This window comes from Salinivibrio sp. ML290 (assembly GCF_001995695.1).
Classification (GTDB): Bacteria; Pseudomonadota; Gammaproteobacteria; order Enterobacterales; family Vibrionaceae; genus Salinivibrio; species Salinivibrio siamensis.
In genome coordinates this window covers 57,672-98,546 of the sequence record NZ_MUEY01000016.1, presented here as the reverse complement: position 1 = coordinate 98,546, position 40,875 = coordinate 57,672, and the positions used below count along the sequence as shown (strand labels likewise).

The 40,875-nt window shown below is 47.8% G+C and carries 27 protein-coding genes and 3 pseudogenes (1 of these 30 cut by a window edge); 3 read left to right on the top strand and 27 right to left on the bottom strand.

Features of this window, described 5'->3' with window-relative positions; genetic code table 11:
• Nucleotides 1-133 (top strand): annotated as a pseudogene (locus tag BZG23_RS16510) (IS256 family transposase); the annotation flags it as partial.
• Between the two features lie 265 nt (nt 134-398).
• Here BZG23_RS16510 and BZG23_RS13705 read toward each other — a convergent pair.
• The 22 genes and pseudogenes from BZG23_RS13705 to tssB all read right to left on the bottom strand — a co-directional run bounded on the left by BZG23_RS13705 (nt 399) and on the right by tssB (nt 29,707).
• Nucleotides 399-593 carry a hypothetical protein gene (locus tag BZG23_RS13705; protein WP_131825362.1) on the bottom strand — a complete coding sequence of 65 codons (195 nt, stop codon included), beginning with the start codon at nt 591-593 and terminating at the stop codon, nt 399-401.
• A gap of 231 nt (nt 594-824) precedes the next feature.
• Nucleotides 825-1,949: a hypothetical protein gene (locus BZG23_RS13700; RefSeq protein ID WP_077607270.1), complete on the bottom strand. Its 1,125-nt coding sequence runs from the start codon at nt 1,947-1,949 to the stop codon at nt 825-827.
• Nucleotides 1,936-5,610 (bottom strand): LysM peptidoglycan-binding domain-containing protein, encoded by a 3,675-nt coding sequence (locus tag BZG23_RS13695; RefSeq protein WP_158011388.1) that lies wholly within the window; start codon nt 5,608-5,610, stop codon nt 1,936-1,938. The genes BZG23_RS13700 and BZG23_RS13695 overlap by 14 nt, the downstream gene beginning before the upstream one ends.
• 1 nt (nt 5,611) lies before the next feature.
• Entirely contained in the window at nt 5,612-6,121 is a 510-nt protein-coding gene (locus BZG23_RS13690; protein ID WP_158010050.1) for a DUF4123 domain-containing protein, read from the bottom strand.
• Between the two features lie 4 nt (nt 6,122-6,125).
• A pseudogene (locus BZG23_RS13685) lies at nt 6,126-7,837 on the bottom strand (type VI secretion system Vgr family protein); the annotation flags it as partial.
• A 126-nt stretch (nt 7,838-7,963) separates the two neighbouring features.
• A pseudogene (locus BZG23_RS16870) lies at nt 7,964-8,374 on the bottom strand (contractile injection system protein, VgrG/Pvc8 family); the annotation flags it as partial.
• Between the two features lie 123 nt (nt 8,375-8,497).
• On the bottom strand, nt 8,498-9,016 hold the full coding sequence (locus tag BZG23_RS13675) for an Hcp family type VI secretion system effector (protein ID WP_077458860.1): 519 nt from the start codon (nt 9,014-9,016) through the stop codon (nt 8,498-8,500).
• A gap of 186 nt (nt 9,017-9,202) precedes the next feature.
• Nucleotides 9,203-10,489, bottom strand: coding sequence for a type VI secretion system ImpA family N-terminal domain-containing protein (locus BZG23_RS13670; protein WP_077607266.1), 1,287 nt, complete (start codon nt 10,487-10,489; stop codon nt 9,203-9,205).
• Between the two features lie 51 nt (nt 10,490-10,540).
• Nucleotides 10,541-14,041, bottom strand: coding sequence for a type VI secretion system membrane subunit TssM (tssM, locus tag BZG23_RS13665; protein WP_198532185.1), 3,501 nt, complete (start codon nt 14,039-14,041; stop codon nt 10,541-10,543).
• A gap of 61 nt (nt 14,042-14,102) precedes the next feature.
• Nucleotides 14,103-15,518, bottom strand: coding sequence for a type VI secretion system protein TssA (gene tssA, locus BZG23_RS13660; RefSeq protein ID WP_077607264.1), 1,416 nt, complete (start codon nt 15,516-15,518; stop codon nt 14,103-14,105).
• A gap of 2 nt (nt 15,519-15,520) precedes the next feature.
• On the bottom strand, nt 15,521-16,195 hold the full coding sequence (gene vasI, locus BZG23_RS13655) for a type VI secretion system-associated protein VasI (RefSeq protein WP_241837221.1): 675 nt from the start codon (nt 16,193-16,195) through the stop codon (nt 15,521-15,523).
• Nucleotides 16,192-17,763, bottom strand: a complete 1,572-nt coding sequence (locus tag BZG23_RS13650) for a sigma-54 interaction domain-containing protein (protein ID WP_077607263.1) — start codon at nt 17,761-17,763, stop codon at nt 16,192-16,194. Before BZG23_RS13650 ends, vasI begins: the two co-directional genes overlap by 4 nt.
• A 2-nt stretch (nt 17,764-17,765) precedes the next feature.
• A complete protein-coding gene (gene tssH, locus BZG23_RS13645; RefSeq protein WP_077579350.1) occupies nt 17,766-20,405 on the bottom strand; it encodes a type VI secretion system ATPase TssH in 2,640 nt (879 codons plus the stop codon).
• A gap of 38 nt (nt 20,406-20,443) precedes the next feature.
• Nucleotides 20,444-21,211, bottom strand: coding sequence for a type IVB secretion system protein IcmH/DotU (gene icmH, locus BZG23_RS13640; RefSeq protein ID WP_077579349.1), 768 nt, complete (start codon nt 21,209-21,211; stop codon nt 20,444-20,446).
• Between the two features lie 2 nt (nt 21,212-21,213).
• Nucleotides 21,214-22,548, bottom strand: a complete 1,335-nt coding sequence (gene tssK, locus BZG23_RS13635) for a type VI secretion system baseplate subunit TssK (protein ID WP_077607262.1) — start codon at nt 22,546-22,548, stop codon at nt 21,214-21,216.
• A gap of 5 nt (nt 22,549-22,553) precedes the next feature.
• Nucleotides 22,554-23,030 (bottom strand): type VI secretion system lipoprotein TssJ, encoded by a 477-nt coding sequence (tssJ, locus tag BZG23_RS13630; protein WP_077607261.1) that lies wholly within the window; start codon nt 23,028-23,030, stop codon nt 22,554-22,556.
• A 2-nt stretch (nt 23,031-23,032) separates the two neighbouring features.
• Complete coding sequence (tagH, locus tag BZG23_RS13625; protein ID WP_077607260.1) at nt 23,033-24,499, bottom strand: type VI secretion system-associated FHA domain protein TagH; 1,467 nt, start codon at nt 24,497-24,499, stop codon at nt 23,033-23,035.
• Between the two features lie 2 nt (nt 24,500-24,501).
• On the bottom strand, nt 24,502-25,503 hold the full coding sequence (gene tssG / locus BZG23_RS13620) for a type VI secretion system baseplate subunit TssG (RefSeq protein WP_077607259.1): 1,002 nt from the start codon (nt 25,501-25,503) through the stop codon (nt 24,502-24,504).
• Nucleotides 25,467-27,236, bottom strand: a complete 1,770-nt coding sequence (tssF, locus tag BZG23_RS13615) for a type VI secretion system baseplate subunit TssF (protein ID WP_077607258.1) — start codon at nt 27,234-27,236, stop codon at nt 25,467-25,469. Before tssF ends, tssG begins: the two co-directional genes overlap by 37 nt.
• Nucleotides 27,237-27,241: 5 nt before the next feature.
• Nucleotides 27,242-27,679, bottom strand: coding sequence for a type VI secretion system baseplate subunit TssE (tssE, locus tag BZG23_RS13610; protein ID WP_077579343.1), 438 nt, complete (start codon nt 27,677-27,679; stop codon nt 27,242-27,244).
• A gap of 2 nt (nt 27,680-27,681) precedes the next feature.
• A complete protein-coding gene (gene tssC, locus BZG23_RS13605) occupies nt 27,682-29,154 on the bottom strand; it encodes a type VI secretion system contractile sheath large subunit (RefSeq protein ID WP_077457793.1) in 1,473 nt (490 codons plus the stop codon).
• 43 nt (nt 29,155-29,197) lie between these two features.
• The gene (tssB, locus tag BZG23_RS13600) at nt 29,198-29,707 is read right to left on the bottom strand and encodes a type VI secretion system contractile sheath small subunit (RefSeq protein ID WP_077579342.1); all 510 of its coding nucleotides are present in this window, start codon (nt 29,705-29,707) and stop codon (nt 29,198-29,200) included.
• Nucleotides 29,708-30,502: 795 nt separating this feature from the next.
• Between tssB and BZG23_RS13595 the strand changes: the two genes are divergently transcribed.
• Nucleotides 30,503-32,590, top strand: a complete 2,088-nt coding sequence (locus tag BZG23_RS13595; RefSeq protein WP_077607257.1) for a methyl-accepting chemotaxis protein — start codon at nt 30,503-30,505, stop codon at nt 32,588-32,590.
• 103 nt (nt 32,591-32,693) lie between these two features.
• Here the strand turns inward: BZG23_RS13595 and BZG23_RS13590 are convergent, their stop codons facing one another.
• Together BZG23_RS13590 and lamB are read right to left on the bottom strand one after the other, a co-directional pair.
• Nucleotides 32,694-33,521, bottom strand: coding sequence for a MalM family protein (locus BZG23_RS13590; RefSeq protein ID WP_052708141.1), 828 nt, complete (start codon nt 33,519-33,521; stop codon nt 32,694-32,696).
• A gap of 64 nt (nt 33,522-33,585) precedes the next feature.
• Nucleotides 33,586-34,761: a maltoporin LamB gene (gene lamB, locus BZG23_RS13585; protein WP_046075897.1), complete on the bottom strand. Its 1,176-nt coding sequence runs from the start codon at nt 34,759-34,761 to the stop codon at nt 33,586-33,588.
• 411 nt (nt 34,762-35,172) lie between these two features.
• Here lamB and BZG23_RS13580 point away from each other — a divergent pair, with 411 nt between their 5' ends.
• A complete protein-coding gene (locus tag BZG23_RS13580; protein ID WP_077607256.1) occupies nt 35,173-37,137 on the top strand; it encodes a glycogen debranching protein in 1,965 nt (654 codons plus the stop codon).
• 83 nt (nt 37,138-37,220) lie between these two features.
• Here BZG23_RS13580 and malG read toward each other — a convergent pair whose 3' ends face one another.
• The 3 genes from malG to malE all read right to left on the bottom strand — a co-directional run.
• Nucleotides 37,221-38,111 (bottom strand): maltose ABC transporter permease MalG, encoded by an 891-nt coding sequence (gene malG, locus BZG23_RS13575; protein ID WP_046075898.1) that lies wholly within the window; start codon nt 38,109-38,111, stop codon nt 37,221-37,223.
• Between the two features lie 11 nt (nt 38,112-38,122).
• A complete protein-coding gene (gene malF, locus BZG23_RS13570) occupies nt 38,123-39,670 on the bottom strand; it encodes a maltose ABC transporter permease MalF (protein WP_443216291.1) in 1,548 nt (515 codons plus the stop codon).
• A gap of 90 nt (nt 39,671-39,760) precedes the next feature.
• Nucleotides 39,761-40,875, bottom strand: the 3' portion of a protein-coding gene (gene malE / locus BZG23_RS13565) for a maltose/maltodextrin ABC transporter substrate-binding protein MalE (protein ID WP_077607254.1). 67 nt of this gene lie beyond the right edge of the window; only the last 1,115 of its 1,182 coding nucleotides appear in the window; the start codon falls outside the window, past its right edge; the stop codon is at nt 39,761-39,763.

Here is a 40,875-nt window from a genome sequence, read left to right as displayed (position 1 = left end):
GCTCAAGTTGCTGTATGCAGGTATGTTGAAGGCGTCAGAGAAGTGGACGCATCCGGTGCAGAATTGGAACCTGACATTGTCCCAACTGAGCATCCACTTCGAAGGGCGGCTCGACGACTACGTAGATCTTTAAACGTTGGGTGACACAGAACTATGAACACCCTCCTTCGTTTGGCTTGGCAGTGAGTGCGCACTCAACAATTGTCGTATTCAACAATTGTCGTATTCAACAATTGTCGTATTCAACGCCATTGAGTCAGGCACAATTTGATTGTTCAAATTTTCTGGTGCCCAATCTTTGTGCTCATCCCAAAGCAATATGCGCTTTTTCTCTCGTACTTGCCCAATGGGGACCGAATCCTCCTGACCGTCTAGAATAGACGATTGAGTTCCTCTTCTCAGCTTTCACTCCAAGGTATACCCCGTTGTAGTTTTAACATCACTTCATACATCTCATCATCAGGCCTCAGTGTACTTGATATGTAAGGATCATCGACAACTTTATCAATGTTCGCCTCAATGAGGTCTTTAAATAAAGGAATGTCATCTTCAGGGTTGATCGCCTTTTCTTTGCAACCGGAGAGGAAACTCATCGATATGCTTAAAAGTATAACTTGGATAATCGTTTTATGACTTATCATAGTGCTATGCCCAACAGGTAGTGATGTTTTGGCCGAGAGATAGCATAACGTTTTAAAGCTAAGAAATGCTACCGCCCAGCAAGTGTTATAACACTCACTGGGTGGTGAACATTTAGGATGTCAAATAAAAACGGCCAAGAAGTCTTGAAATTTTTAACGTACCAGTCTCAACTGAACAGAAAATCAACCTTGGCCCCAATTATCGATCCTAGTGAAGTAATCGATATAAATCATCGGTTTCATCTCAGCGATTTCTTTTTCTATATTACAAATGCTTTCATCGTAATCACTCTTATCTGGCCAGTCATCATAATAAATAAAATAACGACTATCCTTAAATATCTTTTCGTACAATAACGCATGACAATATTTTTCTTGATTATTTAGCTCATCACTTCTATCTAATGCCATTGATAAAAAGTAGTAACTGCCTCCTACTTTTTTCATTCTTTCGAATAATTCATCATTATTCTCTTCGTAGTACATTACTGTCCCCATAGCTGGGATGTAATTATTATTACTTGCAATCTTAAAAAGATCGAATGCTAATTTTTCTAGTTCTTTTGAACGAAAGATGACACCGTTATTTGTCTGCTTTTGCAATGAGTCGGTATAGTCCATCAATGGCTTATAGTAATGCGCCTCTGCAAATCGAATCACTTCTTTTATATACTCTTCACGCTTTTCTACTGATTCATCAAGACCTTGATCTTTTAACAAAAAATACTGAGCACGAAGATCGCCTTCCGCTGCGAGTTTTTTAAATCCCTCGACTGCTTTTTGGTAAATTTCCTCAGTGCAGTATTTATTTTCATAGGAGGTATCTAAGCCAAGATCTTTCGCTACTTTATTACCAAGACTACTCGAGCCTAGGTGTGCTTGACAGCGATAGCTTCTATTAGAAAGCCAATAAGCTGCATAAGGATTTCCCTCGCTCATTAGCTTCGCTAGACGAGATACTGCGACACTTTTTTCTGAGATATCATTCAATGTTAATCGCGAATATAGAATCGTTGCATGAGCATTCCCTCTTCCTATCAGGCGGTTAAACCTATCTTCTTCTTCTTTGTTCCACGGCGTTCCTCGTTGTAGGTCAAGCAACACATCATACATTTCATTTTCAGGACGAACTGTGCTGGATATATAAGGATCATCGGCTACTTTATCGATGTTCCTTTCAATAAAGCTCTTAAATAAAGGGATATCATCTTCCGGGTTGATCGCCTTTTCTTTTTCCTTACAAGCACTGATAGCTATCACTACAAATAGCAGAAAAGCTATCTTTATAATATTTTTATAAACCGACATCTTTAAGGCTCCAATCAATTATTTTTTCATTTTTTTCGGGTACTAATGCGATATGTTTGTTATCTTCATCATTTTTATAGCTAGTTAGCTCAATTTCTACACCTCGTCTACTAGCATTAGCCACCACTGAACGCGCATAGGCACGATACTCTGTATGAGTGACAGGTTCGAGTCGTTTTGTATCAACCGTGTTTGTGTAACTAGTTAGTACCATTCTGCCACAGAGAATTTTTGAAGCTTGATCGAAGTCATTTCTAACTTTTTTCAATAAATCACTCTGTTGAACTGTTCCAGCAACCAAAAGAGTTCTATGAATAAACCTTGCTATTTTATACCAGCTCTCTCTGAACCCCTCCCACTGCTGAGGTTTATCAGCTCCTGCATGAAGGTCGGCCATCTCAATCAAAGCTTCTTTCCACTGTCGCTGACTCGCACATGGCCCATGCTCATCTTGGTTTGTTGTATCGTTACTCAACCATTCCATAATATTTAAAATTGCTTGAGCTTGGCGTCTATTTAAAAACTCAGCGCTGTCTTCTACACTGGTCTCCGTTTCTCTATCTAGCAACGTATCGAGTATAGTTTCAAGTAAAGAGGTCGTTTCCGTTTGCGTTTTTAATAGCGTATTCAAAAGATTAGCTAATGTTTGAGGCGGAATACTCATAACCCAAGGTTTCGCCTTCTCTGCCTTCTTTTTTTCTGTTAACTGTTCGGCTAAGAACGGAGCATATTCTTTGCTTATGACATTCTTTTTGTACGATGCCCACAGGTTCGGTGGCATAAGTAGTACCTTAGAAAAGGATAGACCCAAACCAATAGCTATCGTCGCGATGTCGTTAAGGGTATTAAAATCATCATTTATTCCGTTTTCATCTACATCACCAAACACAGATAAGCGGCGGAAGTTACTTTGCTTAAGTACGCCAAGTAGACAGTCGATAAAGTCATCACTATTGATCGCATTTAATTCGATGCCCAAGGTGCCCTTACACCCGCCTCCAACTACTAAGCGCGCAGATGCGATGACCACTAGGACGCCGGCCTGGAAAGCAATACGGAATTCACTGTGAAAGCCTGCGCCGTACGCGGCCGAAAATTCACCCTTAATCGTACCTAAGGTTTTAGGAACTCGAGCATTAGGTGCTACCCAGAAAACGTCCGCCCCCAAGGCACCGCCTACTTCTACTCCGACAAAGGCATCTACCGTTACACCTGCCTCCGCTGCAACCTGACTATTCACTAAGTCTTGTTGCGTTGCACCAGTCATATTCTCAACTCGATGGACGTTAGGGTCGAAAAGGGTAACGGTACTACCACGTACCCCTAGCCCATTATCTATGTCACTAGGACCGACAGTAACGCTACTCCCTAACTGACACGTCGCACCAACTAACCCATAGACTGAACCGGTTATACGTGCCATTAACGCGCCAACATCGTAGCTGTACTCATCACCCTTATCATCGGTATAGAAAAGCGTCACCGCATGACCCCTAGCTGATGACGCTGATGCATTTTCACCCAAGGTATTGTTTTGCTCACCCTCTGGTAACCACAGACAAATACTCATTTGTCCTTGCAAAAGCGCCAACTTAGCCGAAATATTGCCACTCGCCCCCACTTGGCGAGGATCTTTGATTAGGTCTGAATAGCCTGATAACGGAAGGTTAAGTGCTGACTCTCCCTTTGCTGTAAAACGAAGAAATTGTGCTCCTGCATCTTCCGCATAAGCAGGCTCGTTTAAACCCTCGATATTGCCTTCTTGAGCGTGGTAACTATCTTGCCAAAACACAGTGTCGAATTGAGATTGCGTTTTTAACGGGGCTATGCACAGTTGGACACTTGTTTTTCTTAACTCTTTTAATGCATCAGTGACACTATTTACACCAACGATATTCCCCCCGCCTGTCTGAGGAGATGCAAACGTAATACGATCAGTAATGAAATCAACATGGCAAGCTGCTTTGGTATAGAATGGATCTGACTTATCGTAAGGCATATACCACTCTGGTCCACGCAGGTAAAAAACTTGCCCTGTGGATAAAAAACTGCACTCAACTGGCTGAATATCGCTGAGTCCCGCATCATTGACAAAGGCACTTACACCTTTTTTATTGGGCTGGTGATCTTTTCTATCCCACACTAATACAAGCTCGGGTGCCAGATCTTTCCTTTCAGCATCGGCAAAAAAGAATCGAAGCTGGTTAGGGCCTTTTTGAGCCGTTTGTTTAGCCAAGATTTTTAAATGCTCTATTCTTTTTTGTGCTATCAACTTTATTGTTAATAGTTTATTAAAAAGCTTATCAAGCGGTGTGCCTTGGCTTTGACCCAGTATTTGATTCAAAGCATTTTGATGTTTGGTTATCGTCATGTCGATAAGGTGTATCAATGCCTTAGCTGGATAATACGACCACGCGGCTTTATTGACATCATTAACAAGGCTTTCAATGTTTAGGCTGTCATTTATTTCAGTGCTACCTGTTATCTCTTGGTATAAGCTATCAATCAGCTCAGTCTGCTCGATTGAAATTGGTTCTGGTGATGTCCGCCAGTCGTCTCCGCGGTTGCGTAATACTTGAGGTCCCGCCGCAACACCGACATCTCCCTCTAGTTGCTCCAACGTCAAACATTGCTCTTTAAAAACAATACCTTCTTGGTTGAGTAGCTTGAAACCGGGAAGAAAACCATCTTTCGCTAGCTCGTTAAGCTCACGTATCGCCGCTTGGTGTGGCCTTTTAGCCAGATCCAGACCATCGATATAGTCGTAAATAAGGTTACACGCTCTTTTAATCCGCTCTTCTCTTCGTGATGTGAAGTATTGGTGGTCTTCGCTAAATACAAACTTAGTCCCATCATCTGAATTAATGTTGCCAGCATTTCTTTCCGCTTCCTCTTCCAGCTCGGTAATACGTTCGTCAATGGCATTCAATATAAAAGTACGGACACGCTCTTCGACCAATTTGTCAAAATTTGCGTTGCCACTTCTGTCTTGAGGTGCAAGAGATTGAAACTTACCGCCATAATACAGTGCATTTCTTTCAGCATTTTCTCGTCGAGTCTCTTGCTGAACAATATCATCAAACGCTAAGTCAAGCTCCTCAAGTGCCTGGGTTAGAAACCCCTGAGGATCCGCAGATTTATAATAGGCTTTTGTTTGTACCACTAAACGTAGTGGCAGAAGGGTGGTATAGAGTTCCTTGTCTTCCTCATCCATAAACGCTTCATGAGGGCGTGTGGCAAACTTAGACATGATGCCAAGCTGATTGATATTTGCCAATGTGGTGCTGTAGTCGCCTTCAACAACGGCGTCCTGCATTAGGACTTTTTCTTCTTCGATAAGGTCCTTGGCCTCTTGTGTCACTGCGTACCAGCATTTTTCACCCGTCTTAGGATGCGCTGGCACATATAAGATGTCGACAAAATCAGCGATTTGACACTCTTGTTCCGTAGCAGGCGCTTCTGGTGCCTTTTTAAATGATTCGCGAGAGGCCTCCGTATCGGCAGGTTCCGGCAGCTCTATCTTTAACGTATCTCCAGCATAGATAAAGTCGGGATCTTTGATTTGCGTACTGTTCAGCTTGAGAAGATCCTCTTCGGAGACGTCAAACTTTTCAGCAATAAGACTTAAGCAGTCACCTTTCGTTATTTTGTATTCTTTCATGTCACACCCACTGCTTAAAAACAGAATCTTGTTGTTCGCCCTCCACGGGCGTGAATGGATTTGGCTTGTATAGGCACACAGGCACATCGTCTGAGTTAAACCAAAACACCCCTTTGCTAGGCCCCAAGCATTGCACGATATCGTCTGTATTGGCGTGTGCTAAAACGGCATCCCAAAGTCGTTGGCTTTGAAAGCGCAAACATAAAACTTGGCCAGCAACTTCTATCTTCAACATCGCTTGTAAGTGCGCAATAAAGTCATCTGCACAGGTTTTGTCATCCACTGCAAATATTACCGAGCTGGTATCAAAATAAGACAGTGTGCGCCATGTCTCGACGTTAGCGATATCCGCTCCCATATTCACCAAATAAGGGCTTTGCTCAAGCAGATAATCAAAGGGAGTGCCTGCATATAGGGGCAGAATTTGCTGGACACTAAAGTGTTCTTGAATCAGTTGCGCGGCATCACTGATCCTTACTGCATCAACGAGAAGCCAATAATGCGTTGCCATACACTTATCCCTCTTCCTGCAAACACGGACAATCTTGACGAGGGCATGAACCATCGAATTGTCGTTGACACAATTTCAGCACAGGAAGGTTTGCCACCGATGCCACTTTTAGAGTCGCAGGCGAAAGCTGCAGGGGTAAAGGATCGGGACTCTCTGGCGACTCCACCCCAAATGGCAGGGCAGCGACTTTACCGGCATAGCCACTGCCTGCACCGGGGCTGCCGCCTGAGTTGAGGTTAATCGCAGGGCCCACAAGATGAACACCGCCGCCATCAATGCTGACAAAACTGCCGCCGGCTTTGACGGTGATGCTACTTCCCGCCTCAATCACTGCTTTTTGACCGGCTTTGATGTGAATTTCGTTACTGGCGTCATTCACCCACACTTGGCCAGCTTTTACATGCAGCGAGCCGTCAACAATCAGGGTTTGGTCTTGTTGGGTGTACTGGCGACTCTCTCCCTCCACGGTATGATGTGCATTGCCCATCACACGATGAAATTGGTCATTGTGTACCTGATGATGGTTGTCATGACCTATCTCGGTCACCCGGTCGTTTTCTACCTCGGTATGCCAGTCTTTTTGGGCGTGTAAATACACTTGCTCACTGCCCGATTGGTCTTCGAACGTGAGCTCGTTGTAGCCCTCGCCTTGATGACTCTCGCTGCGCCAAACCGTCTTGGTTTTGTGTGCCGGTAAGGTATAGGGCGGCACATTGGTCGCATGATAGGTGCGGCCAGTGATAATCGGCTGGTCAGGGTCACCGTGTAGGAAGGACACAATCACTTCATGGCCAATGCGGGGAATCGCCATCATGCCGTATTGGCTGCCTGCCCAGCCTTGCGCCACCCGTATCCAGCAGCTGCTTTTGTCATCGCCGTTGGAATAACGGTCCCACGGGAAGTGGACTTTCACTCGACCGTGTTCATCGCAGAAGATTTCTTCGCCGTCTGGTCCCACCACGGTGCCTATCATGGGGCCATCCACTTGGGGTTTGGGCGTGGGGGTTGCACGCCACGGAGTGGTGGCAGGGATAAGCATAAACTGGTTGTTGTAGGTGGTGGCCCCTTGTCCGCCCTCTTCTTCCAGTGCTTGCGGTTGGCTGCCTTGGTGGTGCACTCGCACCACTTGCCACGCTTGGTTGACACTTTCATCCAGATGGTCGCTGATGGTAAAGCGATAGCCCGCTCTTAATGCCGGCTCATTGCTTTGGCCGTTGGCATGCTCGGCCTCACGGCGTAAGTACTCGAGGCGGGTTTGGTTAAACGCCTGTCCAGTGGCGTCGTCTTTAAAGCGGCCCGGGAAGTCAAAGTGCTCGTAGCTGTCGGTGCGCTGGTAATCAATGCCATCGGCTTGCGCCGCTTGTTGAAAACTATAACGGGGCTTTTTAAAGCTGTAGTCCTTTAACGCCGTGTGGCTAGGGCGGGCCGCCGTGTGGCGTGTGAGGCCATAGATATACGGCGTGTCAGTGCGACCGCCACTGACGGCATTATAGGGCACCGGGCACTCAAGCTGGGGCAAGCTGTCGGGCGCATCGGTTATTATCAGGGTGTGGGTCGTAGCATCGTGCTCATGGTGATACACCAAGCCTTCTTCTGCCGCTAAGCGGTGGAAGAAGGCTAGGTCGCTTTCTCGATGCTGGACACAGTATTCACGTTCGGCATAGTCACGGGTTAGCGAGAAGCTAACCTCCGTCACCCCCATTTCGTAGCATCGTGCTCATGGTGATACACCAAGCCTTCTTCTGCCGCTAAGCGGTGGAAGAAGGCTAGGTCGCTTTCTCGATGCTGGACACAGTATTCACGTTCGGCATAGTCACGGGTTAGCGAGAAGCTAACCTCCGTCACCCCCATTTCCGTGAGCAGGGTGTCTAGAATAGTCGGCACGGTTTGGTGCTGGAAGGTGCGACTGTTTTGGCGAAGCGACAGGCGATATAAAGCAGGCACCAGGGTTAAGCGGTAGCGGGTAAAGTGATGACCAATGTCACCTTGACTAAAGGCACTGGCGATGCCCTGCACCCGTTTGACCAGCTCACCGTTGCGCCACAGCGTCAGCTGCACCGGCTTGTCGACCACTTGCTCTGGCGTGATGTCGGTATGGCGGCTGGCCAGTGCCACCTCATACTGGAACCCATACACTGGATTGCCATTCAGRCCRGCTTGGTGAGAGAGGCACTCGTCCCCTTGGTAGTCCACCACCACGAACGGTTGCGGGTCTAGCCCCGCCACGGTTAACGCTATTTGCAATGTCGCCATCTGTGTATCCTTCGCCCTGCTTGTTTACCCTGATACGTTCAGCCAGACCCTGCCGTCTGGCTCAACGCACCACAGCCCGCCCGTAAAGGCAGGCTGTTTGTGTCTTCATGTCGCCATGAAGGATTAGGCTTCGATAGGCTTGCGCCAGTCGTCTGAGCCTGAGGTGCCTGCATTGACGTGGTCCCAGGTCACTTTGCGGTAAGACATCGACACCGTCAGRTTCTGGGTGAAGTCTGACTTCGCCGGGTCTTGGCAATGGGGCATCTCGCAGTGAATGTCCACAATCGAGGCACTTTCCAGTTTGGTGGTAAAGAAGTTTTCTTGTTTGCCTTCAATCGAGGTGCGGTACCACTTCAGCTCGACCGTTGACATCTTCTCACCTGACGCCAGTGCGTTATAAAGCAATGGCACCGCTTTGTTGAGCGCAACGGTAAATTGGAAAGGCTTGTGCACACGTTGGCCAGAAGGCTGACCTGACTGTGGGTCCGTCGGCACGGTCACATTGTGGTTGAACTGTTGTACCAGCATCTCGTCTTCGTGCCCTTCCACAAACGCATCACCGATAGAATCGGCGGTGCAGGCACCGGCAGTAATCAAACCCTGAGTTTCACCTTCAATCGAGATATAACATGGCGTTGGCATAATCGCTCCTTTGTATGTTATGGAAGACACATCGCCACCGTGGCGGTGTGTCTGTTCGCTATCTTATCTTGCGAAATACATGCCAAGTTTTTTACCATTACAAATCAACACGTTAGAATATGGCTGACCAATTTTTTGCACGTACCAAGCAACTTCTTGCCAAGCCAAGCAAAAAGTTGCTTAGCATTACTGACGCCTTTGCACCGCTTTACTCTGGTTTTCTTTAATCACCTCCTGCAGCTGAGACACTTTCCAGCTCAAGTGATTCAGGCGTTCAGTAAGCACCGACAGCTCTTGGTTCGCTTTGTCTATCTCACCCTGTTCAACCAAGGTTGTGACATAATCCGCGCGACCATAGATAGGAGACAGTCCGATAGCAAAACTCTCCAGTGAGCGTGTCTGCTTCTGTAATGCCCACCAGCGATTTTGCTCTGCCAGCAACGCGATATTCGCCATCTTGGTTCGAACCGCGCGAAACTTATCGATGTATTTTGCTGTACTTTCCAATGCTTCAGCACGCTCAGCTTGGTAAGTTGCTACTAATGAGGCCGTTTTCTCGTTATCACCGTACAAGGTGGTTAACGCATTGAGGTGTTGTTTGGCAGAGGTTTTCGCCGCTTCAACCGATTGCGCCATCTCCTGCTCGACCGCGTCCGTGTATAAAGGAATAAATTGTGGCTCCCACCGCGATAGGGTTAACGGCGAATGCTGCTCGGAGAACACACTCAGCGCTTGCGTATTGTTAAGGGAAGGCTGTGGCGTCTCCACTTTATACGGGGTTTGAAAATAGGGAATATGTGGGTAGGCCAGCCAGGCGGTCACCACTAGGCCGGCACCTGCAATTCCTGCCAATAAACTGCGCAGTCGGCTTTTTTTAACCGTGATCGTCGGATTAAGGCTCTCGTTTTTCTGCTGTTGCTTTATCGCGCTATGAAAACGCGTTTCTATACGGTCAATATGCTCAAACAATACATAGGCCAACCCTTCATAATCGACCGTGTAACTGGGTTGCTGCTGGGCCAAAACATGGTAAAGGGCATCACAAAGCCGTTCGCAACGATACAAATCGCGCAATGCTTGTTGATCTGGCTTTATCTGATTAAGCTCGCCCAGTACGCGAGCATTTACCCACTCCAGCGCCTCTTTACGCGCCCGGGCACGTTTTTCAGAGACCGCTTCTTCGTTATTCAAACAAGCAAGGATCAGCTCCAGCCCATTTGCAAATCCTGCCAAACCGCCAACCTTTAACGCCGCGACGGCATAGTAACCACTGAGTAGTAAATCAATGCCTTGCTCACTGGCGAGTGCTTGACAGTTATCTTTTACAAATTGCCAGTCGGTCCCCCCAGATAGTGGCGAGTGGCGTTTGTTGATTTGGTCTCTAATTGCTTGATAACGCTCGTCATCACGCAATGGTTGAACATCTTGGATAACACGAAACGGCTGGTTATCAATAGAGAGAATAAAAGACATGGCTTAGCATTCCTGATAAAGCAGGGGCGAGTGCACTCGCCCCATGATCAGTTAGTAGAGATTGCGGGAGAGCTTGAACGACTTGAACAAGCGCTGAGTAAACGGGTTAGTGGCCGCTTGGGCATTCACTCGATAGATCATCCCACCCCCGTCGACATTAAACTGATAGTCAACGGACGTAGTACTTGCGGAGACAACAGCCCCTCTATCCAGTAAGCGGAACAGCGCCCATGGTCCTCGAATGACCACACTACGCGGCGACAAGTTGGTTTTTGTCGGAACCAGCGTCAGTTTTGATGTTGCTGAGTCGCGTAATGTATTTGGCCAGATAAGCTCAATGCTGTTTCTCGGTCCATGACTATAGGTAACATACTGCCCATCAACATTCAGGACACTGCGACGTTTATTACTGCTCAAACGTAACGGCTCAACCGAGAAGCTCACATCCAAAATCCCTTTGCGATTAAAGAAGGCTTCACGGATTTTTTGCGCTTGGCGGATCTGAGCCAACAAATCACGGCGGATCAGGGAGCCATCCACGCCTTTGTCTCCCACTGAAATGTTTTCATCAATAAACATTTTCAGTTGCGTGTTGTAGAAGTTATCAAGCGTGCCACCCGGCGCAAAGAAACGCTCAAAGTCCGTCAACGAGGCATCTTTACTCGCCTTAGGGTTAAACGGATAGCGATTGGCTAACTTTTGCTGGTATGGACGATAAACATCTTGATACCAACGGACTTCCAAGTGCTTGATCGCAGCTTGTTTAACAACATGCCAGCTCTCGTCTGCTAGCTTATCCACCATGCCATCAAGTGGCTCAGGCAAACCTGTGGCGATACGCTTAAGCGTATAAATGGGGTCTGTGTTAACCAGTTTCACACGGGCTTTGGTGGCATCGAGCGCAGCAGTGCCAACATCCTGTGCATCTTGAATCGACTTCAAGTAACTCTTCAGTTCTTGAACCGACGCGAGAACTTCACTCAAGTAAGCAGGTTTATCATTCACCGCTTTTAGCAAGCTGTTTAAGTCAGCAAATGGCGCTTGAATTTGTGATGCCACCTTGTATTTRGGGTTTTCTGCAATGGCATCTTGCGCTTCTTCATCTAGCCCCAAACCAGACGCGAGCTGCGTGTTGGTCTCCAACGTGCGTAACAAACGTTGTAGCGGCCCCACATGGCCGGTGAAATTATCCAGTACCGACACCGCATCATTGATATCACTAAAGAATTTAACATCAATTTCATTGAGAGCCATCCGCCAGCTGTTAATATAGTCAGCGACATAGAGCTCGCGAATTTTATTGCGCAATGCCTTCTTGTCGGCTTTGCTGAACTCTGCCGTTTCTGCTTCACCCAGTACCCAACTATCAATGAGGGCCAAATCAGAGACAGATTGCAGCTTGGGCACAAAGTAATCTTCGAAGCCTTTTTTAGTGAGCATTTGCGGAATGTACAGGTTGTCACTGTCCACTTCCCTTTCTTCAAACACCACATCAAATACCGGCCCAACAGCATTACGTAAGTTCATTGGCGCGCCCAATACCGTCTCGGCATCCAGCTTCAAGTTACGATATACACGCTGATCGGTCGGCATGGTGCGAAGATCTGCTTGAGCACGGGCAATGGTCATGTCGTAAGGGCGCATCACACGCTCTGCCACCTCATCACCTTGACGGCGTGCTGCGGTCAGGTCAGTGTGTCGCATGGCGTAATCCAGGTGACCCAGTAGACGTTCTTGAATGACCTTTTGCCCTGCGAACTCACGCTGCCACTGCTGGCTGAAATAGTCCATTACGTAATCATGATAGCGACCACTTTTATCAACCATCATGCGATAGACTCGCAAAGCCACCCACTGTTCTTGATCCGTCGTAGCCTGATTCAAATCTACCACGGTATCTGCCATTAATAACGGCAAGAAACGGCTCTTCAGCAAGTTGAGGTAAGTTTGCTCGACTTTAGGACCAATCACATGCCCCTGATAAAGACCAAAGTCAGATATGTATTTGGGCTTTTCACGGAAAAAGCCAAATTCTAACGTGGCTTGGCGGATCTGATTAAGCGGCTTCAATACCTCACGCTGGGATGCGCCATCGGCATTACTAGGGAACTGTGTTTTATATTGGTCAACCTTGGTCAATACCGCATCAGCATGTGCGACGTTGGCCAAGTAATAACGGTGCCAAGTCCCCACCAGTAGCACAGTGGCAATCGAGCACGCCAATACCGACATCCCCATCAGGCGGCGCTTATGCTTGGCGACACGGAAGTTATCCGATGCGAGCCCCGCCTCCGGGTAGATGATGTTGCTGAACAGTTTTTGGGTAAAATACACCGTCGAATTTTTCGACTTCTGCGCGTGATTGACCGCGTGTGACAATCCATAACGACGAGAAGCGGCATCATCAAACGCGTTGGTCGGCACGCCCTGTTGATACACAGAGGTAAAGTATGCGCCCCTAACTAAAGCAGAGGTCGAGAACTGATCACTGGCTAAGGCTTCATTAAAGAAGGTCGCTAGAATGTCTTTCAGCCCTGCCACTTGGCGTGAAAAGCTGTAAATTGCTTTACGATCTTCAAAATCCAGCGGGGCAGCTAATGCGTGAGGAACAATGGCATTAATCCGCTCAATGAAGGCAGAGTAGTCTTCATCAAATTCTTTAAGCCAAGAATCAAGATCATCAACCGAGTTTAGCGAAAAAGTAAAGCCAAGCACTTCGTCGCGTTGCTGCTTTGAATAGTGCTTAAAAAAGGGTTCAAACCCATAGAGCAAATCAAGCTTGGTTAGCGCAATGTAAACAGGCAAGCGCGTCGAGAGGGTCTCCATTAACTCACGCAACCGAGCGCGCAGTAAATTGGCGTATGCTTTACGTTCTGACGCTGTCGCCGTCGCGAGATGCGAAGCATCAAGGGTCAATACAATACCATTTAGCGGACGGCGACTGCGGGTCTGCTCCAACCATTTAACGAAGTGAGACCAAAGACGACGCTCCAGCTCACCATCATTGTTTTCATCTTTATTGCCTTGCGTGAGCAATTCACCATCAGGGTCGATAAGGACAGACTCATCCCCTATCCACCAATCAAAGGAAAAAGGGTTTTCGCTTTTTTTCCCGGATGCGCGCATCACAGACGAAAAGACAAAGTTTTGTCCAGAACGATTAATCAGGCTGGTCTTACCCGCATTTTCAAGCCCGAGCACCAAATACCAAGGTAACGCATAAAGGTGATTACGCTTGTTCAGGTTTTGCTTCATGTTGGCAACAACCTGGTTTAGTTCTTTCTCTTGGCGCTCTTCGTAGACTTGAACCGGATCATCTCGAAGTCGTTCGGTGTGCGCTTGCTCCGCTTGAATACTTTGCAACTTACGCCATTGCCACACACCCCAAATTGCCAGTGCGCCTAGGGTAATAAAACCACTACATATTGCACGCGCTGTCACCGAGGCCAGTGGCTTTTGTTCTCCAATGGTTAACCAAGGGCCAGCCCACCAAATGGCGACATTAACGAGTATAAAAATCGCTGCCAATAAAATAGGAAACGCTGCGACCATGCCAGGCTTGAGCTTTTTCGCTATTTTAAAAATGTTTTTCCACATGAATTTTCGCCCTTAATCACTCTGACGTTGTATTGCGTTCAAGTTGTTCAACCAAGCTGGGTTCCCAGTCGGTGACGCTCATGGTTTTGATTTCTTGGTGTAGCGTTTGATACTGCTCCTGAGCCATGCTGTTCAGTTGGTTCGCTTGCAGCAAATCCGCCGAGATCATCCGCCAATAAAAATGGTCGCGAGGCTCTCTGGCCGCTTGTAATCCATCATTGAGCATGGATAACGCCACGGCTATCCCACCTTCTTTGGCGAGCGATAGCGCTTCCTTTTTCTTCTCTTGCCAGTCACCGCCAACCGCTTTGCCAGCCGCTTGACCGCCAGTTCCACTGGCAAGCCAATCTTTAACTGCATCCGATACAAACGGCTCTCCCCCTTTGAACTGTAAGTCTTTCAGTCCGGGAAGACGCTCGAGAAATTGACTGACCTCCGATTGAATCGCCTCACACCAGTTAGCGTGGCCGAGCTTCTGCGCAATGGTGTAGCTCATCAGGTGACCTTCAAACCAATAAGGTGCCATGGTGAGACTTTGTTCAACCTGACGCCACAGCGCGAGATCAGGGTGACGCATCTTATCTTGATAATCTTTGACTCGGTCTTGCTGCATACCACGGAGTTGCGTTTCTCCCCCGGTTTTATGATCGGGTAAGGCGGTAATGCTGTACCAGACCGCATAGCGTCGAAGTCGTATCGCCAAAGGCACACCGTCTTCTTGCTCAGCCAAAAATGAAGCAATTTTAAGTAACGTTTGCTTGGTTGCCTTTTCACTGGAGTGATCAACATCTAAGCCAGCGCTACTGGTGGATGTGGTGGTGGCCGTGCGCGATGAGGACGTTGGTGTTTCTTTAGCTGCCTGGTTCGCGCGCTGATGCTCTTCCGCTTTGCGCAATTCGGCGCGAATACTGTTGACGACGCTGCTTACGACATCATTCGCGAGCGCTTTTCCTTCAATCGCCTTTTCCCATTCTTCCACCGCTTGGTTAAGCGCCTCTCTGTCTTGTGCATCAAACTGACCAAAGTCGGTTTTGTCTACCGCGATAGAAAAACGTTGTGCCATTTGGCTAAAGAACTTACGACGCGGTAGATTGCCGCGTTTGCCAGGGGCGGGGAAGCTGTCTTCCCAATACTGGGTCATGAAGCTGGCCATCACCTCAAACGCGAGAATAAAACGCGCTGGCGAGGCTTGGTTATGCAGGCACTGAAGCAAGTAGGTCAACAACTTAATGTCTTTACTCTTTTCCGCTAACAGTTTTACGACGCTGTGCTCTACCTCATCCCATTGCACATCGGCATGGGACAGCGAGCCAACCTTCATCATTTGATCTTCAACAAAATCAAACAATGGATCGTCCACTAACCGCTCGCCCACGGCGCTGTTCTCGGAGATTGGTTGCGAAATACAGCGTTTATAGTCTTTCAATTCCATGTTTACCAACCACAACGAGAACGAAGCGCACCCAGCGTCTCAGGTAACGGCTGGGTATCAAAAGTTAAACCATCAACGTATTGGGAGTTTGAACGAATGGTTAAGCGATCTTCTCTGGCCAATGCYTTCATTAACCGAATCGCAGGCAACCCCCGCGACGAGGAAAGCACGACCCCTAAATCATCGTTACGCCAGTATTGCGTCTGGCCATTTGGGAAAGTCAACTTCATTCGCCCATCCTCAATCGGCTCGGGAAGCATCAGTTCAACACGACTTAAATTATCGATACAGCTAAGCATTAACAGCGGCTGTTCACTGCCTCGGAAACCAGTCGAAAGATTACTTGCCCGCAATGTAATCCACGCGCTGCTGCCTCGGCCCTCGCCCTTCTCGGTCAACGACCAAGACTGGGGAGCGCTTTCTTGTGCGGCTGTCATCGCACGTCGCCATTGCAACGGCTTTTGAGATTGATTGTCTGTTGGTTCGGCCGGCGCCACTTGGGTATTAAATACACGATCAAAGCATGCAAGACGATCGAGTCGTGACGTTACCGCGCGGCATTGTTTAGCTTGCTCAACTTGTTGTTGAGCAGAAATAGGGGCACCTATCACCGTGGACGAGGCCATCACTGACACCAACATGACCCCGGCTAGTAGACAATAGTTTTGCTTATTCATGGGGCTTTTATCCCTAGTTTTCGGCACTTATAAGTTAGGGTTCGATGAGGAATACCCAAACTCTCGGCAGCTTTACTCTTATCGCCATCGAACATGGATAGCCGATCCGAAATAATACATTGTTCAAAATCCAGCAAGGCTTGTTTGAGATCAGCGATAGACGCCGCATCAATGTTTAATACGCTGCTTACATTCGACATCCCATTCTCAAACGCAGCGGACGATATACTCTCGCGTGCTGGAGCAGGGGCTCCCCCCACTCGTCCACTAAACGCCGCTCTATCGATGGATTCACCATCCGGTGTTTGCGCACAGGCGTATTCAACAAGGTGCTTTAACTCTCTGACATTCCCAGGAAAAGAGTAATGCAGCAGCATATCAAGTGTTTGAGGCTGCAACTCTCCAATGCTCGTGCCATGTTGTTGATTAAATCGCGTAATAAAATGGTGACTCAGTTGGCGCACGTCCTCTTTACGTTTCGCCAATGCAGGCACATGAATGGGGTATTGAAGCAATCGATAGTAAAGATCTTGGCGAAATGTTCCCGCCTTAACTTTGTCGAGTAATTGCACATGCGTCGCTGAGACCAGACGAAAATCTGATTGACGTTCTTGATGCCCACCGACTGGACGAAATGCGCCCAGTTCGAGTACGCGAAGTAACTTAGCTTGTAAACTTAAAGGCATATCGCCGATTTCATCCAGAAATAGCGTGCCGCCGTTCGCTTGTGCAATTAATCCCTCTTTGTCACCCACGGCCCCAGAAAAAGCGCCTTTTTCATAACCGAACAGCTCACTCTCAAGCAGGTGCTCTGGAATGGCTGCGCAGTTTATAGGCACAAAAGGCTGATGCTGACGAGGAGACAAATCATGGACTGCTCGCGCAACTAACTCTTTACCGCTGCCCGTTTCACCTTGCACCAATACCGAAAGTTGCGATGACGCGGCATTAGCAATCTGTTCACGCAGGCGAACCATCAATCCGCTATCACCGATTAGCGTCGAGGCCAGACTGGCCGCTCGCTCTTGTTGACGCGTTTGTTTTTCGATATCCGTCAGCGATGCTTTTAAGGCGCGACGATTGCTCTCTTCTCCTTCCATGTCACTCAGCAATGACCACTGGTGTTGGAAAACATCGACTACCTGTAAAAAGGCCTCATCATGCCAAAGCGCAGACAATGCTTGGCTGTCACCAACCAAGCAAAGTAGCAGCTTTACATTTTTGTCATGGCGGATCAGCGGCCGGATGGATACAGCTTCAAAAAAGCCAAGCTCACCAATCGCCTGACGGAAAGCACGATTAGATTGCCAAAAAACAATCTCTTCCGCCTCGAGGTGCTTTGGTGCCGCATTTTGTAAAACGTGAGCAAATGGGGTATCAAAATCTGTAACAGACCAAGATTCCCCGCTGGCATGGCAGACGAGTTGTCTGCCATCGCAACTAGGAACCAGCAACATTCCCTTGCGCAGCTTGAGCTCCTTGACCAACACTTGGATAAAGCGATCCTGTAAATCAGCTGTTCGCCTTTCCCGAGCAAGGTCAGTAACATAAGCTAGCCAGTTACGCATTCTTACTCTACCTCGCCTTTAAATTCGCCCTCTTCGGCAAATAAACGCACGTGCGTGATCTCTGCTTTGTCTGCCAGCTTGTTCAATAGCTCAAGAGACACAGGCGGCAACAACTGCCCTTCGATAATCGCCTCAAGCATACGGGCGCCATTCTCACTACGCGTGGCCCGTTTTAAGATCTCTTCAATCAGGCTATCGTCAACGTCCACCGTCGCGCCATAGCGTTGCGAAAAGGTGTTTTCCAAGTGCGTGAGCTTCCCACGAACAATTTCTGCCAATACGTCTCGCTCAAGCGGCACATAAGGCACCACTTCCATCCGCGCGAGCAACGCTGGTTTGAAGAATGCAGCAAGCTCTGGATACAAAGCATCATCGATCGCATCCGGTTGATGCGCATGGTCGACGATAGTTTGATAGCCTAGGTTCGACGTTAGGAAGAACACGGTGTTTTGGCAGTCGATCATGCGGCCTTCGCCATCGGCCAGCTCACCTTTATCAAACGCTTGATAGAAGATGTTCAGCACTTCTGGGTGAGCTTTTTCCACTTCATCCAGCAAGACCACTGAATACGGCATTTTGCGAATGGCCTCTGTCAAGACACCACCTTCACCGTATCCGACATACCCTGGGGGCGAACCAATTAGTCGAGAGACGGTGTGTTTTTCTTGATACTCGGACATATTGATGGTGGTTAAGAATTGTTTACCGCCATACAGCTGTTGAGCCAATTGAACCACTGTCTCTGTCTTGCCCACACCGCTTGGGCCCACGAGTAGAAATGCGCCTTTGGGGCGTCCAGATCGTCTCAAATCAGCACGTGCGGTTAGCAAATGACGATGTACACGCTCTATCGCGATATCTTGCCCTTTAATCGCCTGACCCAGCAGCGTTGTCAGGTTTGTGATTTTGTAGAGCTCATCGCTGTTCATTTGATCGATAGGCACACCCGTCCAATCCGAGATAACTTCTGCCACCTGTTCGGCGTCGACGTGAGGGTGCATCAAGCGCTGATCATGCGGAATAGCGTTCAATGCATCGTATTTGTCTGCCAATGTCTTTGCTAACGCGTCACGGTCTTGCTCTTGTGACACTTCATCACCTTGCCCTTCATTGAGCTCAGCTGACAGTGGCGGGGTTAACAATGTCGCGCGTAGATCAATGATTTCCTCAACCAATAAACGCTGCTCGTCCCAGCGTGCTTGCAGTGCATGCTTCTCGGCTTCGTCCGCTTGCTCTTGAGTTTCTAATTCGTCTAAGCGAACCTGATCGACAGGTTGACCAATAAATTGTGCGCGCTTCAACATCTCGATTTCTTGTTGACGCTGATGGCAAAGTGTCTCCAATAGCGCTAGACGCTTAGGAGGCGTCGTCAGATTAATCGCGATACGCGCACAAGCGGTGTCGAGCACGTCAATCGCTTTATCAGGTAGCTGACGTCCAGACAAATACCGTGCAGACAGCTCGGCAGCCGCTTTGAGCGCATCATCAGCAATCAACACACCGTGCGCTTTTTCGTACACACTGCCAAGCCCTCGCATGATATCAACGGCCTGATCAACAGATGGCTCCTCAAGCTTCACCAATTGAAAACGGCGAGTCAGCGCTGGATCTTTTTCGAAATATTTTTTGTATTCTTTCCAAGTCGTTGCGGCAATGGTACTTAACTCACCACGCGCTAAGGCTGGCTTGAGCAAGTTGGCGGCATCACTACCACCCTCTTGGTTGCCGGATCCAATAAGTGTATGCGCTTCATCGATAAACAAAATGATAGGGTTGGGAGCACTTTTTATCCCATCAATAACGCCCTTCAAGCGCTTCTCAAATTCGCCCTTAACCGATGCACCGGCTTGCAGCAAACCTAAATCCAGACAGAAAAGCTCAACGTTTTGCAAACGGTCAGGCACATTGCCAGCGGCAATACGAAGAGCCAGTCCTTCAACCATTGCGCTTTTACCTACCCCAGCGTCACCAACCACGATCGGGTTGTTTTTACGGCGGCGACAAAGAATATCAACCATCAGGTTGAGCTCTTCTTCTCGACAAAGCACAGGATCAAGTTCGCCATTTTTAGCTTGCGCGGTAATATTTGAGCAATACTTGTAAAGCGGTGACTCGCTTCCTTCCATCGATGGCGCTTTTGATCCTTTTTTATTACCACTTTCCACAGCGGTTTCAGCAGAATCCGCGACAATGGCGTCAAAGTGCGTTTTTAGGCTCTCACGATTAATGCTCGCTAATAACTTGGATGCCGAACGCGACAAATAGCGATCGACACGATTCAACACCGCAAAAAAGACGCTTCCCGACCGCAATTCTGATTGGTTTAGCTCTGTGGTTGATAGCAACCACGCTTCTTGAAGGACTTCAACCAATAGCGGCGAAAACGCAGGGTAAGTGTCAAGTGTGGTATCACGCTCATAATTACCCGCCAGCGCTTGCTTTAACTGGTCAGTATCAATATTGGCTTGCTTGGCAATAAGTCGAACGTCAGACAGGGGGTTGTCGAGCAATACTTCAATAAAATGCTCAACCAACACTTCAGGATGATGACGCTCAATACACAGAGAAGCCGCTTGTTCTAGCGCCAGCTTACTTTGCTCATTCAGCTTCGAGATAAGCGTAGATAATTCAATTCGAATCACGGGGACACCTAGTTCTAATCAATGTAATATTATTTGGCTTACAACAACTGATTCAGTTGGTTGAGCACGTTTTCAGATTTCTCGTGGAGAAAGTATGAGTAACCAGCAAAAATACCGGCCCAAAGGACGATAAATCCCACAAATACAGACCAAAGCGGCATTTGTCGGCTCAGCGTATAACGAGTGCTCACAACATGATCACTCGCCTCACCTAATTGCTTCGGCTGCCTTTCATCACCTAGCAATTGATCGTGCAGTCTTTTAATCACTTTCTCGCGTTGAGCACTTCCACCGTCAATGACGCGGTACTTACCCTCAAAGCCCAAACACAAGCAGTGATAAATAAAAACCAACAGTGGTCGGTACCTATCTGGTTCACTTTCCAAGCGACCTAAAATGGTAAATACTTTCTCCCCCCCCCATGTTTCATTGTGAAAACGCGAAAGCATCGAGTGTTCAGCCCAACAAGTGGAAGCACCCCATGCCGTCCCCATCACAGCTTCGTCGAGGAATGTGCACAAGATATAGCGATATGCCATCAATACGGCATGCTCATACCCTTGTTCGGAAAGCTCGATTTCAATCGCTTTTATTTCTTCAATGGTCTGGTGGTAGATTTGTTCAATATTCTCACAGCTTGAAAGTGAACGAACACGCAGAGCAAGGCCAAACAGAGGCGTTGCTGCATCCACCAGCGCATTGGGGTTATGCCCACGTAGCTGAAACCAGTAATCTTGGTCGTGATTAATTTTCTCAACGTCATCAAAAAGAAGATCGTTAAACACACTTTCGTCAGTCGCAGCCATAATCAATCTCTTATTGCCCAGAATTGAATGTCAAGGTCTTCAAACGCCGCCGCGACGTGGAATGCAAAGCCACTGGAGTTTGCCAGCATCGACCAAGCCGCACTTTCTTTATCCAACTGGTAATAGGTGTAACCCGCGTGATATGGCAGTTGGCGTGGTGCAACAGGCAGCGGGATCAGTGGGATACCAGGGAGTTGTAAAGAGATCAGCTCACGGATTTTCTCAACAGAAGACACCTTGGTTTGCTGAGTAAATAAGCGTCGTAGCTCGTCGAGTGGCATCCGCGCTTTCACCGCCACAATGAACTCCGCAGATTCCATAAGTTGCGGATCTTGAATCGGCGCAACCATAAGCCCGTAATTGCGTTTGTCCAGCTGAATGGAGACTGCACGCGGCTCCAACACCACGCTGAGACTTTGACGCAAGAAGCGAATAACCGGCCAGAACGCGTCACCCGGCATATCATGGTTATAAGCAGGCATGGCAGGCGCTAATCGGCTTTCATCGGTAAAGGTTGCCAATTCTCCACAAATTGACGATAAACACTCATACAGGCGTTCAGGGTGCAAGCTGCCTAACGATGCAAGGTGTTTCATTTGCGGATAAAGGCGGTTTAGCGAGTGCARTAACATAAAGTCTGATACATCCGCGACACCGCCTTGAGAAGGGGAGCTAATACGTTGAGCGATGTTTTTGGCGCGTTCCTGCATCAATCCGGCCATTTCGTTGATAAAGCGGTGCAGTGTTGCATTGCCCGCCACATTGAAATGACAAGGAATAAAGTCTTGATCCAGAACCACACTGCCGTCGGGACGCTTTTCAGAAATACGCGCGATAGGGATCGCCGCATAAGCGCTGCGATCTTCTTTCTCCAGCATCAACTGCAAGTGCACTGGTGACACATCTAACGTGGTCGTATCGCCCTGAATACTTTGCACATCACGCACATCAATACGACGACTTTCATAGCGACCTGAACCTTTTTCTTCTGGCCAGTTCACTTCCATTATCGATTCACTGCGCAACGGAATCGCGAGGTAAACCAGTTGGTTAGAAAGCGAGCCATCTTCGATTTCAAGTGCATCAGGCATCACATCTTCTTGTGGAATGCGAAAGGTTGTGCCGTCTGGCATCACACCCACGGCGCGTTCTATCGCAATACGACCAAACGCTAAATACTCTGGATTCAGTGATAGCTCAGAAATACCATATAAGTACTTGCTTACCGAAGTCAGTCGCTCCTCCAATAAGTACTCACTGTACCGCTGATGCTGCTGAAAATGCTGTGGCTTAATAAAGAGCCCTTCGCTCCATATCACCCGATTACGTGCAAACATTAACTTTACTCAACCTTTTCTAACTTCACGTCATAATCTTGGAATAACATGAGCAAGTGATATTCCCGGCCTTTATTCAATACCTTGACGGCTTTTTTCCATTCACCCAGGTTCGGCTCTGAAAAATGCGCCATCACACCGATATAATTGGTATCTTCATCAATCTCGAACGCGTTAACGAATTTAAACTGGCCCGGTGTGAGCACATAGTCGTAGTTATTTATAAAGTTACTACTGAGCGCATCTTCATAATCAGCGCGGAGCTGATCGAACCCAGCCGACATGAACATGGAATCATCTTCCAACTCGAACACTTGTACCTCGATCGATGCCGGGTCCCCCGCAATATTCGGGTTTACACCTTCGTCACTGACAAGGCTAAACGTGACCGTCGTCGGTTGTTCTTCAGGTTTATATTCTTCTGAAGAACTACACGCGGTTAATAACAAAAACGCGCACACAATGCTGAACTTCTTAAACATAATTAGCCCTCCAGCTGTTTTTCACGAATACGCTTGTCGTATACCTGCTCGAAAATTTCCCAAAACAGCTTGGAGAAACCTTGCTGACGGTTAGACGTTAACTCTTTGTAGTAATTGCAATACATTTCCCACGCCCACGCAGACTCACCTTCCTCATGTGCATCGGTATTACGTCGGCAGTGTTGAAAGCGGCGTAATAGCACGTCCGGTGAAAAAGCGTTCAAGATTTGGTCTAGTGCTTCCGCAATCGCATCTTGAGTCGCTTCATTATGATCTCTGACGTTTTTCAGACTTTCAGCAATCGCTGCCGGTGCAGACAGATGAACGAGGCTTTTATCCGCGTCATACATGGTGCGAACCGTTTCCTCGTATGAAAGCCCTAAGCGTAACGGGTTATCTTCAATCGGTTGCAAGTTGCGGTTCATGGTACCAAAACGCCCTTCTGCCGCTTGCTCGTGCAGTGCAAGTAGTCCTTTTAAGCACGCTTGCAAAGACTGCCCCATCTCCTGAGAGAGGAAGTGCATACGTTGAACGTCTTGTTCATTGGTGACACGCACTCCCAGCCCTTCCAACATGGGCCCGGTCAATAAATGCTGACCATGCCCACCTTCTTCTCGTGAAGAGGGTGCTTCATTATTCAAACTTTTCGCCACTTCTTGTTCGAGAAGTCCTAATTCTTTTTCATCCATTGGCTTCGTCTCACTGTCTGTCAATTTCGATGGAGTCTGTGGTGTCGTTTCAACTCGAGGCGCACTCTGTACTGTCTCGTCTGAGTGATAACGACTATCGCGTTGCTTTTTTTGGCCGAACCCAAAAATACGTTTTAACCTCACCGAGGCCGACATCACATCTTCGCTATCCGCTTGCGGTGTAAAAGAAGGTCGTTTTTCGACTAGGTTTTTTTTCGAGACGAGGCTATCTGTCTCTGTGTCTTGCGCTGATGGGCCATCATCCAGCAACCAATTTGCTCCCTGAGAGGATGACTTCGCTTCTAGCTCCACGAGGGGATCAATAGGCGCAGAGGCATCCTCTAGCTCGGGTTCTACATCAACGGGTTCATTGGCGTGAGCCAGTAAATCGGTATGATTGCTGTCAAAAAGCGTATCAATATGACCCGTATCAACGTCACCCTCTTCGCCCGTCAGCACACGCACTTGGTAAGGGCCAATTTGCATTTCATCTTTGTGTGCCAATCGTGCAAGCTGCCCTTTTCCTAACGGCATCTCTGTTCCGTTAACAAACGTTTGTCCACACTCATCACGGACACAAAAAGCGCCATCAACCACCAAGATTTCACAATGCACGTCATGAACACGCGCCATTCGATCTTTCAATCGCCAGCTCGCCATTGCAGACGATCCAATGGTGCCACCCGTCTCAACAAAGCGAATCTGTGCCGACAACCCAGACTCTAGGGTTTGCGCGTTCGCGACCACGAGTGTTATGCCGTTTTGATGTTGAGAGACCATGTTTATTGCCTTACCTGAATGAGTACGCGCTTGTCTTGCAAGTCTTTCCCAAGGAAAGACGTCCATCCCAGCGCAACCTGTTTTCCTAATTGAAGCGCGGGCGTTTCTTCGTCTGTCATCGACAGCTCTATGTCGAACGCCATTTGCTCACGTAAAATGAACTCAACTAATTTGCACAGTGGCTGATACTCTTTACCCACAGGCAGAAAGTCGTTAAAGCGCTCTCGGGTCAGGTTTTTGATGCAAATAACAAACTTGCCATTGCAATCAAAGACCGACTCGCCAATCACGGTGTCCTCGCCCAAGCGCCCGTTCATGCATCCAAGAGACATTTGCTGCTCCTTGGCTATTTTCACTTTGCGAGTCACCCATTGGCGGATTTCAACCTGTTCAAGGTCAAAACAATGCGCAATGATGCCGGAAACCACAGTTGGCGAACGACTTCTCCCCGCTAGCGTGCCGGCATAGGCCAACATTTTGCACCAGTTGATTGGGGTCTCACCCCTTAACTGGGGATCTCCTAACCCAACAAGCGCGAAGAGCTGCGCAGAGAACTGATCTTCTGCACCTGGCTGAAACCTCACGTAATAACGATATTTACGCCAGATCCGGTATACCAACGCGATTAGCCGATTATTAAAAAAGTCCAAAAATGGTCTTTTAATACCGCCAGGCTCTTCATGGAGGAGCTGTTCGGTAATAAATGCCGGCAATGGTGATTGCGAACCTGCTAGCCCTAAAAAGTTCGTTAACATCACCGTGTGATCGTTAACCTGATCAAGCGATGATATATCTGACGCGGCAAATCCAAGACTGGGATTAGCGCTAAACACCAGCTGACACTCGCGCTCCCACTCTTCTTCCTCAGGGTTCAACCCTTTATGCTTTTGTAAAAGCTCAACAAGTTGGAAGAAGCTATACACTCGCGCATCTTGAACAAGATCAGCCACACTAGGTGACAACTCCTCTAGATGAGTGGTTGCATCCCAACTCTCGTCTGCCATGTATAGGTCTCGTTATTCGTTGTGTTGATAACGGTAAGCTCATGAAAAGAATTAATACTCGCGTACAACGAGAAAAAGTGGCTGAGCACCGTTCCAAATAAATATAAATCGCCTTCCGAGCCAAAGCCGTCTTGATTGAGATAAATCGTGGACTGCAAACCTCGAACCGGCATGCCACGTAATAACTTATCCATGGGCTTGGATTGAATATCTTCAATCGCGTCTAGGCGTTTCTTACCCACTCGCTCTGCTTGACGATCCACCAACGCACGAAAATCATAAGCGGTTAATACACAGCTCAATGCGTCTTTTGACAGGAGCGACAAGTAATTCAACGATAAATTAGAAATCAACATCCATAGCAAGCTGCCATCCAGCACAGGCCTCAATGCTTGCGTTGGGATTGTAATGTTTTCGAACTCTGCAAATGGCGGTGAACTGTCCGTTGGATAGCAAATATCTCCGACACCTAAGTCCAATGGAAGTTGACGATTTGTGCAGGTCAGCTTAATTGACACCGCCTCATCGACATCGACGGATGCTGACTCATCCCCGCGAATAAACGAGATAAAAGAATCAAAACCATCCCCGCGAATGCTGTTTTTTACCCGTGAGCGGTAATAAAGGGTTTCTCGATTACGCACCCGCTCTACTTCATGTTGAAAGCTCTCAAACGGGGTATAAACCCGCTTTTGACCACGTACCGGTTTACCATCAATGACTTTGTCTTGCCGACCCGTGACACTATCAATACTGAACACTTCATAATGGGCTGGCTTACCGCTTGATGGAATAACTTTGTATTCAGTGCTCTTTCCGGTGAGATCGATCGGGTCTGCGTCATGATCAAACAAGTTAATGACGGGGGTGCAATATAGCTGAAAGCTCTCTGATCTCACTCTGACATCTGATGGCAACGTTTTAGACAAATGTAACTGCACCGTAAACTGGCCGTAGACATTGTTCGGTATTGCCTTATCTAAGCCGCTAATATCAAAGAAATGAAACGCTTCAGGAAATGACAAATATTCCTGTAGGACACGATAACCGTCATACACATTTTGTGGATATGGCAATAGACCATCGCCAGGATTAAATCCAACCGATGAAAACGCATCTCTTGGTAGCGAGAACTCAGTGCCATCGACGTGTACCGTGAGTTTTTCGAGATGATGACTCAGCCACAAATAGATCATTTGTGCGCTATATTTATCACCACCAATGTAAAAACGCAGCGTGTTGATGTTGGCATCTCGTACCGACATATCACCGTCTAAGGTCATTTGCAGCTGAATTGTCGTCGCTTCACGTGTGTGTTCAGCGTGAACGTTAGAACAATACAGCGGGTACAACTCAACCTCTCGGCAAGTTTGAAAGCGACACTGGGTTTCCATAACAGGCTTACTGTCAAGCTCCGTCCCCTTAGCAACAACTTGCTTTTCGCTCAAACTCCCTTCTGGCTTAAATTGCGCGATACATATACTCGGCACTGGGCGTAAATAGTTAGGCCAGAGCATATTGATAATCGAGTGAGTCAGCTCAGGAAAATCATCATCAACTTTTTCGCGCAGCTTGCCGGTTAAAAACGCAAATCCCTCCAACAAACGCTCTACATCTGGGTCTGTATGTCGACCATGTAAAAAGCGTGCGAGCTGGGGGTGCAGTTCAGTAAAGGCTTTACCTTGCTCTTTTAAAAACGCGAGCTCTTCTCGAAAATACTTGTCTTGCGTCATGCGGTTTACAACACTCGATATTGGCGGTTCTGGTCTAAAAGCAAGCTAAGTTGAACTTTCTCGTGGAGCGCTTCGCTATTCACGGTGGCAACAATGTTGAATCGCAGCATAAGTGGCGAGTGCGGATCAAAATCTGATGTCACCAAAATATTGGTTAGCCTAGGCTCATATCTTTCCAAACATCCTTTAATGGCTAACTTGACCCTCAGCGACAGATCTAAGCTTTCGAGTGTCGCGTCGTTGAAATCGATCAGCCCCAAGCCAGGCGAGCTTTGCGCACCACCAATACGCGTATTCAACACATTAGCGATATTACGTTTTATCGATCTCACTACGTCTGGACTGCTCGGCCCCTGAGTAATTGAAACAGGCTTAGCGTCGGCTTCTAGACGCTCCAAGAAGCCGACACCAAATGCACTGTCTTCTAGCGCAACGTATGACATGATTACTGATCAAGCCTACCAACAAGAGACAGCTCAAAGTTCGCACCCATATACTTAAAGTGAGGACGAACAGCTAGCGACACCTGATACCAACCAGGGTTCCCTTCCACATCGCTTACTTCAATTTTGGCAGCACGAAGTGGTCGACGGCTACGCACGTCTGCTGGTGGGTTCTCTTGGTCAGCAACATATTGCTTCAGCCAGGTGTTTAGCTCGCGCTCAAGGTCTTGGCGCTCTTTCCAAGAGCCAATTTGCTCACGTTGTAGCACCTTGATGTAGTGCGCTAGACGATTAATAATCATCATGTAAGGAAGCTGTGTACCAAGCTTGTAGTTCGTCTCTGCTTCTTTACCTTCTTTGGTATTTGGGAATACCTTAGGCTTCTGAATGGAGTTAGCAGAGAAGAACGCCGCATTGTCACTGCCTTTGCGCATTGTCAGACCAATAAAGCCTTCTTCCGCAAGTTCGAACTCTTTGCGATCGGTGATCAAGACTTCGGTTGGGATCTTGGTCTGTAGGGCACCCATTGATTCATAAACGTGAACAGGCAGATCTTCTACTGCACCGCCGCTCTGTGGACCAATGATGTTCGGACACCAACGATACTTGGCGAAGCTATCCGTCAGGCGTGTTGCAAATGCAAACGCTGTATTACCCCAAAGATAATGCTCATGATCTTGACTAACGTTTTCGTGGTAAACGAAAGACTTGATCGGGTTCTCCGTTGGATCGTAAGGCACACGTAATAGGAAGCGTGGCGCGGCCAGGCCAAGATAACGTGCATCTTCAGACTCACGTAATGAGCGCCATTTCGTGTATTTAGGGCTCTCAAAGATAGATTTAACATCTTTGATGTTTGGAAGCTCCTCAAACGACTCAATGCCAAAGAACTCTGGCCCGACGCTTGAAATAAATGGCGCATGTGCCATGGCGCCCAGCGCACCCATATATTGCAGCAGCTTCATATCTGGGGTTGATGGCGTAAAGGCATAGTTACCAATAATGGCGCCTGTTGGCTCACCACCAAATTGACCATAACCTGACGAGTATACGTGCTTATACAGGCCTGATTGTGTTGTTTCTGGCGCGAATTCAAAGTCGTCTAGCAACTCTTCTTTGGTAACGTGCAAGATGTCAACTTTGTTGTTCTCGCGGAAGTCAGTACGGTCGACAAACAATTTAAGCCCACGCCACGCTGATTCCATTTCTTGGAAAGACGTGTCGTGCAAAATTTCGTCCATTTGAGCACTGATCTTTTTATCAAGCTCAACGAGCATCTGATCGACAAGAGACTTATTCACAGGCTCTTGTGTTTGATCATTACCCACGAGGTTTTCAATAAAGGCTGCAACGCCTTTTTTGGCGACATCATAGCCCTCTTCGCTAGGCTCAATACGCGTTTGCGCCATGATCTCGTCAAGTAAGCCACCTTCTTTTACTTCAGGAGACTCTACGACTGATTCACTTGTAGACATGTTTCTATTTCCTAAGACTTAATTAACTACTAATTTGAATCAATTACTCTTTCGGAGCATCATCATCGCCACCGACGATATTTAGCTCAGCAAGCAACTTTTCTCGAGACTCCTCAGAATTAAGCAGCTCCTGCAAACGATCGCGGAAAGCAGGAATGTTGCCTAGAGGGCCTTTCAATGCAACCAAAGCTTCACGAAGCTCAATCAGCTTTTTGAGCTCAGGAACTTGGTCAGCAACTGAGTCAGGTGCAAAATCACTCATGGATTTAAAAGACAGCTCGACAGGTAATTCTGCATCTTCATCATCGACAAGTTGATTTTTTACCGTGGTGGACAGACGCAAATTGCTCTCGCGCATTACATCTTCAAAATTGTTTTTATCTACCGAAACTGTTGCACGGTCTTCAACGGGCGTCTCTTCTGTATGCCCCTTAAAATCACCAACAACCAAGGTTTTTAGCGGGAGCTCCACTTCTGCTTGCTGGTCACCCGTCGCGGGGACGTACTTGATATTAATGCGCTCTTTAGGCGCTACGCTTCCTTCTTTGGACACTTTGAACCCTCGATACCTTCACCAAAATGACAGCACAGCCAGGAGTGACCCTGTCACGCTGAACTGCGTTAACATCTTAAAAACATCAATGACTCGCTGTGCTGCTATCACTGACGGTGCGCCAGCATACATAACGAAAAATTAGACATTAATTAAAAATGTATAATTTTGGAGCAACACCTCACTTTTGTTTTTTTCTTTAAAAACGGCACACTTTACTGACATTCTGACATTTTCATGACATAGCCAAGTGTAAATAATACGTTAGTGAGTAATAGCTCTATAATATTAAGGGTAAATACTCTTTTTTATTTACGGAAATATAATTAAATAACCTCTAATGTCATTAACAAATATCTTATTATCTTTAGGTAGTTAGCTTCACCTAATGAGGAGGTGGTGGGCTAGCAGATACCTAACCATCTGACCTCCTCCATATCCGTCCACCTCGACGCTTTAGTGACGAAAATGTGAATAGCACCGTATTTGAACAGGCTTAGAGCGGAAATCGTGTGATCATCGCGACACATTAAACGCGACAACACGCGCAAGATGTGCACTCGACCCACTAACACTTAGTTGTGCGTATACCCTCTCCTCCCTTTGTTCTCCTCCTCTCTTCGCTCGTTTCTTAGGAGGATGTGCCCTTTTCTTAATTAAGTAACACTAGTGTCAATTATCGTCTCCGTCGGCGCGCTACCCGTTGTGCCATCACTCTTCGCACGACGCCATTGTCTCGCCACTCGACGACTCAGAGTATTTCTTTGTGCGGTTTTCTTTGTGCGGATAGTGATTATGAAAAAGTTGCGTACCCTTTCTATAAGTCAGCGGATAAGCTTAGCTGCCTCGTCCATCGTCCTGATCGGTCTTGGAGCAGTGAGTGCCGTTTCCTTGTCAACGCTGAATAGCAGTCAGTCAGCAATGTCATCCCAGGTCACTGAAAACGTAAAGCGTGATCAGGTGATTAAGATGCAAAATCGCGCGACAGCGATTAGCGAGGAGATCCATGCGTATATTGCCTCTCCCCTCGATACGGTACGGACTATCGCTCAGATTTATACCTCCGAAGCGGAAAAGAATAAGTCAGCACGGATCCTCGACCGAGATGATATACCTCGGATCATGTATTCGATTTTGAAACGCCAACCTGAATGGCACAATATCTACACCGAGTGGCAAAAAAACGTGTTAGGCGCCGATGCTTTTTACTACGGCGACCCAACAAGCGCTGCAGATGGACGCTATGTGCCGTCTGTGTCGGTGGATGAGAGCGGGGAAATGCGCCTTACCGCTGCGCAAAATTTCTCTGAAACTAACCCTTGGTATCAATGCCCGGTGAGCACACAAAAAGATTGTATCACCGACCCGAGAACCGCTGAGATTAATGGCAAAACCCAAACGGTGTTTGATGTGACAACCCCCGTTTTCCGCTTCGATAAGGCCGTTGCCATGGTGGGGAGTACACTGACTACAGCACAAATCCAGTCCATTCTGGCTAAACGTGCCGACAGTAACGGTAAGCTGTTTGTTGTCAGTCAAAATGGCCGAATCGTTGCCAGCACCGATCAACAAGTCCAGCATGGTGCCGCGGTCTCCAAACTATCCTCTCCCGCTTATCACTCTCTTGCCAAGCTTCAAAAGCAAAGCCATAAAAGCCAATTCAAACAAACCGATTCGCACTTTTATGTGTCGCAACCGATCGAATTTGGCAATATGTCTCAGACGTGGTCAGTGATGATTGTGACCCCCAAGCAGGCCGCGATGGCACCCGTCACACAGCTGAATCAAATGATGACAGACGCCGAAAGCGATATTCAAAACACCATATATTGGGTGAGTGGCCTCGTCCTTTTGCTGGCCTTTGTGATCATTCAAATCGTTATCAAACGTCAATTAGCACCGTTGAGTAGCGTCGAGCAATCGATTCAAGCGATAGCCCAAGGTGGTGGCGATTTAACGCAGCGTTTGTCGGTTAATGGTAAGACAGAGATTGATCGTATTAAACACTCAGTCAATCACATGTTGGATGCGCTGCAAGCGATGGTGGGACAAATTCAACAAGCAGGTGGACGTTTGTCCGACACATCAACGACAGCCAATAACGCCATCACCGATGCCCACCAAGCCCTGTCTGATAATACCGAGACATTACACCAAGCCGCGACGGCAATGGAGCAACTGACCGCGACCTCAAAAGATGTGGCAACCAACTCTGAAGCCTCAAAAGAGAAAAATACCGCTGTGGTTTCATCGCTGAATCAATGCATGGAGAATGTGGCTAACAATGTGGCACGTAACCAAACCGCCAACACAGATCTGCAAAAAGCCAACAGTTTTGTCAGCGAAGTCAAAGCCAGTGGTAGCGATATTGCCTCTCTACTCGACGACATTCGCGGCATTTCAGATCAAACCAACTTGCTAGCGCTCAATGCCGCGATTGAGTCGGCACGCGCCGGTGAGGCTGGCCGAGGGTTTGCGGTCGTCGCTGACGAGGTGCGCGCCTTGGCCCAGCACTCACAAAAATCTGTCGACCAAATCGTATCGACGCTTGAAACCTTCAACCAACTCCTTACCGATATTGAAGCTGTCATCCAACAAGGTGAGCGTGGTGCGGCGGAGGGTTATCACGCGAGTGTTTCCGTGCAGGAGACCTTAACCGAGATTGTTGATTTGGTGCAGCAGCTAGGCGATATCAATTACCAAACCGCAGGCGCGGCGGAAGAGCAAAGTGCCGTCTCTCAGCAGGTGGCTGAAAACATCCAGGCACTGTCACAACGCATAGAACAAACCTTGTCACTCAGTGAGCAAGCGCAAGGCGCAAACCAAACCCTCAACCACGAGGCCAAAACGATTCGCCAACTGGTCGATACGTTTACGGTCTAGTTTCCAGCCTTACCTCTCATACTAAAAAAGGGCAACCAACGTTGCCCTTTTGAGGTTATGTCTTGTTGAAGACGCGATGTAAAACATAGCTTAAATGGTGAGATTACTTCTTGTCTAATTGTGCTTTCATCGCGTCACGAAAGACTTGGTCAGCGTCAGTAATACCCAATTGCTCCGCATCACGCAGCAAGCCCATTGCTTTGTCGACATCGTTGTCTGCAATGGCGGCCCGAATAGCCTGGTGATAAAAACTAACGCTTTCTTGTTGCGGGCGTTCAGTGGCGGAGAGCGCTGGCAGGACGATAGGCTGAGCATTGTTATGTGCGCCCAAAGCGGTTGCTTCGATGGAAAACGTGCCAGTCAACGCGCGCGGCACTTGAATATCACCTACCTCCGGAAAGTAATTCCCTCTCCCCTCTGCGTCCAATTTCGCTGGGTGGCTAACCGCCACCGTTTCATTAAGTTTATCTTTATCGGTAAAAATAACTAAATAGAGCGAACTATCGCCAATTTGTGGATGGACTTTAATATTACCTTGCAAACGGTTTCCATCGGCTAGACGGGGCTTTAGATAGACTAACCCATCATCATCAAGCTCAGCACGAATATCGCCAGACTGGTTAATGACTTTAGCACTTGGGACAAAAACACTGTCGTTGACTTCTGCCTCAATATTGATAGCTAATCCATTTTTTACCATTGGTAAGTCGAAAATGACGCCAGGGCTATCAATGCTATAGATATCGAGGACTTGTGTTTGCGCGGTGACCGCTATTTTTATCTCTTTGTCCATTGTTATCGGCAGTTGTTTCGCTTTTTCAAGCTGCGTCACTGCCTTTCCTGTCGGTGCAACCTTATATTGGTTATCAACGAACGTCGAGCACCCACTAAGTAATAATAGCCCAGAAATAAATAACACTTTCTTATTCATATAAAACACCTAAAAAAATAGCCGACAATTGTCGGCTATGAAAAAAGACAGTTTAAAAAAAGACTTACCACCAAGCTTCCAATTGCACACCAGTTACGAACTCTGAGTCACCTTTGTCACCAAACGTATCTCCTTCTTCATCCGTAATATACGTACCGTAGAAGCGAATCTCAGGACGCGACCAGAAGCTGTCACCCATTGCCCATGCTTGAGCTAAAGTAAACTTGTGGCCTCCTTGGTCTGTTCCTTGATTTTCTCCATCAAAGAAGCCTACTTCACCGATAGTGCGCATCGTGTCGTTCCACTTATAAACAGGACGCACAACAGCAGTGAACATATCAGAGTCGCCCTCACCATCTGTCAAGTCCGAGCCATTATGATAAGAGAGCTGATGTCCGAGTTCCATCGATGACCCAACATTCATCACACCCCAGTTGATAATACGGTAGCCTTTCGCATCGTTTTTATCATCGGAGCCGCGGCTGTACCATGCACCAGAACCAAAGCCAGCAATCTGATCACCGTATCCTGCAGAACCATATTGCAAGATTGTTTGGTTGAAACCATTGTCCATATTTTGATGCACAATACCGGTAAGCATAATACCATCATCAGCCGCTTCGGTTTGGTCATCTTTTTCTGTCGCAAAGTTATAGGCCGTAGCGAGCTCTAAGCTAGCATCTTTCCACAAGCCGATGTTGGCTAAGCGCGCATCAAAAATATAGCCTGAGGACTGATCATTTTCTCCATCTTGAACAAACGCTAAAGAAAGCTTTTGATCGCCCAGTGAAATGTTTTCAATACCACCACCAGTACCTGATGTATTCAAGAAATAGAAGTCAGTAATGTGGATATCTTTACGTTGATAATAGCGCTTACCCGCCCAAATAACGGCTTCAGGATCGGATGCAATCACACCTTTGGCTTGGACATTAAATTGCGCGACATTGATTTCGCTATCTTCCCAACCATTTTGGCCTTTATCGCTAGAGGCAATCATAGATTCCAGTTTCCATGATTGCTCACCCGTTTGAAGTTCTTCTGAAAAACCGAACTCGTAATAGTTGTCGTCTTCATTACCCAAACGACCAACTTTATTCTTTTCAAAAGCACTATCACCCGCACCATCACCACCGATCGCAGCACCCGCACGAGCATAACCATTAAAATCAACAGCGAACGCTGAGGTGGCAGTGACAGCAGCTGCGACAGCCGCCGCAATTAAACTTACTTTTCTCATACCTTACTCCATAATGCGCCTTTTTACGTGTCCCTTCACACCGGCAGTGGGTAGTGGAAAAAGACAGTGTGTCCAAGGCTTAGCTTTCTTCGTTATCCTGGAAATATCCTATCCCTACACACTAAAGTGCGCGTCATCCAGGGATGTGGTTGAAGGGGGAGGAGGAGTAAGGAGGAGGGAAGGCGGATTATCCTAACTTGTCGACATCGATCACTGAACCAAGGCGTAATTGGTAACTGGGTTTCTTGTTTATCCCCTACAAAACGTCGAATAGATCACTATTAATAATTTCATTCATATCGATATGAAACTTTATTACACGAGGGGCAATGATCATAAATGTGACGTCAGATTGAATTATTTATAGGTAACCGCTCTAATAGCGACTCGTCTCATTTAACGGTGTTAGTTATGTCGGTTTGTTTCCCATCTCCTTATGTATTAGGGGCGCAATTACACCCATCAGGCTGTCGGTTTACACTGTATGCGCCAGACCAGGACGGCGTACATTTACTATTGTGGCATCAAGCGCACCAACCTCAGCGGATCGCTATGCACGAATATAAGCGCGGCTACTGGACACAAGATGTTGCTGATGTCGTTGCAGGGCAAGAATACAGCTTTGAGGTCTCACATGATGGTCAAATCTGGTGTGTGGCTGACCCTTATGCTCAGGCCATTACCGGCCCTTTAACCTATCAGCCTCCCTATACATCATCGCAAAGCACACAGGTTGCGCGCTGCCAAGTCGTCGATCACGACTTATTTGATTGGCAAGGCGTGTCATCGCCCCAACGCTCAATGTGCGACACCGTTATTTTCGAAACCCATGTTAAAGGGCTAACTCAACAGCACCCAGATGTCGCGCCAACACAGCAAGGGCGTTATTTAGGCTTGGTGTCACCAGCGATGTTGGCGTTCTATCAACAACATCAGATTAATTGCCTGCAACTGCTGCCGATTACCTGTAGCTTACCGGAGCCGCATTTACTCAGCCAGCAAAAAACCAACTACTGGGGCTACAACCCATACGTTTGGATGGCTCCGGATCCACGCTACGCGGAAAAAAATGCGGTTAACGAGCTGAAAACGGCAATACGCGAACTACACCGCCACGACATCGAAGTCATTCTAGACGTGGTGTTTAATCACACGGCGGAAGGCGGAGAAGGTGGGCCGATTCTTCATTATAAAGCGCTTGATCATGCCATGTACTTACATGATGGCCAACGGCTGCGCAACCATACCGGCTGTGGCAATACCATTGATATACGCCATTCTGCTGCAATGAAGCAGGTGCTCGACACCTTACGGATGTGGGTTACCGACTATCACGTTGACGGGTTTCGGTTCGATCTCGCCGCCACCTTAGGGCGAGACGGCGATACCTTTGATCCCCACAATGCCTTTTTCYATGCCATCGCCCAAGATCCGATCCTTTCTAAGGTCAAATTAATTGCGGAACCATGGGATATAGGCCCCGATGGGTATCAGCTAGGACAATTTCCGATTAACTGGGCCGAATGTAACGATAAAATCCGCGACATCACGCGCAGTTTATGGCGAGGAGAGCCAGGTATGCTACAGGATTTCGCCACGCGGTTGATGGGGTCACGCGACTTTTTCAGCGCAGCGTATTGGCCGGATCACCTACCCATCAACTACATCACCTACCATGATGGCTTTACCCTGCAGGATGTGGTCAGTTATGCCAAGCGGCATAATCACGCCAATGGCGAGAACAACCGAGATGGCCATGGCGATAATCGCTCCGCCAACTATGGTGTTGAAGGATCCACAAACAATACTGATATTATTGAGATAAGAACTCGGCAAAAACGGAATATGATGGCGAGCACCCTCTTCTCGCTGGGGGCGCCGCACATTCTAATGGCCGATGTTTTAGGGCACTCGCAACAGGGAAACAACAATGCCTATTGCCAAGACAACCCCATCAGTTGGTTAAACTGGCAAACGCAGGATCATGTTTGGTCAAACTGGCTTGCCACCATGATTGCACGTCGCAATGCTATCGTACCGCGCTTTATTGATGCGTTGAGTGGCACACAGCGCCATTGCAATCAGATTGAGTGGCGACATCCGAATGGCGATCCTATTCTCGATCATCAATGGCCAAGCCTGCAAGCACTCAGCTGTCAGATCACACTCGGTGCGCATCATTCTGACGCGGGTCAATCGCTGCTCATTGCCATTAACAGCGGCGACACCGCGCACAACCTACGGCTTCCACCAAATCATCAGTGGCGTATTGTCTGTGACAGCGCAACCAATGAAACGACTATCACCACACCCGAGCCATCCCTGATATTGGCAGGCAAGCACTTTGTAGTCTGTATTGACGGTGACTGGCTGTAGCCTAATATTACCCACATCAAGAAGGCAGCTAATGTTAGCTGCCTTTACTTTCGTGCTCTTGCTTCGCCTGAGGGCGTAACGCCTTAGCCTTTCACACCACCAGCAGTCAAACCACCCACTAACCAACGTTGGGCGAGTAAGAAAACACCTGTGATCGGTACCGCTGAAAGCACGGCTGCCGCCGCGAAGTCGCCCCACAGATAGTTCTGCGGATACAAGTACTGCTGCATGCCGACCGCCAAGGTATACGAATCAACATCCGACAACAGAATCGAAGCAACTGGCACCTCACCTACCGCCATGATAAACGACAGAATAAAGACCACAGCCAAGATAGGCACGGAGAGCGGAAGCAGCACCAGCCTAAACGCCTGCCATGGAGTGGCGCCATCCAGTGCTGCGGCTTCTTCCAATGAACCATCAATGCTCTCGAAGTAACCTTTAATGGTCCAAACGTGTAATGCAATCCCGCCCAAGTAGGCAAAGATCAAGCCACCGTGCGTGTTGAGCCCCAAAAACGGAATGTACTGCCCTAACTTATCAAACAAGGCGTAGATAGCCACCAATGCCAACACCGCTGGGAACATCTGGAAGATCATCATCGCGTTCAAGATGGTTTGCTTGCCTTTAAATCGCATACGCGCAAAGGCATACGCCGACGTCGTCGAGAGCACCACAATAAATAGCGATGTAATACCTGCTACTTTTACCGAGTTCCACAGCCACAACAGAACGGGGAATGGCGGTGGTGTAACCGAACCATCTGGGTTAGTTACCGGAAAACCCAACGCTAACTTCCAGTGCTCGAGTGATGGATTTTTCGGGATCAAACTCCCGGTGGCGAAGTTCCCTTCACGGAATGAAATCGCAATAATCATTAACAGCGGGAATAGGATCAGCGCCAAAAATAAGCACAAGCCAATATGGGTTGCCCAGACGCGATATTTTAAGGATTTACCTTGTACCATTGCCATATTTAGGTTCCTCAGTGCTCGTTTTTCTGCGTCATACGAAGGTTGATTAACGCCAGTGCCCCGACAATCAAGAAGATCAGTGTGGCGATTGCACTTGCCAAGCCAAAGTCTTGACCGCCACTGCCCTCAAAGGCGATGCGATAGGTATAGCTGACCAGCAAATCGGTATAGCCGGCAGGCTCCGTAGTGCCAATGCGATTTGGCCCACCTTCTGTTAACAGCATAATCATCACAAAGTTGTTGAAGTTGAAGGCAAAAGCAGCAATCAGCAACGGGGTTAATGGTTTAATCATCATCGGCAGCGTAATACGGGTGAAGTTCTGAATGAAATTCGCGCCGTCAATCGCGGATGCCTCGTAGAGATCATCAGGGATCGCTTTCAGCAAGCCCATACAGAGGATCATCATATAAGGGAAACCCAGCCAGGTGTTGACAGTTAACACCATGCTCCGCGCCAAGAAAGGGTCAGAGAACCAGTTCGGGCTAATGCCAAACAACGCTTCCAAGACCATGTTAATTTCGCCAAAACTTTGGTTAAACAAGCCTCGGAAAATCAAAATTGAAATAAAAGCTGGCACCGCATAAGGAAGGATCAATAATAAACGGTAGATCGATTTGCCTTTCAGCTCTTCCCACTGCACCAAGCTTGCCAATATCAAGCCAATAAACAGCGTGAATACCACGGTGAGCACGGAAAAGACAATCGTCCAAATAAAGATGCCAATAAACGGCTCTTTGATGCCCTCATCTGTCCAGACACGCTCAAAGTTATCCGTACCAATTTGCACCACATAACCGGGTGACACCGTGTCGCCAACAAATTCACCGGAGGCATCAACCGGTTGGTAATAACCTATCTCATCGTTAGGTTTGAGTGTCTCTCCGGTTTTATTGTTGATGAGTGTGCGACCATCATCCTGCAGACTATAGAGTGATTGAATAGCGGCGAACTTACGCAAACCACTCATGCGAATGGTTTTATCACCAGACAAGATCAGGTCTAATTCTCCAAGAGCATCACGGTTTTGAATCACATCGCGCAGTGACGCTTTTTGTCCCTCAACACTGTCAATTGGGCTGAGCGCCAAGTTTTCATCGTCAAGCGTTGAAAACTCAAATGGCTTGGTGGCATAGCGTGTATTCTCGCCCTCCACCACAATACGAACCCCTTTGTCAGTTTGATATAACGAGAAAGGATAGCTGTCACCACTTTGAAAGGTGCGCTCAAGCAATACCGATTGGGCCCGCTCAAAAGAGAGTTGATTTTTGGCGCTATAGTTGGTGAATGACAGCCCGACGGTATAAACCAACGGAAAAATAATGAAGAGGATCATCCCTGCGATACCTGGATAGATATAGCGATGGGCGTAGGTTTTTTTACTGCCAAAAATGTACAGGGCTAATGCGGTTAATACCACAGTTAACAGGGCAAAGGCGGTTTCACCACGCGAATACATCAAGACGGTGGCATAGCCATTGATAATGGCCACAGTAGCCAGTAACGCCCATTTTATGAACGCTTTTGTGCTACTGGGCAAAGAAGAGCCTGACGTTGTCATAGCTTGGGAACCTTGGACTGACTGCATAAGGAACGCTACTCACATAGTTTTTAAAAAATGCAGGGAGGCGAGCCCCCCTGCAGATAGAGCTTATTTGACCATTTGCGTTTCCGCATCGTCGAGTGCTTCCTCGACGCTTTGGCGGCCATCGACCACATTGATGATGGCGTTTTTGGCAGCCGCCCAGAACCCATTCATTTGTGGAATGTTTGGCATCACTTCGCCATGTTTGGCGTTTTCCATGGTCGCCGCAATACGGCTATCTTGAGCCAGCTCTGCTTGATAGGCATTCAGCGCCACTGCACCTAGGGGCTTATCAGCATTAACTGTCGCAAGACCTTCTTTCGTTAGCAGATAGTTTTCCAAAAACTCAACCGCCAGTGCTTTGTTTGGCGACGCGGTGCTAATACCGGCACTAAGTACACCCACAAAAGGCTTAGACGCTTCGCCTTGGAAAGTTGGTAAGGTGGTTACCCCGTAGTTGATGCCTGACTTTTCAATGTTGCCCCACGACCATGGGCCGTTGATGGTCATCGCTGTGTCGCCTTGGTTGAAAGAGGACTCAGAGACTGAGTAGTCCATGTCAGATGAAATCACGCCATCTTTCACCATCTGCTTCATAAAATGCAGTGCGTCATGTACGCCTTGGTTATTGATGCCAGCATCTTTTACATCGTAGCCATTAGCCGTTTGCTTAAACGCATAACCGCCATCAGCCGCCATCAATGGCCATGTAAAGTACGGTTCTTTTAGGTTCCACATGATGGCTGACTTACCTTGCTCTTTGAGCTTGGCATCCATCTCAACCACGTCTTGCCATGTTTCTGGCGGGTTAGGCACTAAATCTTTGTTGTAGATGAGCGAAAGAGATTCCACTGCCACTGGGTAGCCAACGTATTTGCCTTTGTATTTCACCGCATCCCAGGCAAAGTCGACCATGCCTTCTTTAAGACGCTCAGATGGACGAACCTCTGCCAGCAAGCCTGATTCTGCGTAGCCACCAAAACGGTCATGCGCCCAAAACACGATGTCTGGGCCATCGCCGGTTGACGCTGTCTGCGGGAACTTATCCTGCAAGCCATCAGGGTGAACAACGGTGACAGGTATACCCGTATCTTGCTCAAAGCGGTCGCCCACTTCGGCAAGGCCGTTGTAACCTTTGTCTCCGTTAATCCAAATCGTCAGTTGGCCTTCTTCGATATTGG

Excerpts from the sequence above, each read along its gene's own strand:
- BZG23_RS13595 (WP_077607257.1), top strand. The coding sequence starts at position 30,503 with ATGAAAAAGTTGCGTACCCTTTCTATAAGTCAGCGGATAAGCTTAGCT.
- malF (WP_443216291.1), bottom strand. The coding sequence starts at position 39,670 with ATGACAACGTCAGGCTCTTCTTTGCCCAGTAGCACAAAAGCGTTCATA.
- BZG23_RS13650 (WP_077607263.1), bottom strand. The coding sequence starts at position 17,763 with ATGCGTAACTGGCTAGCTTATGTTACTGACCTTGCTCGGGAAAGGCGA.
- BZG23_RS13670 (WP_077607266.1), bottom strand. The coding sequence starts at position 10,489 with ATGTCTTTTATTCTCTCTATTGATAACCAGCCGTTTCGTGTTATCCAA.
- tssA (WP_077607264.1), bottom strand. The coding sequence starts at position 15,518 with ATGGAATTGAAAGACTATAAACGCTGTATTTCGCAACCAATCTCCGAG.
- BZG23_RS13690 (WP_158010050.1), bottom strand. The coding sequence starts at position 6,121 with ATGGCAACGCATTATTGGCTTCTCGTTGATGCAGTAAGGATCAGTGAT.
- tssE (WP_077579343.1), bottom strand. The coding sequence starts at position 27,679 with ATGTCATACGTTGCGCTAGAAGACAGTGCATTTGGTGTCGGCTTCTTG.
- BZG23_RS13590 (WP_052708141.1), bottom strand. The coding sequence starts at position 33,521 with ATGAATAAGAAAGTGTTATTTATTTCTGGGCTATTATTACTTAGTGGG.
- lamB (WP_046075897.1), bottom strand. The coding sequence starts at position 34,761 with ATGAGAAAAGTAAGTTTAATTGCGGCGGCTGTCGCAGCTGCTGTCACT.
- tagH (WP_077607260.1), bottom strand. The coding sequence starts at position 24,499 with ATGGTCTCTCAACATCAAAACGGCATAACACTCGTGGTCGCGAACGCG.
- tssF (WP_077607258.1), bottom strand. The coding sequence starts at position 27,236 with ATGACGCAAGACAAGTATTTTCGAGAAGAGCTCGCGTTTTTAAAAGAG.
- tssC (WP_077457793.1), bottom strand. The coding sequence starts at position 29,154 with ATGTCTACAAGTGAATCAGTCGTAGAGTCTCCTGAAGTAAAAGAAGGT.
- tssJ (WP_077607261.1), bottom strand. The coding sequence starts at position 23,030 with ATGTTTAAGAAGTTCAGCATTGTGTGCGCGTTTTTGTTATTAACCGCG.
- malG (WP_046075898.1), bottom strand. The coding sequence starts at position 38,111 with ATGGCAATGGTACAAGGTAAATCCTTAAAATATCGCGTCTGGGCAACC.
- BZG23_RS13700 (WP_077607270.1), bottom strand. The coding sequence starts at position 1,949 with ATGTCGGTTTATAAAAATATTATAAAGATAGCTTTTCTGCTATTTGTA.
- icmH (WP_077579349.1), bottom strand. The coding sequence starts at position 21,211 with ATGGCTGCGACTGACGAAAGTGTGTTTAACGATCTTCTTTTTGATGAC.
- BZG23_RS13705 (WP_131825362.1), bottom strand. The coding sequence starts at position 593 with ATGAGTTTCCTCTCCGGTTGCAAAGAAAAGGCGATCAACCCTGAAGAT.
- BZG23_RS13695 (WP_158011388.1), bottom strand. The coding sequence starts at position 5,610 with ATGAAAGAATACAAAATAACGAAAGGTGACTGCTTAAGTCTTATTGCT.
- tssG (WP_077607259.1), bottom strand. The coding sequence starts at position 25,503 with ATGGCAGACGAGAGTTGGGATGCAACCACTCATCTAGAGGAGTTGTCA.